Below are 55,455 nucleotides of genomic sequence, written 5' to 3' on the forward strand. Positions count from 1 at the left end.
CTCACCCAACCGTCAACGGCCATTTTTCCACAGGGGTGCAGACTGACCGTAAAACCCCGGTGTCATGGGCGTTTTGGCGCGAAATTTTTCTGCATTTTACTATGGCTGAAGCGAAACATGCCGGGAGAATCACCGTTGTGATTCGCCGTTTCCGGCGCCCTTCCCGTTCAGACTGCGCAAAAAGAAACGAAAAAACCCCGCAGCTTGCGCTGCGGGGTTTGATCAATTGCACTCGCCCTGTGGCGATCAGTGATGCGGGGTATCCTCGATCACCGGCAGCGTTTCGAACTGGTGGAACGGCGGCGGGCTGGACAGAGTCCATTCCAGCGTCGTGGCGCCTTCACCCCAATAGTTCGGCGCAGCCTTCTTGCCGGCGACGAAGGCGTAGATGATGTTCACCAGGAAGATCACGATCGACACGGCCATGATCATGTAGCCGATCGTGGCGATGTGGTTCCAGTACTCGAACGCGGGAGCGTAATCGGGATAGCGGCGCGGCATGCCCTGCACGCCCAGGAAGTGCATCGGGAAGAAGATCAGGTTCACCCCGATGAAGAACACCCAGAACTGCAGGTGGCTGAGGAACTCGGAGTGCATGCGGCCGCTCATCTTGGGGAACCAGTAGAAGAACCCGGCAAAGAGCGACGTGACCGCGCCGAGCGACAGCACGTAGTGGAAGTGGGCGACGACGTAGTAGGTATCCTGGAGATTGTCGTCGATGCCGCCGTTGGCGAGCACCACGCCGGTGACGCCACCCATGGTGAACAGGAAGATGAAGCCGATGGCCCAGACCATGGGCGACTTGAACTCGATTGACCCGCCCCACATCGTGGCGATCCACGAGAAGATCTTGATCCCGGTGGGCACGGCGATGACCATCGTCGCGGCCGTGAAATACATCTTCGTGTTCACGTCGAGGCCGGTGGTGTACATGTGGTGGGCCCACACGATGAACCCGACGAGACCGATGGCGACCATGGCATAGGCCATGCCGAGATAGCCGAACACCGGCTTGCGCGAGAAGGTCGAGATGATCTGGCTGATGATGCCGAAGCCCGGCAGGATCATGATGTAGACTTCGGGGTGGCCGAAGAACCAGAACAGGTGCTGGTAGAGGATCGGGTCACCGCCGCCGGCCGGATCGAAGAACGTCGTGCCGAAGTTGCGGTCGGTGATCAGCATGGTGATGGCCGCAGCCAGCACCGGCAGGGCGAGCAGCAGCAGGAACGCGGTGACGAGAACCGACCACACGAACAGCGGCATCTTGTGCAGGGTCATACCCGGCGCGCGCATGTTGAAAATGGTGGTGATGAAGTTCACCGCCCCGAGGATCGAGCCAGCCCCGGCCAAGTGCAACGAGAAGATCGCGAAATCGACCGCCGGACCGACCGATCCCGATGTGGAAAGCGGTGCATAGACAGTCCAGCCGGTGCCCGCGCCATGGCCAGTGCCACCGGGCATGAACGGCGAGATCATCAGCGAGCAGAAGCCCGAGAAAGTCAGCCAGAACGAAATGTTGTTCATGCGCGGGAAGGCCATGTCGGGCGCACCGATCATGATCGGCACGAACCAGTTGCCGAACCCGCCGATCAGCGCCGGCATGACCATGAAGAACACCATGATCAGGCCGTGTGCGGTGATCAGCACGTTCCACATGTGCAGCGTCTGGTTGAGATCGGCGCCATCACCGCCGACGAACCGAGTCCAGAACCCGAGGTACTGGATGCCGGGATGCGCCAGTTCGGCGCGCATGATGCCCGAGATCGCGCCGCCGACAACGCCGGCGAAGACCGCGAAAATCAGATAGAGCGTGCCGATGTCCTTGTGGTTGGTGGACATGAACCAGCGCGCGAAGAAGCTGGGCTTGTGATCGTGATCATGCGCATGGTCGTGATGCGCATCGAAACTTTCATGATCGGCGGGAATGGTGGCCATATCGGGCGATCCTCTTTCCGATTGTCGTTCAGGCGGCCGGAGCGGCTGCGCCGCCCACCGTACCGCCCTGGCTCTTGATCCAGGCGTCGAACTGGGGCTTGGTCACGGCTTCGACCACGATCGGCATGTAGCCGTGGCGCGCGCCGCACAGTTCGGAGCACTGGCCGTAATAGACGCCGGGCTTGTTGATCATCATGACCTTTTCGTTGATCCGGCCCGGGACGGCATCCAGCTTGAACCAGAGCGAGGGCACGGAGAACGAGTGGATCACGTCAGACCCGGTGGTCTGCAGGCGAATCGGCACCCCGGCCGGAACGACCATGCGGTTGTCAGCGGCAAGCTGCGGCGGCTCGCCACGCTTGATGGCCTCGGCCGGCGGCAGCATGTTGGAGATCACCTCGAACCCGCCGTTGTCGGGATAGGTATAGCCCCAGTACCACTGATAGCCGGTGACCTTGACGGTCAGTGCGCCCTTGGGCGCAGGCTCGTACTGGTGGGCGAGCAGGCGAATCGAGGGGACCGCGATCACTACCAGGACGAGCACCGGAACCAGGGTCCAGATCACCTCGATCAAGGTGTTGTGACTGGTCTTGGAGGCCACCGGGTTGGCGCGGCGGTTGAACTTGGCCATCACCGCAATGAGCAGGAACAGGACCAGCAGGACAATGACCGTGATTACCGGCATCAGCAGGTAATCGTGCATTTTCAGCGCTTCCTGGCCGATCGGCGAATACTGGTCCTGGAAGGTCCAGCCACCCGGAACGGGTTGCCCCTTGCCGGGCACCGGCTTGGCCGGGACATAGGTGGCGGCAGCCAGCGCCAGCGAAGGCGCCGCGGCTGCGGTTGTTGCTGCAATGCCTGCCAGGACATGACCGGCGGTCCGAAACGCTGTGCCCGCATGGCGGACGAATTCGATTGGACTCATCGTCGCTTGTTCCGCTCTTCCCCGCGTACACGCCAGTTTCGAGGTCTGCGTGCACTGATTGTAATTCCCTCGATTGAACCCGGCTATACGCGGCCTTGTCCTGAGCCACAAGTTGAGACGTTCACCAAGGCGACAGGAAAGCATTGCCCCTTGGTTCAAGCCCGCCCGCCGCAGGCCTGCCACTGGGCGAAAAACCCTTGCCCCCTGCCGCGCCAGCGCCCATGGCACAGGGCAAACCCCAGCACGCCAAGACGGCGAACAGGCAGGACCAGCGAACCAGAGCCATGCAGGAAGAAGACATCCTTTCCGAATTCCGTGCCAGCCAGGCCTTGCTTGAAGGGCATTTCCTGCTCTCTTCGGGCCGCCACAGCGCCCACTACCTGCAGTGCGCGCGCGTGCTGATGGACCCGATGCGCGCCTCGCGCCTGGCCAGCGCGCTGGCCGCCAAGTTGCCGCGCGACGTGCGCCAGCAGATTGCCAAGGTGGTGGCCCCGGCCATGGGCGGGGTGATCATCGGCCACGAAATGGGCCGTGCGCTGGGCGTGGAAGCGGTGTTCGTGGAACGGCCAACCGGCACGTTCGAACTGCGCCGCGGGTTTACCCTGACGCCGGGCGAAAAGGTGCTGATGGTCGAAGACGTCGTCACCACTGGCCTGTCGAGCCGCGAGGCGATCAAGGCCGTGGAAGAAGCCGGCGGCGTGGTGATCGCCGAGGCGGCCCTGGTCGACAGGTCGGCCGGCGCGGTGGACCTGGGTGTGCCGTTCTATCCGCTCGTCTCCCTCAATTTCCCGACCTATGCGCCCGATGAACTGCCGCCCGCGCTGGCCGCAGTGCCCGCGATCAAGCCCGGCAGCCGGGCACAACCGTAAGACAGGAGAATATGGCGGTGAGCGAACTGTTCACGCCCGCCCGGCTGCGACTGGGCGTCAACATCGATCACGTGGCCACCATCCGCAATGCGCGCGGCGGTGACCATCCCGATCCGGTGCGCGCCGCGCAGATCGTGGCCGACGTGGGCGGTGACGGGATCACGGCCCATCTGCGCGAGGACCGCCGCCATATTCGCGACGAGGACCTGGCCCGCATCCAGGCGGCGACCAACCTGCCGCTGAACCTGGAAATGGCCGCCACCGACGAAATGCTGGCGATTGCCCTGCGCCACAAGCCGCATGCCTGCTGCATCGTGCCCGAACGCCGCGAGGAACGCACCACCGAAGGTGGCCTTGATGCCGCCGGGCAGCACAACCGCCTGGCGCCGATCGTCTCGCGCCTGGCCGACGCCGGCATCCGCGTCAGCCTGTTCATCGCGCCCGATGCGCGGCAGATCGAAGCGGCGATGAAGCTGGGCGCACCGGTAGTGGAACTGCACACCGGCGAATATGCCCATGCCGAGGGCGAGGCCCGCGCGAGCGAACTCAAGCGCCTGGCCGACATGGCCGCCCTGGCCGCCAAGAACGGCATCGAACCCCATGCCGGCCACGGCCTGACCTATGACAACGTGCAGCCCGTGGCCGCCATCCCGCAGTTGGCCGAGCTCAACATCGGCCATTACCTGATCGGCGAGGCGATCTTCGTGGGTCTGGAAGCAGCCGTGCGGCGCATGCGCACGCTGATGGACGAAGTGCGCTGAACCCGCCACGCGGCTGGAAGGAAGACCCCGCATGATCATCGGCCTGGGTTCCGACTTGTGCAATATCGAGCGCATCCAGCAATCGCTGGAGCGGTTCGGCGATCGCTTTGTCGAGCGGGTGTTCACCCCGGTGGAGCAGGCCAAAGCAGCGCGCCGGCCCTATACCCGCGCCGGCACCCTGGCCAAGCGCTTTGCCGCCAAGGAAGCCTATTCCAAGGCGGTGGGCACCGGCTTCAAGGCTGGGGTGTTCATGAAGGACATCGGCGTGGTCAACGCGCCTTCGGGGGCGCCGACGCTGGCCCTGACCGGCGGCGCGGCGGCACGGCTGGCCGCGATCACCCCGCCCGGCCACAAGGCCGTGGTGCACCTGACGATGACCGATGATCATCCCTGGGCCCAGGCCTTCGTGGTGATCGAGGCCATTGCGCTGGACCTTGGCCACTCGGGCGAAGGAGACACGGCATGAGCGATGGCGTTACCGGCCTGCCACCGGAACAGGCCGAAGCCCGGCCCGCGCGCGTCAACTGGTGGGCGGAACTGCGCGGTTTGATTGGCATGCTGCTGGCTGTCCTGGTGTTCCACAGCCTGCTGGCCAAGCCGTTCTACATTCCGTCGATGTCGATGATGCCCAACCTGCTGGTGGGCGATCGGCTGGTGGTTTCCAAGTATCCCTATGGCTGGTCGTGGGTGTCGCCATCGTTCCACGTGCTGCCGCGCTCGTCGCTGCGGCTGTTCCCGGCCACGCCGCAGTATGGCGACATCGTGATCGTGGTGCCGCGCGGCAGCAACGAAGATTATATCAAGCGAGTCGTCGCCCTGCCGGGTGACCGCATCGCCGTGGTCCATGGCCAGATCATCCTCAACGGGCGGCCCGTGCCACAAGTGGTGGAAGCGCCGCTCGATCTGCCGGTCGATGCCAACGAACCGTGCGATCCCACCGATTTTCCCGGCTTGCGCTTTCGCGACGCGATGGGCCGGCAATTCTGCGAGCTGCCGATCCTGCGTGAGACGCTGCCCAATGGCGCGACCTATCGCATCATCGACCATGAGCAGCAGCCGCTCGATGACTATGCCGAGGTGACGGTGCCGGCCGGCCATGTCTTCCTGATGGGCGACAACCGTGACCATTCCGCCGACAGCCGCGAACCGCTGGCGCTCAAGGGCCTGGGCGGCCCAGTGCCGCTAGCCGACGTGGGTGGCCGGGCCGAGTTCGTGACGGTTTCCCTGGATGGCAGCGAAACGTGGAATCCGGCGACCTGGTGGCATGCGCTGCGCCACGGCCGCGGTGGAACCAGCCTGCGCGCGGAACAGGGGCTGCCACAATTCGTTCCGGCTTCCTGAACTCTTGCTGCGGGGGTAGCTTGCGCGCGATGTCCGATTCTGCCGACACCATTTCTGTCTCCGCCAACCCGCCGGCCGGCGGCACGACCAAGGCGAACGCGCCTGGCCCGACCGACATTACTGACCATACGGTTCGCCAGGAGGCCAAGAAGGCCTTTGTGTGGATCGGCATTGCCGCGTTGGTGGTGCTGGCCGTGTTCCTGGCTCAGCCGTTGCTGGTGATCTTTGGCGGGGTGGTCTTTGCCTCGCTGATCGAGGGCGGGCAGCGCCTGCTGGGCCGGATCATCCCTGGCCCCCGCGCATTGCGGATCGCACTGGTACTACTGGCCGCTGTGGGTTTTCTGGTGTGGCTGGGCTATTTTGCCGGCAACCAGATCGCAGCCCAGGCGGCGCAATTCCCGCATATCATCCAGGGCCAGGCCCAGCGTACGCTGACCTGGCTGCACGGCCATGGCATCAACGTGGGCCAGGCTGATGTCTCCAAGATCGCCGAGCAGGTGATAGGCGGCGTCGGCCCCGTCACGCAGGCGCTGGGGGGAATTTTCGGTGGGTTCACCACGTTTTTCCTGATCGTGATCCTGGGCATCTATTTCGTGCTGGAGCCTGACATCTATCGGCGCGGTTTTGCCTGGCTGTTCCCGCTCGATCGCCGCCCGCATTTCCAGGTGACGCTGCAACGCATGGGCAAGTCGCTGCGCATGCTGCTGTTCGGGCGCATGATCGGCATGTTTACCGAAGGGCTGGCAACCTGGCTGCTGCTGGCCGTCTATGGCGTGCCGATGTCGGCGTTGCTGGGCATTCTTACCGGGCTGCTGGTGTTCCTGCCCAATATCGGCGCGCCGCTGTCCGGCCTGCTGATGGTGCTGGTGGGCTTTTCGGGCGGCACCGACATGGGGATCTACTGCATCATCGTCTACCTCGTGGTGCAGACGGTGGATGGCAACATCATCGTGCCGATGGTGGCCAAGAAGACCGCCGACCTTGCCCCGGCGATGGTACTGGGCGCGCAGCTGATCTTTGGCGTGCTGTTTGGCATCCTGGGCCTGGCGCTGGCCGATCCGATCGTGGCGATGATCAAGATCGCGCTGGAACGGCAGGCCGAGCGCAACGACGACGAGCGGGACGAAACTGCCCCGGGTGAAACCCCCGCGCTGGCCACATGATGCCATGGTGATCAAGCGCGTGGTTCAGGCCGGCGCGCTGTTCGTGGTGCTGGCCTTGCTGTGCCTTGGCGTGTTGCGCCAGTGCTCGGCAGAAATCTCGCGCTATGCCTTTGCGCCCATCCACGCGTTCGAGCCGGGCGCGCCGCCAGCGCGCAATGCCTATGCCGATCCTGCGATGTGGCTGGCCCGGCCCGGCATGGCCAATGACCCGGCACAGTGGCTGCCACCGGGCACGCCCGCCCCGCCCAGCGGGGATACGGCGGTGTTCTTCGTGCATTCGACCACCTATCTCAGCCGCAACCACTGGAATGCGCCGCTGGCCGATATCGATTCGCAGCGGCGCGCCAACATTCTGGTGGCGGCCACGGCCAGCGCGTTCAACGCGGTGGGGCCAGTATGGGTGCCGCGCTATCGCCAGGCCGCGTTGGGTGCCTTCCTGACCGACGGTGCCGATCGCCAGCGAGCGATGGACCTGGCCTATGCCGACATTCACGCGGCCTTTGCCGCGTTCCTGGCGGCCCTGCCCCCGCAGACGCCGATCATCATCGCCGGTCACAGCCAGGGCGCCTGGGCCGTGGCCCGCCTGCTGCACGATAGTGTGCAGGGACGCCCGGTGGCGCGACGCGTGGTGGCCGCCTATGCCATTGGCTGGCCCATCGTGGCGGCAACGGCTGCGGCGGACACCGGCTTTGCCCCGTGCACGGCGCCCGATCAGGCAGGATGCCTGGTCGGCTGGCTCAGCTTTGCCGAACCGGCCGATCCCACCCTGCTGATCGGCGCCTATCACCGCTGGCCGGATCACGCGCCAGGCCAGGGCCCGCTGATCTGCGTCAATCCGCTGACCGGCACGCAAGGCGGCGTTGCCACGCGCAAGGCCAACCGCGGCACGCTGCTGCCCGATGCAAACGATAGCGAGACCGAGCGCGCCGGGCCGCTGGTAGCTGGCCTCGTGCCGGCGCGGTGCGATGCGCGCGGGCTGTTGCTGATCGGGCCGCCGCCGCACATCGGGCTGTTCGTGCTGCCGGGCAACACCTACCATGTCTACGATATCCCGCTGTTCTGGGCCAACCTGCGCGCCGATGCCCTGCGTCGCAGCGCCGCCTGGCACCAGGCCTGGGACGGAGGAACCCAATGATCACCCAAAATGTCGCCGACCTGCGCGCCGCCCTGCCGATGGGCGGGGTGCTCATGGGATTAGACCCCGGCACCAAGACCATCGGCGTGGCGCTGTGCGATGCCGGCTGGCACTTTGCCACCGCCGGGCAAACCGTGATCCGCCGCAAGTTTGCCCAGGACAAGGCAGCCTTGGCTGACATCATCGCGCAGCGCGGGGTCAAGGGCCTGGTCATCGGCCTGCCGCTCAACATGGATGGCAGCAATGGCCCGCGCAGCCAATCGGCCCGCGCCATGGCGCGCAACCTGGAAGACCTGGGCCTGCCCATCCTGATGTGGGACGAGCGCTGGTCGACCCAAGCGGCCGAGCGCACGATGATCGAGCAGGATTTCAGCCGGGCCAAGCGCGCCCAGCGCATCGATTCGCATGCCGCCGCGCTGATCCTGCAGGCCGCGATCGACACGCTGGCCGGCGGGGTGCTGTGATTTAACCAATCGGTTGAACCCCGGTCGACATTGCGGCAAGGAACAGCGATGGCAGAACACGAACCTTTCACCTGGCGCAAGCAGGGCCCCTTTGATCCGGCCGTGGCGGGCGAACTGCTGAGCAAGCTGGGCCACGGCGGCTTTCTCGGCATGCGCTATGGCGACCATGGTCCCGACTGGTTCGAAGCCGAATTGCCCTGGCGCGAGGATCTGGTGGGAGCGGGCAACAAGGGCGTGCTGGCCTCCGGCCCGATCATCAGCCTGTTCGACAATTGCACCTCGATGGCGATCTGGACGCGGCGGGGATGCTTCGTCCCCCATGTCACGCTGGACTTGCGCATCGACTATGTCCGGGCAGCCGTACCGGGACGCAGCGTGATCGCGCGGGCGGAATGCTATCAGTTGCGCGGCGACCTGGCATTCGTGCGGGCGCTGGCCCACGATGGGGATATGGCCGATCCGCTGGCCCACGCGGCCGCCATCTTCATGGTGCTGGGAGACAGCGAATGAGCGAGGGCCAACGCGATGGCAGCGTCCTGTTCACCCTGCCGCCCTTTGCCCTGGCCATGGGCATGACCCTGGCGGCGGACGAAGACGGCAGCCCGATCGTCACCATGCAGTTTGGCGCCCATTCAGAAGGGCGCCCCGGATTTCTGCACGGCGGCGCGATTGGCGGGCTGCTGGAAATGGCCGGGTTTGCTGCCCTCTCTGTCCATCTGGCGCGGAACGGGGTGAACCAGCGGATGAAGCCGATCAACATCTCGATCGAATACCTGCGCGCCGGGCTGCCACAGCCGGTCTACGCCATAGGCCAGGTGGTGCGCGCCGGGCGGCGCGTGGCCAATGTGCGGGTGGAAGCCTGGCAGAGCGACCGCGCCGTACCGATCGCCAGCTGCTGGATGAACTTTCACCTAGCAGCGCCCAAGGGCTGATTAGCCGGGCAGGCGCAGTTCCACGGTCAGGCCAGAGGGCAACGCTGCACCGGGCGGCAGGCGTTGCGCATCGGCGCGTGCGCGCACCAGGATAGCCAGCGGCACAGCGGCATCGGCCACCACGGCATCGGCCATGCCCAGAAGGCGCGCCTCGCGCAGGGTAAGGTCTTCCGGATCGTCCGAGCGCAGCACGATGACATGGTGCGCTGCCGCTACTTCGGCCGCACCTGCCAGCCATTCCTCCACCGCGGCGGGTGCATGCTCCACCATCGGATCGAGCGGGCCGCCCTCTGCCAGCGCGCCATCAAGCGCGCGGCGCCGATCGGCGCCATCGGGAAAGCGCGCGCGCAAGGCATCGCGCGCGGCAAAAAGCGCATTGGCCAGCGCGCCCAGCCCCTGGGGCAGCGCGCGTTCCAGCCGCAGCCGCACGTGCTTGGCCAGCCCCGCCGACGCGCCCGCCGTGCCGACAGCCACCACCACCGGGCTGCGATCGATCAGCGACGGCGTGGTGAAATCGCACAGCGCCGGGCGATCCACCACATTGACCAGCAAGCCGGCGCCCCGCGCGCGCAGGGCATCGGCCATGCAGGCATCGGCACTGTCATGGGCGATGAACGCCAGCCGCGCGCCGATATCGATGCCGTGGGCAAGATCATCCACCACCTGGCCGCCAGCGCGCTCCACCAGCCGCGCCTTGGCCTGCGCCGCATCGCCATGGCCCAGCACGATCACCGGCTGGCCGGCGATACGGTGGAACAGGGGCAGCGCGGGCAAGCTCATGGCAGCGGCCTAGCGGGTCACAGGCATGGCGTCAGGCCAGCCATTCGGGCACGCGTTCGGCCGCCAGGATCGTGGCTGGCTCGATCCGGTCGGCCACCACCGCCCACTTCGTGCCATCCACCATCACTTCGGGCACGAGGGGCCGCGAATTGTAGGTGTTGGCCATCGTCGCGCCATAGGCGCCAGCCGTGCGGAACACGGCCAGATCGCCCCGCGCCACGGCATCGATCGTACGGCCCATGGCAAAGGTGTCGCTCGATTCGCAGATCGGGCCAACAATATTGGCCTCCATCGTTTCGCCATTGGGAGAAACCGCCGCGAAATCGTGCCAGGCATCATAGAGCGCCGGGCGCGCCAGATCGTTCATGGCCGCGTCGACGACCACCCACGGGGCGCCGACGCCTTCCTTCACCCGCACCACCCGCGTCATCAGCACGCCGGTGTTGCCGGTGATCACGCGGCCGGGTTCGAACATCGCGGTAATGTCCCAGCCCTGTGTCACGCGGGCGACCATCGCGGCATAGTCTTCGGGCTGGGGAAAGACTTCCCCGGCCTTGTAGGGCACGCCCACGCCGCCGCCGAAATCGATGTGCGTCACGGCATGGCCCGCCGCGCGGATCGCCTGCATCAGCTGGCCGATCTTGGTAAAGGCTGCCTCCAGCGGATCGAGCCGCGACAGCTGGCTGCCGATATGCAGCGCCAGGCCGCGCATGGCCAGGCCCGGCGTGGTCGCCAGCCTGGCATAGATCGCTGCAGCGCGATCATACGGCACGCCAAACTTGTTTTCCGCCTTGCCGGTGGAAATCTTGCCATGCGTGCCGGCATCGACGTCAGGGTTGACGCGCAGCGCACAGGCCGCGGTCTTGCCCAGCCCCACGGCGATTTCCGCCAGTTCCAGGCCTTCTTCCTCGCTTTCCAGGTTGAACTGGCCGATGCCCGCCTCCAGCGCGCGGGTCAGTTCGGCATGGGTCTTGCCCACCCCGGAGAAGACGATGCCCTCGGCCGCCATGCCGGCTGCCAGGGCGCGCTCCATCTCACCGCCCGAAACCACGTCGGCGCCGTAGCCTTCGGCGGCCAGGACCTTGAGCACGGCAAGGTTGGGATTGGACTTGACGGCAAAGGCCAGCTTGACGCGCGGCAGGACCGCCAGCGCATCGCGGAACACGCGGGCGTGGCGCGTCAGCGTGGCGCGCGAATAGACATAGAGCGGCGTGCCCACGGCATCGGCCAGCATGGGCAGGGCAATATCTTCGGCGTGCAGCACGCCGTTCACCTGGTGAAAGTGGTCCATCGAAACTCTCGAGAATGGTCGTTGAAAACGCGTTATTCTTCGGGCGGCAGATCGAACGGGTCGTCTTCGCGCTCTTGCGAGCGGCTGCGCAATTCCACGTTGCGATCGGGCTTGGCCTGGATCGGCGCTTTCAACAGCGCGTCCGCCCCGCGGCTCTGCTCCCGGCCATAGGGCGCGGGCGGCAGGCCGTGCCCCGGCGCCGGTTTCAGCTCGCGTTTGTTGCCGCACCCGGCAAGGGCCAGGGCAGCAAGACCAACGAGCACAATGCCAGCGGCTTTGGGGGCAGTGGGGCGGATCAAGCGATTACTCCTCCAGGCCAAGCGCTGCACGCGCCTGGGCCACACGCTTCCTTACCTCGGCCGGGGCGGTTCCGCCATGGCTGCAACGCGCCGCCACCGATGCTTCGACCGAAAGCGCGGCATAGACGCGTTCATCGATACGCGCATCAATGGCCTTGAGATCCTCCAGCGGCAGCTGATCAAGCGCGATTCCCCGGCTTTCGGCCAGTTTCACCGCGCTGCCGGTGATGTGGTGCGCCTCACGGAAAGGAATATTGGCCTGACGCACCAGCCAGTCGGCCAGGTCCGTCGCCGTGGCATAGCCCAGTTCGGCAGCGCCGCGCATGCGATCGGTGCGGAAACGCGCCTCGGCCACCATGCCGGTCATCGCCGCGATCGACAGCGCCAGCAGGCTGGCTGCCTCGAACACCGGCGGCTTGTCGTCCTGCATGTCCTTGGAATAGGCGAGCGGCAGACCCTTCATGGTGATCATCAGCGCGGTGAGGCAGCCGACGATCCGGCCCGAATGGCCGCGCACCAGTTCGGCCGCATCGGGATTCTTCTTCTGCGGCATGATCGAGCTGCCAGTCGACAGGCTATCGGGCAGGGCAACGAAGCCAAACGGCTGGCTGGCCCAGATGATGAATTCTTCGGCCAGGCGCGAGAGATGCAGCGAGCACTGCGCCGCCGCCATCAGGTAATCCAGGGCGAAATCGCGGTCGGATACCGAATCGAGGCTGTTGTCGGTCGGTCCGTCGAAACCCAGCGCCTGCGCGGTGCGGAAACGGTCGATGGGAAAGCCGGTGCCGGCCAGCGCCGCCGCGCCTAGCGGCGAGCGGTTCATGCGCGCGCGGGCATCGGCAAAGCGCGAGCGATCACGGCCGATCATCTCGTAATAGGCCATGAGGTGGTGGCCCAGCGTTACCGGCTGCGCGGTCTGCAAGTGGGTGAAGCCGGGCATGATCGAGCCGGCATGCTCGCCCGCGCGCGCCACCAGCGCGGTCTGCAAGGCGAGCAGGCCCGAATCGACCTGGTCGATCGCATCGCGCACCCACAGGCGGAAATCGGTGGCCACCTGATCGTTGCGGCTGCGCGCGGTGTGCAGGCGCCCCGCCGCCGGGCCGATCAGTTCGGCCAGCCGGCTTTCGGTGGTCATGTGGATGTCTTCAAGGTCCCAGTCTTCGGGCACGCCATTGGCTTCGTATTCGCCCGCCACCTGATCCAGCCCCTGGGCGATCAGCGCGGCATCCTGCGCTTCCACGATGCCTTGGGTGGCCAACATGTCCACATGGGCCTTTGACGCGGCGATATCCTGGCGCCACAGCGCCTTGTCGAACGGGATCGAGGCGTTAATCTCGCGCATGATGGCCGAAGGGCCGGCGGCGAAACGCCCGCCCCACATCTGGTTGGAGCCCGAATTGCCACTCATGTCCGCTCGTCCGCCCTATCCGTCGTTGATTCTGGGTGCGCTGGCCGCAGCCACGCTTGGCGGCTGCGATAGGCAAGCAAACCCGCCGGCGCAACCGTCCAGCGCCGCTACTGCGGATGCTGGGGGTGGCGACGCTGCACCCGCCGCCGGCAAGGTCGATCTCAGCCACAAGGGTTCGGCCATGCCCGCCTTTGCCTTGGCCACGCCCGAAGGCGGCAAGATCAACGCCAAAGACCTGGCCGGCAAGCCCGTGCTGATCAATCTGTGGGCCACCTGGTGCGGCCCCTGCGTGGTGGAAATGCCCACGCTCGACAAGCTGGCCGCCGGCGGTCTGCGCGTGCTGACCGTCTCGCAGGATACCACCGGGCAGGTCGACAAGGTCAAGGGCTTCAAGGCCGAGCATGGCCTGGCCCATGTGCAGATGCTGCTCGACCCCGACAACGACCTGTCGTTCCACTATGGCACCGGCGTCTTGCCCACGACCGTGGTCTATGACGCGAAAGGCAAGGAAGTGGGCCGCGTGGTAGGCGCGTTCGATTGGACCGGGGCAGATGCCGCCGCCCTGATCAAGGCCGCAACCCAGGGCGGCGCCTGAGCCACCAGCGCCACAGCCCGGTGATGTAGAGCGCGGCCGGCACCAGCCCGGCCGCGACCACCAGCATGCGCAACGGCAGCCCGGCAGCAGAGCCGTCGTGCAACGGGTGCAGCCACTTGAGCAGCACGTCCATCGGCCCGCCCTGCGCCACGTTGGCCACGCCAAGCACGGCGCCGCCATGCCGGTCGATCACCGCCCAGCTATGCGGAAAACGGGGGGACGGATCAGCCATCTGGGCCAGGCGGACGCGATAGGCGCCCTGCCCCTGCCCCGGCAATTCGATCCAGACCGCCCGCGCGCCGGGCAAGGCCGCCTGGGCCAGGGCCACCGCACGGGACACTGCGATATCGGGCGTGCCGGGGGCGCCATCGGCGATCTGGCCCGGCACGTCTTGCGCGCCGCCCAGCACGGGCCGCAGCAGGTGGCCGGTTTCCTGCGGCAGGGCCAGCATGACGCCGGTAAGCGTGAGCAGCAGGAGCAGCGGAGCACCGGCCAGGCCGGACAGCTTGTGCCAGTCATACAAACGGCGCACGGGCGCAGCGCGCGGCTTGAACCGCAGCGCCTTGGCCCAGCCGCCGCGCGGCCACCATGCCCATAGTCCGCTGGCCAAGAGCACTGCCAGTGCCAGCCCGGCCCAGCCAAAGATCGTACCCCCGACCGGCCCCAGTTGCAGGCAATAGTGCAGGTCATAGATCCAGGTCATGCCACCATCCCCCCAGAATTCGGCGCGCAGCACGCGGCGGCCATCGGGCGAAAGCCAGGCCAGCAGCGGCGCATGGCCAGCACCGGCCCGCTCTGCCGGGTGATAATAGCGCGCAGGGATGGCGCCATCGCTGCCGGTCAGTTCCAGCCGCCATGGCCCGGTGCGGGCGGGGAACGCGGCATGGAGGGTTGCGGCGGCACGATCCCAATCAACCGGGCCGGCGCGCCCTGTCACCTGCACGGCCGGGTGCAGCGCACGGTCGATATCGACATAGAAGACCAGCAGCGCGCCGGTGATCCCGGCCAGGACCATCAGCGCGCCGAGCGACAGCCCCAGCCACAGGTGAAGCCGCCGCACCCAGGCGCGCGGCGAAAGGATGCGGCGGCCCACGATCAGAACCGCACGCGCGCGCTGCCGGTCAGCCCCAGCCCTTCGGCCGGGCTGTGCGAGGTGGGAGAGCGGCTTTGCGCCGCCGTGACCGTGGCATCGTACCAGACATATTCGTAACGGCGGTCGAGCAGGTTCTTGCCCGTCAACGCCAGTTCCAGCTTGTCGATCGGGCGGAAGGCCACTTCGGCATTGAACACGGCATATTGGCCGAACTTGCCCACTGCTGGATCGTTGACCGCATTCAGCCAATAGCTGGACTGGCCATTGCCCCACAGCGACAGGCGCCAGCGCGCCGCCGGGGCGAAATCCACCCCGCCCGACCACAGCCAGTGCGGCACATGGTCGATCTCGTGCCCCAGGTAACCCGGCGTGGCCGGATCAGCGACGCGGATGCGCGAGGTTTGCCACGACAGCGCGCCCCAGGCCGACACTGCCTTGACCGGCTTGAGATTGACCTGCACGTCCACCCCGCGCCGGCGGGTGGCCCCGACGTTTTCGCTATCGCCCAGCGGATCGTTGAGCTTGCGCTTGATCTCGCCACTGGCATCCTGCAGCCACAGCGCGACGCGGGTTTCTATCCCGGCCATGGGGCGCAGCTTGATCCCCGCCTCCCAGCCGGCATTGATCGAGGGCGCCAGGTTGGTGGTGCGCGGCGGGATCAGATAGGCGCCCGATCCGGTGCCGATCTGGAAGCTCTTGCCATAGTTGCCATAGAGCGTGACCTGATCGACCGGCGTGATCGCCACCTGCAGCTTGGGCTGGCTGATCGTGCCATAGGCGTTGATCGGTGCCGTCGTGCCGGCCAGCCGGTTGTGAAACGTGCCCCCCACCCAATCGAGCCGCCAGGCCGGGCTGATCGTCAGCCAGCGGGTGGGTTCCAGAGTGAGCAACCCGTAAATCCCGCCGACATCGAGCGTGAAGGCCTGGTCGCGCGTTTGCGCCGACACCACCCGCGCCACCGTATTGTAGCGGCGCGAGACATTGTCCTGCCACTGCATGTCGCCACCCAGTTCGGCCATGACCGGCGTGCCGGCCACGTGCGTGTGCCAGTGCAGCGCGCCGCTGATCCCGTAGTGGTCCTCGTCCGTCATCCGCCGCTGCTGCGACGTGGCCGCCGAGAATTTGACGTAGCGATCATCGCGCAGCCGGTTGGCATAGGCCTTGGCCGTAAGATCGAGGCTGTCGCTGAACGTGGCGTCGAGATGGAGGCTGCCCTGAGCCACGGTGCGGGTATCGCCATCGGTCTGGTTGTAGGCATTGGTCATGCGCGGATGGGCCGCGGCGTTTTCCAAGGTGAGATAGCCCGGTTCATCGGCCGTGCCGCGATACCACCGCGCGATCGCGCCCACGCGCAGGGTGTCATTGGGGCGGAAGAACCACTTGCCCGCCAGGCTGCCCCGCGTCAGGGCGCCATGATCGCGCCAGCCACCGGCCTGGCGCCAGGCCGCCAGATAATTCTGGCTGAAGCCACCGCGCTCGATCCCGGCTACGGCCTGCGCCTCATAGGTATCGAAGCTGCCGCCTGAAACCTTGCCTTCCAGGTAATTGCCGCCGATCCGCGTCTGGATATTGGCGCTGCCGGCAATGGCGTGCAGGCCATAGCGCGGATCGGAAGTGCCGCGCACCACCTCGATCCCGGCGATATCGAGCGGAAAGACGCTGTCGATATAGGGCATGTTGCCGTCGTTGCTGTTGGCCGGCACGCCATCGATCAACAGCTTGACCGCGTTGATTTCCCCCTCGCCGTTGAAGCCGCGAAAGCTGAACTTGCCGCTGGTGGTGCCCTGGTTGAAGTTGGTCAGCATCACGCCCGGCAGGCGGCCGACCAGTTCCCAGGCATAGTTGACGTTGGCATTCTGCGCGACATCGCCGCCCATGCGGTCGATCGAGGTCAGCACGTTGCGCGAAGAGGCCGCCATCGATCGCGCCGACACCACGATCTGTTCACCAATGGAAAAGCCGGTATCGACCGTATCGCTGCCGGCAACCGGGCCTGGCGCTGCGCTTGGCGCAGGCGCTGCGGCCTGCGCGGGCATGGCGAAGACAAGCGCGCATGGCAACGCGCCCCACGAAATCTGCATGAAACTATCCCCTGTCCGGCGCCAGTGGCCGGCCTGAACCTGATGATGCCGCCCGGCAGCGGGCAGCGTGCGTGGATCAGGCGATCAGGGGTGGGCCACGCAGTGGCGGCCAGGCATGCGCGCGCCGGCGCGGCGCAGGCACGGGGGTGGCGGCAAAGCCCAGGGCGAGAATGAAGGCCAGCGCTGCGGCCAGCAGCACGGGATCGGCCCCGCCGAGCAGGGCATGGCCCAGCGCGCCATAGGGACAGGTGCCCTGCGCCTTGGCATGGCTGGCACCGCCCTTTTCCGCGCCATCCTTCACCGGCACCACCACCTGGCGCACCAGGTCATGGCGTCCGTCGATCCCTTCGGAACAGAGCTGGATGGTAAAGCTGCGCGTCTGGCTGCCGGGCATGTAGCCAGCCGGAACCAGCGCCTTCATCGCCAACGACAGCGCGACCAGCCACAGGGCCAGGGCGGAATGCCGAAACAGGAAGGCGCGAAGAGCAATCATGCGACACGCGGCATAAGCGGGCGCATGGGCATTGTCATCAGGACAAAATGTCGCGCCGCGATGGCAGGCGGCATTGCGGCCGCCTGCCCGCACCGTCAGATCGCGTGTTCGTCGTCTGCAGTCAGATTGGCCAGGTCGCCCTCGATCGGCTGCTTGCCGGGCTTGGCACGGCGATAGGCGTCAAAGCTCTTGCGATCGGCATCGAAGGTCATGTCCCAGGGGATGTTGTCGCCGCGGAAGATCGCCGGGGCATTGGCCGCCCAAAACAGCGAACCGAACTTGAAGTCCCACGCGCGCGGCACCCAGGCATCGTCGAGATAATCGGTGTCGGCGTGGTATTCGGCCTCGCCGGCGTGGCCAGGCATTTCGCAATAGTAATAGATCGCCGAGGAAATGCGGTGGCGCGAGATGCCGCCGCTGGTGTTCATCGTGGTGTTCTTCCAGCCGCGGTTGTCCATGATATTGGCGCCGAGCATGACCTCGTCGATATCATCGCAGCCAAAGGCGATGTGCATGAACTTGAAATGGTCCGGCGCGATTGGCAGGTCGCAGTTCACCCAGAAGATCGAGTGATGCTCGAACGTGCCGCCGGCGCGGGCGAAGATGCCGGTGCCCTTTGAGTGATCGACATAGCGGAAGCCGAGGTGGCGTTCGTAGAATTCGAAGCTGCCGACATAGTCGGGCGAGAAAAAGACGACGTGGTTGATCGTCTTGGGAATGGCGCGCTTGCGCCAGATGCGGTGCTGGTTGAAGCGCGGCCAGCTCGACGGCGTATTGACCGGGCTCGCTTCCGACACGACGGCGCGCTTGGCCCAGACACGCAGCGCGATCGGCTGGCCATCGGGGCAGACGCAATGGACGGTGCCATCGGCATCGCGGGTCACGGCCACCTCGGTCGCGAGGCTGGCAGCGATGCGCTCGAGGTTTTCAGCCGTATCGACACCCCAGACGGTTTCCTTGATGCCGTCACCAGCAAATGGATCGGGCACAGGCAGGCGCGGATCGCCATGGCGCACCACGATCACGCGGCTGCCCGATTGCAGGCGGAAAACGCTTTCATGCTCGCCCGTGCTTTCGAGCGGCAGGCCGAAATCTGCCCAGAAGCGGGTGTGTTCGGCAAGATCGGCCACGCCGAAGATGACGCTTTCAACGCCAAGGATGGCGGATGTGGACGAAAGGGGGCTGGATGCGATCGGCATGGGGTCTCCGCAGAATCTGTCACTGACCTTCATGCCGTGGATAGCTGCGGCGCGGAAACCGATGTTTCGGCAACCAAGCTATTCACCGCACGGATGGATCAGTTGCGGCGGAACAGCAGGGTGAGCAGGAACAGCACCGTCCTGAGATCGAGCAGGCGCAGCGCGGCGCGGGCTTCGGCCGGGGTGAGCCGGGCAACCATCGGCATCGCGCCGAAGATCTTGCCGCGGATCACCAGGGTGTTGCCGTCCGCCTCGATCTTGCGGATGGCCATGAGTTCCTTGTCGTTGGCGTCAAGAATCCGGGCGACGCGCGCCTTGGCCGCGCCCTTGTTCGGCAAGTTGGTCATTGCACGGCCCTTCCGCAAATCCGGTCGTAGTCCATTCCCAGGTCATCCATCATCTGGATCGCCGTGGCGCGCCCGGCCCCGAACACGCCGCCGCCGGGGTGCATGAACGGGCCGACGAGGTAGAGGCCCTCCACCTCCGGCACGCGCAGCGCGCCCAGGTCAGGCGTGGGGCGGTGGCCCGCGGATTGGTAGAAGAACGGCGCGCAGCCGTGGATATCCCCGCGCACGAAGCTCGCGGGGCTGTCACGCTCGTGGTCGAGCGGCGAGCGCACGAGGCGGCCGGTGATGTTGTCATCGCTCAGGTTGGCGTAGAACTTGCGGTATTGCGCCAGCGCGCGGTCGGCCACCTCGTCCTTGCAGGTGTCCCACGATTGCGGGCCGCGGGGGTGCAGGTCATACGGCGCGAAGTTGACGCCATAGAACACCCCGGCCCCGGCCGGCGCGCGGCTGGGATCGAAGATAGTGTTGTCACCGCCCGCGATCAGGCGCGCGCTCACCTCGCCACGGCGCAGCTTGTCGTATTCCAGCTGCATGTCGCGCACGGTGTAGAAGTCCATCAACTCGGTCATCATCGCGTTGCAATCATTGCCAACACGCAGTTGCAGGCGTTCCTTCAGCGTCAGGTGCGTGAGGTTGATCGAGAAGGTGGACTGGGTAACGCGTTCGGCGCGCTGCAAGACCGGCTCGGGCGCTTCTGCCACGAACGTGCGCAGGACATGCGGGTGGATCGCGCCGATCACGCCATCGCGGGCCATCACGCATTCGCCGTCGCGCAGTTCGAGCCCGGTGGCCCTGCCGCCCGAGACGATCACGCGACGCACCTCGGCGTTGCAGCGCACTTCGCCGCCAAAATGCTCGATGGCGCGCACCAGAGCGTGGCTGAGCTGGCCCGAGCCGCCTTTCGGCATCGAACAGCCGAAGCTGTGGACGATGCCGGGCATGACGAAAGCGCCCATGCCGGTGCCGAGCTCATCGGGCATCTGCAGGTTTTCGGTGACCATGCGCACGATGTGCAGCTTGAGCAATTCGCTATCAAAGTAATGATCGACGATATCGAGCGCGCTGCGCTGCATGAGATCGAGCAGGAAGCGGCCTTCGTCCGACTGATCCATCATCGCCACGAACGCGCCGAGCGGAAACGGCGGGGCATACATCCCGCTCATCAGCATGGGCAGTGCCGTGGTACTCATGCCGACAAAGCGGCGATAGGCTTCGGCGTCCTTGTCACCGGCGACGCGGGCGAGTTCCTCGCAGGTGCGATCGAGATCCTTGTAGGACCGGATCACGGTGCCGTCTTCCCAGATCGAGACGTGGACGAGATCGGGATAGATATATTCGAGCCCGAACTTCGCGAGCAGACCCAGCTCGTCTTCGCGCAGCATGGGGTTGCCCTGGATCATGATGTGCACGTTGGAATGTTCATCGTGCCAGAAGCCGGGGTGCAGCAATTCCCGCGTGGACACGCCGCCGCCGTAGTGCGGCTTGCGTTCGAGCACGAGGACCTTCTTGCCGGCCTTGGCCATGTAGGCCGCGGCGACGAGGCCGTTGTGCCCCGCCCCCATCACGACGATGTCATGCTGGCTCATGCCGGCTCCTCCCCCAGAAAGGCGCGGAACCCGGCAAGCCCGGGGACATGCGATGCGCTGCCGCCATCGCAGACCAGCACCTGGCCGGTAATGTTGCGCGCAGCATCACTGGCCAGGAAGGCCACGGACTCGGCAATATCCTCTGGCTCGCCAAGGCGATCGCGCAGGGTTTCGTCCTCTACCAGTTGGCGCAGGGCCGGGGGAAACGCCTCGCGCAGCGCCGGCGTCATTGTCATGCCAGGCGCCACCGCGTTGCAGCGCACGCCGGCGCGGCCATGGCTGGCAGCAATGGCGCGGGTCAGCTGGATGACGGCCGCCTTGCTGCTGGAATAGGCTGCCTGGATGAGATGGCCCTGCAGCGCCAGGTTGCTGACGGTGTTGACGATGCAGCCGCGGCTTTCGCGCAGCGCGGGCAGCGCGGCGCGGCAGGCCATCATGGTGCCGCGCACGTTGACCGCATAGGTGCGGTCCCACAAGTCTGTGTCCATGCGTTCCACGTCGCCATCGTTGCGCGCCACCTCGGGCCCCAGCAGCGCGGCATTGTTGTGCAGCACATCGAGCCGGCCAAAGTGGGCGACAACCTGCCCGACCATCGCCTGGATCGATGCTTCGTCGGCCAGGTCGAGCGGCACCGCGATGGCACCGGGCAATTGCGCGGCGAGCGCAGTGGCGCGCGCAACGGCAATGTCGGCCAGCGCCACGCGGGCGCCGCGCGCGGTCAGCAGGCGGGCAGTCGCCTCGCCGATTCCGCCAGCCCCGCCGGTGATGATGGCAACCTTGCCGTCCATGGCAATGGCATCTGCGGTCATGCGCATTCTCTCCCTGTTCGGTTGTGTCAGGCCGTTTTATGGTGATGGTGACAAAGCGGAAGACGGCACTTTTTTGTGCCCATGACAGGCGGGGGAGGCCGAGTTGGACAGCGCGCCATTGCACCAGGCCATCGCGCGGCTGGCCGCCGAGATGACCGCGCATGGCAAGCATCGCGATGACCCCGCGCGCGAAGTGATGGGCTTGCTGGGCGACCGCTGGTCCACGCTGATCCTGCTGGTCTTGGAAACGGGCGAATGGCGCCATGCCGACCTGCGCCGAACGCTGGGCCAGCTGTCTGCCGAGCAGGCGATATCGCAGCGCGTGCTGACCCTGAAGCTGCGCACGCTGGAGCGTGACGGCTTTGTGGCGCGCACAATTACTGGCTCGGTCCCGCCGAAAGTGAGCTATCGCCTCACGCCACTGGGCCGCGACCTCCACGGCCAGGCGCGCGCCCTGATCGACTGGATCAACACCCGCGCGGACAATATCCGGCTGGCGCGCGAAAGGTTCGACGCCACAGACAGTTAGTCTGCATCAGTGCTGGGGATGGTTCATCCGGTATTGCACTTCGATTTCATCAAGAGCGATCTTGGCGGCGCTGGGCAGTGGCACGACATTGTCCGCCACATCTGCCTTCGCACCCGCGGCCGCCTGGAGGCGTTCGACCACCCAGCGCAAGGCGCGGTCGTTGTTGTTGGCGATGTTCCACTGGATCGCTTCGCGGATCGGCGGGATGTCGAACGGAACTTCCCGCATGACCAGGGGCATCGCGCCAACGACGATTTCCGCCATGCGGCGGTGCATGGTGGCGATGCGCTTGGTGCCGAGGATAAGGCCGGGCAACGACAGGAACGAGGGCGCGATGACTTCTACCCGCCGCTGCTGCTTCTGGCGCCGCATGAACCAATCCTCGAACGCGGAAACCCGCGACTTGCCGAAACGGGGCGTGACGTGGCCCAACTCGAGATACAGGTCACGCGTCATCGGCTGCGCCATGGCCGGATTGGCGGCATCGCCCACCACGACGTAATCGTCTTCGAACAGGACCTGGCTGGGATGATCGGCCGAGATCGCGATATCGATGGTAAGCAACAGGTCGATGTGTCCGCGCTCGATCGCTTCGATCGGGCTGTCGTTCATCGGCTGGATCTCGAAACGCAGATGCGGCGCATCCTTTTCGAGATCGGCCAGCACGCGGGTGAGCAGCACTTCGGTGGAATAGTCCGAGGCCATCATGCGAATGGTGCGGTCGGCAGTGGCAGGATCGAAGGGCGGCGCGACCGCCACGGTGGTGCGGATCTGTTCGAGCACGGCGCGCACCGGCTCGATCAGTTCTTCCGCCCGCGCAGTGAGGATCATCGCCCTGCCCTTCACCACCAGCAGTTCGTCCTCGAAATACTCGCGCAGGCGCCCCAGCGCGCTGGAGGTGGCGGATTGCGACAGGCACAGCCGATCGGCCGCCAGGCTGACGCTGCGTTCGGTCAACAGCACGTCGAGCGCCACGAGCAGGTTGAGATCGAGCCTTCCGTAGCGCATCGCCATCTCCCTCGCCCCTCAGATCATTGCGAGGGCGTTGGAGACGAGTGTAGCAGCATCGCCATCGTGTGCAAAACCGGCGCGGTCCGCCGCTGCCGTGGTCAGCGGGGGCTGCGCGGCAAAGGCTGCTTCGAGCGATGGATCGGGCTGGTAACTGACCAGATCGGCCGCCATCCCGCACTGGCGGGCGATTTCCCCGGCCAGATCGCCCATGGCAACGCGCAATGCCGGAAGCGTCACCACGCGGGTGTTCGGCATCAGCCCACTGTCGAGGTTCAGGGCATGGACCAGGTTGTCGACGCAGCGCGTCACCGATTGCCCCCAGATCGTTCCCTCGGCCGAGACCGGGCAGACAAAGCGCTCGCCGGCCTTGAGCGCATGGAACAGGTTGGAAATGAAGGCCGATTTCAATCCTGACGGTCCCTTGGGCCGGGCCAGAATGCCCGACAGGCGAACGGTGACGCCATCGATCAGGCCGCGGTTGGAAAACATCGCGACGGCATGCTCCATCATCGCCTTGTGCCCGCCGTAGATCATCTTGGGGCTGAGCGGGGTACCATCGTCCACCTGCGCCGGGAACGGATCGCCGAACACCGCGATCGAACTGGCATAGACCACGCGCAGGCCGGGATTGAGCGCGGCCGCCTCGAGCAGCAGGTCATACATCGCATCGACGTTGATGCGCCGCGACAGCGCGGGATCGGCTTCTGCCGCGCCGCCGGGCACCGTGGCGAGGTGGACCAGCGCATCGCACCCCTGCGCCAGTGCCGCCCCCCGCACGGCAACATCGCCCATGTCCCCCACGATCAGCCGCGCCGGCGCGGGCAGATCGGCGGGCATGGTATCGAGCCCGGTAACCTCGTGGCCGGCGCCGACCAGCCTGCCGACCAATGCCCGACCGACAAAACCGCCAGCGCCCGTCACCACGATATGCATTGCGAAACGCTCCTTAGAAATTGCCGGAAAGGCGCAGGCCCCAGGTCCGCGGGGCGGAAAAGTGCCCGACGGCCATGCCGAGCGGCGAAGCCTGCGGCGCAAGGTCGCGGCGCTTGTTCTCGATGTTGCGAACAAAGCCGGTAAGCGCCAGGCTTCCGTTGGCGGCGCGCACCGTCAGCGACGCGTCGGTCGTCCAGTAGGCGGGAATGCGCTCGAAATCGAGATATTCGAAAGCGCCCCACTGGCTGTCGCGCCAGGCAGTGTTGACGTTGGCCACCAGTTCGACGTCGGCGTTGAGCGGCACCACCTGCTCGGCGCCGAGGTTGACCGTCCACTTCGGGCTGAACAGCAGCGGATTGCCCGAGCAGTTGAAGTCCTTGACCGGCGCACCGCCAGCGACGGCCCCGGTATAGGTGAACGGGCAACCGATGTTGTCACGCGGCGAGGCGGTATAGAGGTGGAGGTCGTTGTACTTGGTATCGAGGTACTGGACCTTGGCGCTGAGCGTGGTGCCACGGGTGGGCTTGACCACGAGATCGGCGTCGAAGCCCTTGATCGTGGAACGGCCGGCGTTCTCGTTCGAGCTGATCAGGGTGCCGCTGGTGTCAACGGTGAAATAGGTGATCTGCTGGTCGCGGTACTTCCACAGGAAGCCCTCGAGATTGAGCTGGACGTGATTATCGAAGAACCGGTTCTTTGATCCGATGGTGTAGGCGGTGATGAACTCGGGCAGGTACGAGGTCTTGCTCTCGGTCATCTGCAGGCCGCCGGCGCGATAACCGGATTCCGCTGTGGCGTAGAGCAGGCTGGTGGGCGTGACATCGAATTCGGCCGAGGCCTTCCACGTTACGCGCGAATAGGTCCTGCTATCGACGACGGGGTTGTAGGTCTTGAGAATGGCGCCGACGCCATTGACCAGCGGAAATACCTGGTAGCCGGGCTGGTTGGTGCTGTTGCCAGCGATCCAGCCGTTCGACTTGAGCCAGTTGATCGTGTCGCCGGTGTTCAGGAAATTGGGATAATAGGGCATGTTGCCCGGCGTGGCGCAGCCAGCGCCGAACGAGGCCGGCGGCGTGATCAACGCGGGGGGCGGCCCGCCGCAGAACGTGATAAAGTTGTTGATCAACCCATCGATCGACTTCTTGTCGTGGGTATAGCGCGCGCCGCCGATCAACCGGAACCGGTCGGACACATGGGCGGTCAACTGGCCGAACGCGGCATAGCTGTCGGTCTTGTGGCGATAATCCACGATCGGCAGCACGAATTCCTGGTTATACTCGTCGTTGGCCTTGATCTTTTCATTGAAGTAGTAGGCGCCCAGCACATAGTCGAGCATCCCGGTCTTGCCGGAAAGGCGGGCTTCCAGGCTGGTCTGCTTCACCTTTTCGACGGTGTGGGCCACGTTGAAAGCCGGACCATAGAAGAAGGAATTGTCGCTGCTTTCGCGATAGGCCGGGATCACCGTCAGCTTGCCGATGCCGGTCTTCCAGTTGATTTCGGCATTGACGCCCCAATAGGTGCTGTCCTGCCGCTGATCCTGGTTCATTGCGCTCAGGAAGCCGAAAGCCGGCGCGCCGATGTTCTGCGCACGGAAAGCGTTGGCGGCAGGGGTGTTGAAACCCTCGCTCGAATCCAGGTTGGCGGGGAAGAAGCTATAGCCCGTGGGGCCAGGAATATACCCGCCGATATAGCTGCCGCCCGCGCCACGGCCGCCCAGGTGGGTGTAGTCGGCGCCGATGCGCACCGACAGGTCGCTGCTCGGCTCGACCAGGAACTGCGCGCGCAGCGAGCCGCGCTTGGCATCGTCGGTGCCATCGCGGTTGTAGCCATCGTGGGTGGAATAGGCTCCGCTTACGCGCAACGCGGAATTGGCGCTGGTGGCCAGGTTGACGTGGGCATCGGCATCCACGGCATTGTAATTGCCGGCAGAAATGTTGAAGCCCATCGAATTGCGGCCGATTTCAGGATGGGCCGGAATGATGTTGACCGCGCCGCCGGTCGCGTTGCGACCATAGAGGATGCCCTGCGGCCCCTTGAGCACTTCCACGCGCTGCAGGTCATAGAACGCCGCGCCGAACACGCCGCCGCCGCGGCCAAGCACCACGCCATCATAGCTGGGGGTGACCGCCGGATCGTTGTAGCTGCTGGTGGTGATGTTGCCGACGCCGCGAATGAAGATCGAGGCGATATTGCCGCCGGGCTGCGGGATCGAAAGCGAGGGCACCGCCTTGGTGATGTCGGCCGACGAGGTGATGCCGCGCTGGGCCAGATCGTTGCCGGTGACGGCATCGATCGCGAGCCCAGCCTTTTGCAGCGATTCCTCGCGGCGCTGGGCGGTGACGATGATTTCGCCGATCCCGCCATTGTCCGCCGGAGCTGCGGCGGTCGCCGTAGCCGTGGCCGTTGCAGGCTGGTCCTGGGCGCGCGTTTCGGCCGCGAATGCCGGCGTGGCGACAATGGCCAGGGCGCTCGTGGCGAGCAGAAGGGTGCGCATGGTTTTTCCTCCCCGTAAATGTGGCGCTTGAATTGCTTGATCTTGCGGTTAGCCCGGCCCGCCGCAAATATCTTACCGATTGAATCGATAGATCCCTATCCACAGTTCGGATTTGTACAGTGTGTCCGCTTCGTTAGGTCATGCCCCCTATGAACCGGGAGACAATCAGCAGCATCGCAACGGCGCTTGTCGTTGGCGGCGGTATCGGCGGCATGGCAACGGCGATCAGCCTGGCCGAGCGGGGAGTGAAGGTCGACCTGATCGATCTCGACCCGGAATGGCGGGTCTATGGCGCCGGGATCACCATCACCGGCCCCACCCTGCGCGCGTACCGCCAGCTTGGTCTGCTCGAACAGATCAAGCAGCAGGGCGCCATCACCAGCAAGACGCGCCTGTTCCGCTATGACGGCCACCACATCCTCGACCTGGAAGAGCCGGTAATCGAGGAAGGCCTGCCCGCAACCGGCGGGATCATGCGGCCGATCCTGCACCACATCATGCAGCGCCGGGTTACCGAACTGCAGATCCCGGTCCAGCTGGGCCTGACCGTGTCCGCGCTGGAGAACCGCGACGATGGGGTCGACGTGCGCTTTTCCAACGGAACGGAAGGCCGCTATGACATGGTAGTGGGGGCAGACAGCGTCGCTTCGGGCGTGCGCAGCATCGCCTTTCCGCACATGGGCCCGGCACAGCCGACCGGCCAGGGATGCTGGCGCATCTCGATCGCCAAGCCGCCGGGGCTCAACGCCAGCGAGTTCTTTCTGGGCCATGCCAATCCGGCGGGGATCACCCCCTGCGCGCCCGACAAGATCTATCTGTGGATGCTTACCGCGCATGTGGAGCGCGAGCAGCACATGAACGAGGAAGAGCTGTTCGTCACGCTCAAGGAGCTGCTGCGCGACTTCGGCGGCAATGCCGGGTGGATTCGCGACACGATGACGCGCGAGGACTGGATCAACTATCGCCCGCTCGCCGCCGTGCTGCAGCCGCGTGACTGGTTCAACGGGCGGATCGTGCTGGTGGGCGATGCCGTGCACGCGACCACGCCGCACCTGGCATCAGGCGCCGGGATGGCGGTGGAAAGCGGCATCGTGCTGGCCGAAGAGCTGGCGCGGACGCCGGACGTGGCCAGCGGGCTGCGCGCCTATCAGGAACGGCGCTTTGACCGTTGCCGCGACGTGATCGAGACCAGCGTAGCCGTGGGCCAGTTGCAACTGGAAAACGGTGACCCGCAAATCCACGCCAAGATGCTGGAAGGCGCGCTGCACCGGCTGAACGCGCCCTACTGATCCCGAAGCGTAAAAAGTCAGGTGGCGGCGCGGCGTGACACCACGAGCGCCGCTACGGCAACGCCCAGCCCGGCCAGGGCCGCGTGGCCAAGCACGGCAAAGGCCGGCATCAATCCACCCCAGTGCAGCGACAGGGCCGTCACCACCAGTGGGCTGAGCCATTGGCCCAGCGCAAAGGACGATTGCCACACGCCCGTGCCCCGCGCCCGCACCTCATAGGGCAGCAGGCTGATCGACCAGACCAGCAGCGTGGGCAGCAGCATGCCCCCACCGACCTGGTTGACGAAGCAACCCGCCAGGAACATCGGCACGCTCGTGCTGTGCCCCATGATGGCAAAGCCTGCTGCGATCAGCGCAAATTCGGCACAGAGCAGGCGCAGCGGCCCCTGCCCCGCGATACGCGTGTAGACGAACGTGCCCAGCGGCACGCCCAGGCTGGCGAGCGAGGTGAACAGGCCGATGCGCGCGGCGCTGACAAGGCCAAGCTGGACCAGACCCGACGAAGCCTGGATCTGCACGGTGTAAAAGAACACCGAGCCATAGATGGTAATCGCCACGATGACCGCGAGGCGGCCCCAGGGGCTGGACGCCGCCGCCGGCGCGGAAGATGCCTTGGGCGTAGCGGCAGCGGGCTCGGTATCCCAGGTATAGCGCCAGACCATGGCGAACATGATCAGCGCCGCGCCATAGACCCAGAACGAGGTGCGCCAGCCGAAATCGCCGAGCACGCCGCCAAGATTGAAGAACAGCAAGGCAGAGACCGAGGCAAAGGCGGTTTGCCCGGCCAGCCAGCGATCGCGCGCCGGGCCGGTAAAGTAATCGCCGATCATGGTGGTCGAGAGCACGTAGATCAGCGCTTCGGCGATCCCGACCGCAACGCGCGAGGCGAGAATGGCCCAGAGGCTGGTCAAGACCAGCGGCGCCATGCCGACCACCGCATAGAGCACGAACGCCATCAGCAGCAGGCGACGCCGGCCAAAGCGATCGCCCAGCAGCCCTGCGACCGGGCACAACAAGGCGACGCACAGCGACGGCAGGGTCAGGACCATGGGCACGAGATAATCGTGGCCCGGAACATGGGCATATTCCGCCATGAGGCGCGGCAGGACCGGCGCGAGCAGAACCACCGCCATGGTCGTGAGGGTAATCGGCAACAGCAGGGATATTCCCGTCATCGTACCGGCTTGCTGTTGTCTCTCCACGTGCATGCTCTTTCCTGGCTTATGAGCCCGAGACCATTCCCGGCAGCGCAGAGCGCGTCCAATTGATAGCGCAGGGCGCAATCGATCGGTCTTGTCGATAGGCGCGACAGGACCGATGGCAATGCATCCAAAAAGCGAAATCCATGCGCGGAACAGGGGATGCTAGGATCGGACAACGGCAGGGCCACACCTGCGATGGAGAGGAAAAAGACCATGACCCTTGCCGAAACGCCCTTTTCGGATCTGGCCCGCGGACAGCGGCGGTTGGCAGGGCGCGTGGCCGTGGTGACCGGCGCGGGCGCCGGCATTGGACGCGGGATCGCGCGGATGTTTGCGGCGCAAGGGGCAACCGTGCACGCGCTGGATATCGATGCGGCAGGCATTGGCGCGCTGGCCGAGGAAACCGGCGGGGCCGTACGGGCCTGGCCGATAGACCTGCTGGACGAGGCAGCGGTGCAGCAGGCGATCACGACGATCGGCAGCGAGGCGGGACGGATCGATGCGCTGGTACCGGCAGCGGCGATGGCTGTGTTCAACTGGATCGACACGATGACCTATGCGCAGTGGCAGCATACCCTGCGCGGCGAACTCGACATCGTGTTTCTCTGCACGCACGCGGCCTGGCCCTGGCTGAAGGCGAGCGGACGCGCGGCGATCGTCAATTTCGCCTCGGCCAATGCGCACGTGGCGCTCAACGGCTCCCCGGCGCTGGCGCACTGCGCGGGCAAGGGCGGCGTGATGGCGATGACGCGCCAGTTGGCGATGGAAGGCGCGCCCCACGGCATCCGCGCCAACACGATCTCGCCCGGCCTGATCCTGACCCAGCAAACCGCGCGGCACATGGCGTCAGATCCCGGGTTCGAAGCGTTTGCGCTGGAAAAGATGATGATCAAGCGCATCGGCCAGCCCGAGGATATCGCCTGGACGGCGACGTTCCTGTGTTCGGACGAGGCAGGCTATATTACCGGGGCGGATTTCCGCGTGGACGCCGGCTCGACCGCGTGGTGAAGCAGCGCGGCTGACCTTTCCCGGCAGATCGCGCGGTGTCAGCTGCCGTCGCTGATCAGGGTGCCGCCATCGGCGACGAGATTGTGGCCGGTGACGAACCCGGCAGCGGGGCTGGCAAGGAAGGCAACCGCGCCCGCGATCTCGGCAGGGGTACCAGGGCGGCGCAGCGGCGTCATGGCCATGCGGCGGGCCATGAAATCGGCGTTGTCGAGCAAGGGCTGCGACAGTTCGGTGGCGACAAAGCCAGGCGATACGGCGTTGACGCGCACACCGCGCGGCCCCCATTCCACCGCCAGGTTGCGCGCCAGCTGCGCCACCCCGGCTTTGGCCAGGGCATAGGCATTGATCCGCCCATTGCCGCGCAGGCCGGCAAGGCTGGCGACCAGCACCGCTGCACCAGCGCCGCCCGGCGCTGCGGCAATATGCGGCAGCGCCAGGTTGCACAGCACGACCTGGCTGCGCAGGTTGATCGCCATGACCTGGGCGTAATCATCCATGGCCAGATCGGCAAAGCCGCCGGGGCGGCCGGTGATCCCGGCATTGCACACCAGAATGTCGAGCCGCCCGCATCGGGCCAGCGCGAAATCGACCAGCGCCGCCTGCGCGGCATCGTCGGTAACATCGCAAGCCATGCCGGGCATGCCAAGATCGGCAGCAACGCGGGCCGTGTCGGCCGCGCTTTCGCTGGAGATGACGACCTGCGCCCCTAGCGCGATCAGCGCCTGCGCGATCGCCAGGCCGATGCCCCGGGTTGAGCCGGTGACGATCGCGCATTTGCCCGACAGATCGAACATGGCCTCAGTCCGGCTTGTCTTCGGGCAGCGGCTGGCCGTTGTGGAGATAGGCCGGGGCCTCGATCAGGATGAAGGCAATGCGGCAGGGCTTGTCGGTGGTGTTGCGCCACAGGTGATTGGTGCCGCGCTGGACGATGATGCCGCCCTGGCCGATCGTGCGCTTCGCGCCGTCGTCCAGTTCCAGCTCGATCTCACCCTCCAGCACGATGCCATAGTCGATCGAGTTGGTGCGGTGCATCGGGCTTTCCTTGCCCGGCAGCATGTCGACGATGCGGATGACCGAGCCGCCGTTGAGCGTGAGGCCCGCCGGACGATGGCGCCCATCGGTTTCGTCATTGTTGTCGGCCGGCACCGTCGCCGTGGTCCACACCAGCAGGAACGCCCCATCGCCCGAAGGGATCAGCTTGGTGGGCGACACGTCCTCTGACTTGAACACCGCCCGGCCGTTGGCATCATGGCCGGTAACAACGCGCTGCACAGGGGGAAGACCGGAATCGGAGATTGGCGAATTCATGGGCATGTTCCGTAGTTAATCAGATGAAACGGACGGGTTCAACCAGCAGGTGGCGCGTTGCCGCAGGAGCCAGCACCGGCTCCGCCAGATCGGCAAGAACGCCGGCAATCACGGTGGGATCGGCCCCGGCGGCAAGGCCGATTTCATCGAACTGGGTGAACGGAAAATCGCCTTCGACGACGCGGGCGAGATTGGTGACCACGCCGTGGACGTCGTCCCGCGCGGCGATCGCTGCCAGGGCCAAGGCCCACCGCTCGATATCCACGCCGCGCGCCGCACGAAATAACAGAAGCTTGGCCAGCGCATCATCAGCGCCGGGCGCCACGACGCGTTCGGCAGCGAAAAGCGCGATCGAGCCATCCCGTTCGCGGAAGTTGTCTTCATCGGGCCCAACGCGCAGGCGATAGGCTTCGCTTGCCTTGGACGCGGCCATGGCGGCGGGTTCGGCAAAGCGGATCACGGTGACCGCATCGCGATCATCGAGCAGCGGCAGGCCCGCAAGGTCTTGCGCATATTGGTGGACATAGCCGGTGAAACCGCCCGACACTGCGGGCTCGGCCACCACCATCGGGCCGTGCACGGTTTCGAGATGACGGCGCAACCCTGCGCGGCCAAGCCCCAGCTGCGTGCGCGGCAGGATGACCAGCTTGACCGGGCCGGCGGGAGCGGCGTCAGCCACGGACCACGGTCTGGTTGAGCACGCCGAACGGCGCGCGGCCGGCCGCATCGACTGCTTCCATGCGCACGCTGTCGCCAAAGCGCATGAAGGCCGTCTTGGCTTCGCCCAGATCGAGCATTTCGATGCCGCGCCGCTCGGCAATGCAGGAAGAACCGATCTCGCGGAAGTTGGGGTTGGATACGGTGCCCGAGCCGATGATCGTGCCCGCCACCAGATCGCGCGTGCGCGCCGCATGGGCGACGAGTTCGTGGAAGCCGTGGCCCATCGGCTCGCCATTGGCAGCGCCAAACCGTTGGCCGTTCCAGTCCACGCGAAGATCGAGGCAGACGCGTCCGTCGCGCCAGGCATCGCCCAGTTCATCGGGCGTGACGGCATAAGGCGCCATGCCGCACGGGGGCTTGGCCTGGACCCAGCCGAACCCGGTCTTCATTTCTGGCCCGGCGAGCGTGCGCAGCGACCAATCGTTGACCTGCACGACAAGCCGGATGTGGTTCATTGCCTCTGCAGCAGATGTGCCCATCGGCACGGCATCGACGATTACGCCGAATTCGCCCTCGAAATCGATGCCGAGCGCCTCGTCGGGGAACTTCACCTCGCTGATCGGGGCGTAGAAGCGATCCGACGTGCCCTGGTACATCAGCGGCGCGCCGGTCTTGATCGGCGTAATGCCGAGCACGGCATCCATCAGATCGCCATGAGACTGGAACGCCGAGCCATCGAGCCATTGCCATGCGCGCGGCAGGGGGGCGAGCACCTGCGCCGGGTCGAGCGGCTCAGAAAACGTGGTGATCGCCGCGAGTTGCGGCGCAACGTCGGTCCATTGCTCCAGTGCGGCCTGCAAGGTGCCCACCGGCGCGGGCGCGTGGGACCGGCCATCTGGCGATACGACCACGAGCCGTCCATCCGGCGTTCCATCCTGCAAGGTGGCAAGGCGCATCGATCGTGTCTCTCCAAGTTCTCGTTTCGCAACGACTATGCGGGAGGCGGGCCACGCACAACGGCATCTCATCGATAGCTTCGCATCGAAACTATGCGATGGTTCGGCCCCAAGGCGGCTGGCAGGGCACTGCAAAGACAAGCCGACATGGAGAGTTTGGTGGCGATTTACCTCAAGCGCGGTGCGACGGCGGAAGCCAAGGCGGACGCGGACCGCAAGGTGCGCGATACGGTGGAAGCGGCGCTCGCCGCGATCGAAGCCCGTGGCGACGCGGCCGTGCGCGAGATGAGCATTCGCTTCGACGGATGGGACCGCGACGATTACCGCCTGAGCCAGGCCGAAATCGACGCCGCGGTGGATAGCCTGACCGCGCAGGAGCGCAAGGATATCGAGTTTGCGCAGACCCAGGTGCGCAACTTTGCCCAGGTGCAGCGCGAGTCCATGAAGGACGTGGAAGTGGAAACCATGCCCGGCGTGGTGCTGGGCCACAAGAACGTGCCGATCAACGCCGCCGGCTGCTATGTTCCGGGCGGCAAGTATCCGCTGCTCGCCTCGGCGCACATGTCGGTGATCACCGCCAAGGTGGCCGGCGTGAAGCGCGTTGTCACCTGCGCCCCGCCTTTCCAGGGCAAGGCAGCGCGGCATATCGTGGCAGCACAGGCACTGGCCGGGGCCGACGCGATCTATGCGCTGGGCGGCATCCAGGCGATCGGCGCCATGGCCATCGGCACGCAGAGCATCGACCCGGTCGATATCCTGGTTGGCCCCGGCAATGCATTTGTCGCCGAAGCCAAGCGCCAGCTGTTCGGCCGCGTCGGCATCGATCTCTTCGCCGGGCCGACCGAGACGCTGATCATCGCCGACGAGGTGGGCTGCGATGCCGAACTGGCCGCCACCGATATCCTGGGCCAGGTCGAACACGGGCCCGACAGCCCCGGCGTGCTGCTGACCAATTCAGAGAAGCTGGCGCGCGAGACGATGGCCGAGATCGAGCGGCTGCTGCAGATCCTGCCCACCGCCGACCACGCACGTAAGGCGTGGGAAACCTATGGCGAAGTGATCGTGGCGGAAAGCTACGAGGAGATGGTGCGCATCGCCGACGACATCGCCAGCGAACATGTGCAGGTGATGACCGCCGATCCCGATTACTTCCTGAACAACATGACCAACTATGGCGCGCTGTTCCTGGGCCCGCGCACCAACGTCTCGTTCGGTGACAAGGTGATCGGCACCAACCACACCCTGCCGACGCGCAAGGCTGCGCGCTATACCGGCGGCCTGTGGGTGGGCAAGTTCCTCAAGACCTGCACCTACCAAAAGGTGCTGACCGACGAGGCATCGGCACTGGTAGGCGAATATTGCAGCCGGCTGTGCGCACTGGAAGGCTTTGCCGGCCATGGCGAGCAGGCCAACGTGCGGGTGCGCCGTTATGGCGGGCGCAACGTGCCCTATGCCGGGCAGGCCGCCCCCAGCGAGCTGACGCGGGCATGACGGAGCGGCCGGTGTTGCCGACCACGCCATCGTTCCGGCTGGACGGGCGGCGCGCGCTGGTTACCGGCGCGGGCCGCGGGATCGGCCTGGCAATGGCCGCCGCGCTTGCCGATGCAGGCGCGACGGTCACGCTGGCGGCACGCAGCGCCGACGAGATCGCGGCAGCCGCAGCGGCCATCCGCGATGCCGGTGGGGCTGCCGAGGCCGTGGTCCTCGACGTGGCCGACCATGCGGCGGTTGCAGCATTCTTTGCCGACCGCCCGGCCTTTCACGTGCTGGTCAACAACGCCGGAACCAATCGCCCCATGCCGATGTGGCAAGTGGGCGAAGCCGATTACGATGCGGTGATGGATCTCAACGTGAAGGCGGCGTTCTTCGTGGCGCAGGCCTGCGTACAGGCGATGATCGCCCAGGGCGTGCGCGGCAGCCTGATCCACATCGGCAGCCAGATGGGCCATGTCGGTGGACCCAACCGCAGCCTCTACTGCGCGAGCAAGTGGGCGCTGGAAGGCATGAACAAGGCCTTTGCGCTGGACCTTGCCCCCCACGGCATCCGCAGCAACACCATCGCCCCCACGTTCATCGAAACCCCGATGACGCGCCCGTTCTTTGCCGACGAAAGCTTCAAGGCGAGCGTGCTGGGCAAGATCAAGCTGGGGCGGCTGGGCACGGTGGAAGACCTGATGGGCGCGGTGCTGTTCCTGGCGGGCGACGCCAGCGCGCTGATGACCGGGACCAGCCTGGTGGTCGACGGCGGCTGGACCGCAGACTGATTTTTCACAAGGAATTTGCACATGTTCGAGCCGTTTCCCGGAAACTACATCTGGAACCTGGGGATCAACCTGGCGCTGATCGCCGGGGGCAACCATGGCGAACTGGACGAGGTATGCCGCCCGGTGCGCGAGGCCGCCAAGGCCGGCGCCGATGCCGGATCGGCACAACTGTTCGACAGCTGGATCGCGGTGGCAGACCAGGTGACGCGCAATGCGCAAGCCGACGAAGCGGAAGGCTTCCTGCTGTCCGCCGGAACCAAGTATCTGCGGGCATCGGGCTATTACCTGGGGGCAGAGCGACTGCAGAGCCGTGACTACGCCCCGCGCTGGGCGGCCTATGACAAGGGCCTCGAACTCTATCTGAAGGGCGCCCGGATGCGCGGGCAGCATGTCGAAAAGGTCGAGATTCCCTACGAGGGATCAAGCTATACCGCGCTGTTCTACCACGATGGCTCGGGCACGCCGCGGCCCACGCTGGTGTCGGTCAACGGGCTCGATTCGATGAAGGAACAGGTGGCCATGGCCGGCCACGCCGCGGTGAACCTGGAGCGCGGGATGAACACCCTGTTCGTCGACCAGCCCGGCACCGGCGAGGCGATCCGCAAACGGGGCCTGCCGGCGGTCTATGACGCGGAGCGCTGGGGCAGCCCGGCGCTGGACTACCTGCTGACACGCAGCGACGTGATCCACGATCGCATCGGCATTTTCGGGCTCTCGTTCGGCGGCTATCACGCCCCGCGCATAGCCGCCAATGATCCGCGCTATGCCCTGTGCGCGGTCATGGGGACAAACCACGTGTGGGGCCAGCGCCAGCGCGAGCGCGTGGCCAACGAGGGCGAGAACCCGGTGCCGCACTACTGGGACCACGTCATGTGGGTGTTCGGGATCGACGACCGGGATGCCTTCCTGAACTATGCCGACAGCATCACCCTTGACGGGCAGGTGGAAAAGATCCGGGTGCCGTTCCTCGTCACCCATGGCGAAAACGACCGCCAGATTCCCGCCTTCAACGCCCAGCGCAGCTATGACCAGGCGGTCAACAGCCCGAAGCGCACGCTGCGGGTGTTCACCAAGGCCGACTTCGAGGTGGAGCACTGCGGCGCGGACAATGGCACGGGGATGCGCGACTACATCGCCGATTGGTGCGCACAGACGTTTGCGGAGATGGGGTGATGGCAGCCAAAGCAGCGCACTGATGGCCGACTTCGCCTTTCACCACGCCGGAGTCTCGGTGCCCGATCTGGATGCCGCGATCGACTGGTATCACCGGGTGCTGGGCTTCACCCTCGAAAAGCGCTTCTACATCGAAGCCGCGCGCAGCCACACCGCGATGGTGCGCAAAGGCCCGCTGCGCTTTGAAATCTTCGAGGTGGAAGGCGCGGCACCCCTGCCCGAAGACCGGCGCCACCCGCCGCGCGATGTGAAGACGCACGGCAACAAGCACGCGGCGTTTCAGGTGCCAGACCTCGACGCGTTCCTGGCGGAGATGGAGCAGAAAGGCGCCGACATCGCCTTTGTCGTGCGCGAAAGCTTTGGCAAAGGATGCTTCATCCGCGATTGCGCCGGCAACCTGATCGAGTTCGTGGAACAGCCCGAAGCCTGACGGACGTGCCGCAGGCCCGCGCTGGGAAAGCAAACGTCGCCAAGCGCAGGCTGCAGGACAAGGAATATCGGCAATTTTACGCAAGCTGCCACGCGCGTCACCGCTGTTAATCAGTGATTAAATCGGGTTGACCCTCACTCCATGCGACCTTACTGATCGCCGCTCGATAACGGGCTGCGACCGGCGGCGAATGGAGAGATGACGTGGCAGGCTTCCGCTTCAGCGTATCGCGCTATGGTATCGTACCTCTGCCTGCTGCGCGCCGCGCCGCCATGCAATGGCGTGCGCGTGGCATGGCGGCCACCTCGGCTTTGCTGGCGGTGGCAGCACTCCTGCCTGCCGGCCCCGCTGTTGCGCAGTCCGGGATTTCCACCGAAGCCGTGGCGGCCCCCGCCCAACCCGACACCGTGCTGCTGCCCACGGCGGAACGCGTCGACCGCGAGGTCTGGCACAAGAGCGACGGCGGCAGGCTGGCGGTGCGCAATGTCACCCGGGCAACGCTGACCCTGTTTCGCCCGGCAGAGCCACGCACGCGCGCGGCCGTCATCATTGCCCCAGGCGGCGCGTTCCTCGGGCTCGAAATGGACAAGGAGGGCTGGCTGATCGCCCGCTGGTTCGCCAGCCACGGAGTCACGGCATTTGTTCTCAAGTACCGGACATTGCCGACGCCGCCAGACCAGAAAGTGTTCGTCGCCGAACTCGACAAGATGATTGCAGGACAGCCCAGCGTTCTCGCACCGCCTGCCGATACGCCACCAGCAGCGCTGGCCGATGGCCTGGCCGCACTGCGCTATGTGCGCGGGCATGCGGCCGAACTCGGCATCGACGCAAAGCGCGTCGGTTTCATGGGCTTTTCGGCAGGCGGCTTCCTCACCCGCAGCGTGATCGAGCACGGCGGCGCCGACAAGCCCGATTTCGCCGCGCCGATCTATCCCAACATGGGGCCGATGCAGGTCCCGGCCGATGCACCACCGATGTTCGTGGCGATCGCCGCCGATGACTTTTTGCTTGCCCGGCAACAGGGCCTGCCGTTGCTGGAAAGCTATCGTGCCGCGGGGCGATCGATCGAGTTCCACCTCTTCTCAAAAGGCGGCCATGGCTTTGCCGCCGCAGCGGCCGGATCGCCGGAAGAGGGCTGGCTGGACCTGATGCTCCGCTGGATGCGCACCCAAGGCCTGCTGGCCGAACGAGGAGACAAGTGATGCAAACCGATCGTCGCAGCCTGCTCGCTTCGGCCATGGCACTCGGCGCTGTCGCTGGCACGCCGGTGCTGGCCCGGGCGGCGCAGAGCGCACCGCTCAGCCCGGCTTTCCCATCCGGCTTCCTGTGGGGCGCCTCGACCGCCGCGCACCAGGTGGAAGGCAACAACCTCAACGCCGACCTGTGGGTGATCGAAAATCTGCCCAACACCATGTTCGCCGATCGGTCGGGCGACGCGGCCAACAGTCTGGAGCTGTGGCCAGTGGATCTCGACCTGGTGAAGGGCCTTGGCCTCAACACCTATCGCTTCAGCCTGGAATGGGCCCGGATCGAGCCTGACAAAGGGCATTTCTCCAATGCCATGCTCGATCACTACAAGGCGATGATCGCCGGGTGCCGCGCGCGCGGTATCAAGCCGGTCGTTACCTTCAATCATTTCACCACGCCGCGCTGGTTCGCCGCGCAGGGCGGCTGGGGCAACCCGGAATCGGTCACGCTGTTTGCCCGCTTCTGTGATCGGGCGGTGCGCCATCTTGGCGCCGGCATCGAGCTGGCCTTGACCTTGAACGAGCCCAACCTGGCCGGCTTGCTGGGCGAATTGCTGCCCGCGCAGCTGGTTGCCGGCGACAAGGCCATGCAGGAGGCCGCCGCCCGCCAACTGGGCGTAGCGCGGTATGCGCCCGGCGTGGCGATCTGGGTGGAAGAGCCGGCCACCTATCGCGCCCACATGATGGAAGCCCATCGCCGCGGCGTAGCCGCCATCAAGAGCGTGCGGCCCGACCTGCCAGTCGGCGTCAGCCTTGCCATCATCGACGACCAGGCGATCGGACGCCATTCGCTGCGCGATCGCATGCGCGAACGCTACTATGGCGAATGGCTGCGCCTGGCCGCCCAGACTTGCGACTTTGTCGGGGTGCAGAACTACGAACGCAAAGTCTGGAACGACCGTGGCGTGGTCCCCCCACCGGCCGACGCGCGCAAGAATTTCACCGGCGCCGAGGTCTGGGCGGGATCACTGGCCGGCGCGGTGCGCTATGCCTGGGAAGCAACCAAGCTGCCGGTCTATGTGACCGAGCACGGCGTCAACACCACCGACGATTCCCTGCGCCAATGGCTGATCCCCGCCGCGCTGGCCGAACTCAAGCGCGCCATCGACGATGGCGTCCCGGTCCGCGGCTACATGCACTGGTCGCTGCTCGACAATTTCGAATGGGGTTTCGGCTACGCCCACCGCTTCGGCTTGCACAGCGTCGACCCCAACACCTTCGCTCGCACCGCCAAGCCGAGCGCTGCCGTGCTGGGCGCCATCGCCCGACGGAACAGCCTGTGATTGCCGATATCTGGGGGCCGCTCTGGAGCGTGGTCCTGGTGGGCGGTGACGGGCTCGAACCGCCGACCCTCTCGGTGTAAACGAGATGCTCTACCAACTGAGCTAACCGCCCCCATGCGGGGAGGCCGGCCTTTGCGGGATTTGGTGGGCAAGGTCAATGGGGTTCACGCGCTGTCGGTCACTCGGAAGGCAAGCCGGGCCATGCCGTGGGCCGGAACGGTTACGCGCCAAAGCGGCTGGCCGTTCTTGCGGGTGAGCGGGCGCGATGGGCTGGTCAGGCGCTGGCCCTCGTCCAGCGGGATGGTCAGTTCCACGATGACCGGCTGATCGCGGCCGTTGGTGACGGTAGCGGTGTGATCGTGCCCACGCGCGTCATCGTCCTGGCGCCCATCGGCCTCGGCCAGGTGCACGGCGGTGGCCTCGCCCAGTTCGATGTCGATCTCTTCGCCCACGGCCTTGTCGTCGATACGGCCCTCGCCCACAGGCAGCGTCGTGGCGCCGTGCGGTTCGAGGACCACGACGTGGCCCGCCGGCAGGGCCAGGCCCAGCCCCGCCGCCTTGCGATTGTTCAGCCGTAGCGCCTGGCGCAGAGGCTGGTCTTCGTGTTCGTCCAGTTGCAGCGTGCCTTTGTAGAATGGCTGCACCTTGACGGCGCGGCGCTCGGCAAAGGCCATCTGCTTTTGCGCGCGCGGGGCGATCATGGTCGGCAATGGCAGGCGATAGAGCTTGAGATCGCCCAGCGCCTCTTGCTGCGCCATGACCGGGGCGCGGCGCTGGGCAGTGACGACGATATACTCCTTCGCTGCTACCGGGGCGGGGGCCATGAACTCCACCATCGGTGGAGGTGGCGGCGGAGGAGGTGGCGGCAGCGCCGTCTCGCATGTAAACGACAGCGATTGGTCATCGCCAAACCGATTTTCCCACCCGCGCGTCTGCTTTTCGGGCTTGCCAGCGGCCACCGCTGCGGCGGCCCCGGCAAACGCGGTATCGTCGCTGCTCGCCAGCGTGATCCAGGCGGCCAGATCAAGGTGGCGCCCGTCGCGCGCCATGGTCAGGACATAATCCGCCCGCCAATCGAATCCCCAGGCGAGATAGCTGAGCGTGACCCGGCCATGCATTGCGGCAGGCGCCCTGGTCTGCACCGACAGCGTGGGCTTGGCCACCAGCCCGGCGGGCAGATCGGCATAGCTGATATATTCATCGGGCCAGGCGCAGCGCGCGCTGCGGAAACCATCGCGCGTCTGGATCACGGCAGCGCCATCAGGCCCGGAGCGGATCACAGCCTGCTCTTCCACCACCGCGCCACTGCGGGGATCGGTATGGCGCACAATCACCGGGCGGCCAAAGCTGCGGGCATAGAGATTGCGGGCGCCGATCAGATCTGCATCAAGGTTCTGTTCGGCCACCCCCGCCGGCAAACCACGAACCAGCGCGGTTTCCGCCAGCATGCCTGCCGCCACCCCTTCAAACCGCACGGTGGCTGGCCCGGCGGGCAGGTCCACATCGCGGGTTTCGGTGACCAAGGCATAGCCGCGCAGCCAGCCGCGATCGAATGCCGCATCGGCGGCGCGCCCCGGTTCGCGGTAGATGGTGACGGCCACGCTGGCCGGCGCCGCGGACGTCACGGCCTGCTGCGCCAGGGCCAGGCCGGGCCACAGGGCCATGGCCGCGATCAGAGTGCGCATGATCGCGCCGCTCAATAGCGGGTGTCGATCGCGGCGGTCAGCGTTACCGCGCCGCGCGCCGGCACGGTGACATGCCAGACCCGGCTATCAAGCGAGAGCTGGCGGCCAGGCAGGCTCTCGGCCGAAACGCGGGTATCGTGCCAGCCCTCGTCCAGGCCGTCCTGGACCACGTCAACCTCCACCGGCACGGCGCGGGCGTTGGTCACTTTCCACGCCATCTGGGTGCGCCAAAAGGTCGGATGCTGTTCGATCGTGTAGGTGACCGGCGCCGCATCATTGCGGGTGATGCGCCATTGCGCGGTGCGTTCCCACTCGTCCGCCGTGATCCTTTCGCGCTTTTCGACGGTCGGCTGCACCTTCACGTCGAACGCCACGCCGGTTTTCAGCGCCAAATCCGATCCCATCGGCGTATGCGGCAGCGGGCTTTCACCCACGAACTGCGGATTGCCGCGCGCGTCGCGCATATAGACGCGCATCGTGCCAGCCGGCAGGGCATCCCCCAGGCCGCCATCCTTGGCCGACGTAAAGGCGAGCACGGTATCGACGCTTTCGCCCTCTTCCGCGCTGTGCTGCCAGCCGTTGCGATATTGATAGACCTTGCGCGCCGGCACCCCGGCCACATTGAGGAAACTCACCTGCTTGGTCTGGGCATTGGCGACGGTGGTGCGCCCGGCCAGCGGATAGACATGGAAATCGCCCAGCGTCTCGCGCCCGTCGGCCCCGCCGGTGCCCATGCGATTGCCGATGGGGCGGCGCGGTGGGCGGACATAGCGATTGCCATCGTCAGCCGCGTTGCCGCCCGGCTGCCCCGCCACCAGCATGACGCGGGCATTGGGAAAGCCCGTGCCGGTCGTGTTGTTGAGCGTGATCCAGCCCTGGACATCGAGCTTGCCCGCAGTTTCATCGAACAGCGCCACGTAGTCGGCCTTCCAGCCGAACCCGCCCGACAGATAGCGCAATCCCACTGCGCGCGGGCCGGCGCTGGCGGCATCGAGCGTGACCGACAGCGTCGGGCGGGCGCGCAGGCCGGCAGGCAGGCCAGGGTAGACCACGCGGCCGGGCATATTGCGCAGGATCTCGATCCGGTTGCCGACCTGGACGACGGCGCCATCGTTGTTGGCCAGCACGTGCGCGCGCGTGGCCACTTCCTGGCCATCGGGCGTGGTGCGCACCACGCTCACATCCTGGCCGACCGACTTGTCGAGCAGCTTTTCGGGCGTCAGCAGGTCGTAGTCGAAATTCTGTTCCACCACGGCAGCGCCGGGCGCGGAAAGGGTGACGGTTTCGGGCCGGATCTGGGCCGAGACATCGGGAAATTCCTGGCGGCTGATACCCTTGGGCAGATCGATGCGCCGCACGTCTTCGACCAGGGCCATGTCGGCATAGATCGTGAGCGCCACATCACCCTGCGCCCTTGCGGCCTCGACCCCATTGGCGTCAGCCATCGCTGGCGCGGCGCCAAGCGCTGACGCCAGAGCCACGCCCAGCGTCGAAACCGTCAACCGTGGCCGCATCGCATTCTCTCCCGCATGGTCCGTGATGGCACGATAACCGATTGTTTCGCTTATACCATCGCCGATCGCACCAGCGCGGCGCAAAACGACGGCCATGCCTCTGCCGCCGCGCTTGAGCCAAACGGCATGCGCGCCTAAAACCCCGGCATGGCCGATGCAGCGCATATCAAGATCAAGCTACAGCTCTATTGCGGCGAGGCGATCGCCATGGGGCCGGGCAAGGCCGACCTGCTCGATGCCATCGCGCGCGAAGGCTCGATCTCGGCCGCCGGGCGCGCCATGGGGATGAGCTATCGCCGCGCCTGGCAACTGGTGGATGTGATGAACCGCTGCTGGCACGGGCCGCTGGTGGAAACCTTTCCCGGCAGCGCCCATGGTGGCGGGGCCAAGGTAAGCGACCTGGGGCAGCGCGTGCTGGCGCATTATCGCGCGCTTCAGGCACGGCTGGCCGGCGATGCCACCTGCGCCGATGCGCAGGCGCTTGCCGGCCTACTGCGGGTCGAACCGCTGGAGCGGCAGGAATAGCAGTCCGGGGAGCAACTACGACAAAAATACTCGCGCTGTATTTGTCCGCGCCCAACTTGAACACTGCCTCCCGGGATTTTCTCGCCGACTTCTCACGCCTGCCAAATCTCGGCGGCAGAAAGCCAAGCATCCACGTCGCCGTAATGCGCCAGGTCTTCGGCCCGATGGGCGATGCACCACGCGATCAATGCTGCAATCGCTTCTTTCTGCTCGACATCAAAGGAATGCACCAAGCGGTTATCGGGGCCATCAAAGGTCAAGTGGGAAACCATCTGAACCGCATACCATTCTCGATCCGGCCAGAAATCGGGCGCCATCGTATATCGCGCCAGAGCCGGCATCAGATAAGCGACACCCTGCACACTGGTAAAACAAACGGGATCCCAGCCCGCATGCCCCAGGTCCGCACGGCGCAAAGCCATGCGCGGACGAGCCTTTAGCTCTTTATCGTGCTCAAGACATTCACAGCAGTGACCAACATCGGTGAAATGAACAGGTCGCTCGATAGGAGCAAAGGCGCCGTCCACCAGTTGCAGAACCTTTTCCGCTTCACCATCCCATGCGAAGCCTGGGGGCAAATCATCAATCTGCCATGTCAGTGTCTCGGCCATGGGAAAGACACATGAATGCCTTCATGCCCAAATACAACGAAGTCATTTCGTGTGAGGCAGGCTCAGCCCCATGCCCCTTGTAGCTGACCTGCGGTCGCCACCTCCCCCACGGTGTGGGGGAGGATCTTTTGGGTTCAGCCTTCGCGGCGGCGCGGCGGGCCCTTGCGGTGCGTGCGGGGGCCATCGTTGCGCGGGCCATCACCGCGCGGCGGGAAGCCTTCGCGCGGGCGGTTGGGGCCATTGCCCTGGCGGCGATTGGTGCGGGCCATTTCGCGCGGCGGTTCGCTCGGTTCGATGCGAATGCCGGTTTCATCCTCGGCGCCTTCGCGCGCGGTGCGCTGCAACGCGGCGCGGAAACGGTCTTCCATCGCCTTGGGCACCTGGAAATAGGTTTCGCTCGGCCCGATGCGGATCGCGCCGATCTCGTTGCGGGTGATGTGGCCACGGCGGCACAGCAACGGCAGCAGCCAGCGCGGATCGGCGTTCTGGCGGCGGCCGATATCCATGCGGAACCACGACACATCGTCAAAACCGGTGCGGTGCGTGGCCTTGCGGCCTTCCTCGGTCGACAGGTCGATGAGGTCTTCGGGCTGCGGCATGGCCGAGCGATAGCTGCGCACCAGCGCCAGCGCGATATCGCGCACTTCCATGCGTTCCATCAGCGTGTCGGCCAGGGCCACGTCATCTTCGAGCACGTCTTCGGCATCGACCGGGGCCAGCAGCTTTTCGAGCAGGCGCTCGCGGTCACGCTCGCGGATCTGCGCGGCGCCGGGGGCCGGCATCCATTCCGCCTCGATCCGCGCGCGGCGCAGCATTTCTTCCAGGCGGCGGCGGCGCGGATAGGGCACCACCAACACGGCCGTGCCCTTGCGACCGGCGCGGCCGGTGCGGCCCGAACGGTGCTGCAGGGTTTCCGCGTCACGCGGCACTTCCACGTGGACCACCAGGCTGAGCGAAGGAATGTCGATCCCGCGTGCGGCCACGTCGGTGGCCACGCAGATGCGTGCACGGCCATCGCGCAAGGCCTGGATCGCCTGGTTGCGCTCGTTCTGGCTGTGCTCGCCCGACAGCGCCACGGCGGCAAAGCCACGCTCGACCAGCGTGGCGTGGAGGCGGCGCACATTGTCGCGCGTCGCGCAGAACAGCATGGCCGTTTCCGCCTCGTGGAAGCGCAGCAGGTTGATTACCGCGTTCTCGATGTCGTTGGGCGAGACGGCGACAGCCTGGTAGCTGATGTCGCCATGCCCCTGGCGATCGTCGATCGTGGAGATGCGCAGCGCGTCGCGCTGATACTGCTTGGCCAGCACCGCGATCGGGCGCGGCATGGTGGCCGAGAACAGCAGCGTGCGGCGCTGAGCCGGGGTGGCGTCGAGCAGTTCTTCCAGGTCTTCGCGGAAGCCCATGTCGAGCATTTCGTCGGCTTCATCGAGGACGACGAAGCGCAGCGCGGAAAGATCGAGCGCGCCGCGTTCAAGATGGTCGCGCAGGCGGCCGGGCGTGCCGACCACGATGTGCGCACCATGGTGGAGCTGGCGGCGTTCCTTTGACGGGTCCATCCCGCCAACACAGGTCGCGATGCGCAGGCCGGCCTTTTCATAAAGCCAGGCGAGTTCGCGGCTGACCTGAAGGGCCAGTTCACGCGTGGGGGCAATGGCCAGGGCCAGCGGCGCGCCGGCCGGCGGTACGCCATCGCCAAGGAGATCGGAAGCCATGGCCACGCCAAAGGCAACGGTCTTGCCAGAGCCGGTCTGGGCAGAAACCAGAAGGTCGCGGCCGGCCGCTTCCGCTTCGAGCACGGCGGCCTGGACCGGAGTCGGCTCGGCATAGCCACGGGCGGCAAGGGATTCGGCAACGGCAGCAGGGAGAGATGAAAAGGGCATGAAACTCAACGGGTCTGGGCCGGGCCGCAACGTGGGCAGGGACCGGCTGGGGATATTACACGGGTGTTTATAAGGCCAGACGACAGTGCCACGGCCTCACCACGCGAAGCCCGATATACCATCTCTCGGCCCCCGCCCCCTAGCGGGTTGTTCCTTTCGCCGCCATGACCAAATGCGAAAAATCGCCCTGATCGCGGCAATTCTTCGAAAAACTGCCTATTTCGGCACAATGGTGAGCGGTGGCAGCGGGTGCCAACCCCAGGGATTGGGGGAAAACCCGGTCACGCGGCTGCGCACCAGCGACCAGCGCAACGGCCGCGCGATCGGGATAAAGCTGTTGGCCGCCGTGACGGCGGTTTCGGCCTGCGCCAGCAGGGCCATGCGCGCCTGCGGATCGCGCTCTGCCCGGGCCTGCGCGGCCAGGGCATCGCCTTGCGGGCTGCACCCTGCCGGACTGACCGGGCAGGCCACCTGGTTGAGGAACCAGGCAGCGCGGGTATAGCGCGCCACGCTGTCGACCAGGCGCAGATCGGCCGAGGCGCTGGCGTCAACCCGTTCCAGGGTCACGCCAATCGTGGCGAAATCGGCCGCCAGGTGCGCCAGGGCCAGCCGCGTGCCCGGGCCATCGGGCGCGGCCACGCGCAGGCGCGGCGCGCCCTGCCCGGTTGCCAACCAGGCCATGACCCGTTGGCGCGCCAGCGCGCGGCGCTGGTCGAGCGTGGTGCCGATCCAGCGCTCGCCCACGCTGCCATCGCTATCGGGCACTTCAGGAGAGACCAGCCGCGTCGTGCCGCTCCACCCGCCGATGGCAAAGGCGCCGACCAGGCCATCGCGGTCGATCGCCAGGGCGAGCGCCTCGCGCCGCAGCGGATCGGCCAGGAAACCCTGCGCGCGCACCACTTGGAGGCCAAACAGCCCCATGACCGGATCAAGCTGCACATTGCCGCGCGAGAGCATGGTGGTGCCGGCCAGTGGGAGCGAATCGATCGTGCCGCCCAGCGCCACGTCGACCAGCCCGTCGTTGAAGCGCTGGGCCGCCACGGCCATGCTTTCCACTTCCACGCGCAACGGCCGCACGCTGCGGGAAAAGCCGTCCTGCGCCGGCAGCCCGCGGCGCTCGGGCGGGATGGGAGACAGGCGCGCGACCAGGCCTTCGCGGCGCAGGCCGAGTGGGCCAGATCCGATCCGCGCCCGCGGCAGCCCCAGTTCGGGCTGGGCGAGCAGGGTCAGGAGATCAGGCAGCGGGGCGGAAAGATCCACTTCCACCACCCGATCGGTCATCACCCGGATTTCATCGATCGGGGCAAGATCGAGCCCCAGCGCGGTGCCGGCCAGCGCCTTTTGCGCGCGGCGCAGCGCGGCGGCAACGCTGGGCGCATCGATCGCGGTGCCATCGGGCCAGGTGCCATCGCGCAGGCGAAAGATATAGCTCAACCCGTCATCGGTCACGATCCAGCGTTCGGCAATGGCGGGCACCACGCGGCCTTGCGCGTCAAAGCCCACCAGCCCTTCGACCGTGGCGGCACGCAAGACCTGCGCGGCCGGCGTGGGACGCGGCGCGGCGGTTTGAAAGGCGCTGTCGTCACCCGCCAGGGCCACCGGCAGGGCGCCGCGCCGGTCGCCCCCGCAACTGGCCAGCATAAGGGCGACACCGGGCAAAAGCACCGCCGCAGCGCGGCGCAGATGGCAAGACGGGGGAGCCATGTCCCTTGCCTAGCAGATCAGCCGTGGCAGGCCAGCAAAGATGCCGGCGCCGGCGATTTCAGTATTTCAGCAGCAGCGCCAAGCCGAACGCGTCACAGCTTGCGCAGGCGCTTGCCCTCTGGCTGGGCGAGCGGCGGCCGGACATAACGCGGCGCGTAATCGTCAGACGGCTGTGTGGCCACTGGCTCGCGTGCCAGCTTGGGATCGATCTGTTCGACAAAGGCAATGCCAAAGCGGGTATCCTGGACCCAGGCCACCACACCTTCGACCCAGCCGATATGGCGCAGGTTGGCCTCAAGCCGCATGCCCCGCACCACCCGCAGCGCGCCTTCGGCCATCATCCCGCCGGCCGAAAGATTGCGCACGCGCACGCGATGCTCACCGTCCTGGCCGTCTAGGCGCAAGTCGGCCATCAGGAAAAGGCTGTCACGCCCCAATTGCCGATGGTCGATATCAGTCACCGTCAGGTTCCGTTTCCAACAAGGTGGGCCAAGCGGCATGGGCCCGGCGCTATGTGGCTGCCAGCGAGCAGCTTGCGCCGCACCTGCCACCTTTCGCACCGGTCCATGTGCAAAGGGATAAACGAAAACGGCAAAGAAATCTTTAAATTTCCCGCTCGCAGCGGCAAAAAGCCCCGTGCCATCGGGGGACAGCGGCCTTGGCGGTATTTACCGAAATGCCGATGGCGCGGCTGCGCGGCCATCATGGGCTGGGCAGGACCACCTTGGCCCTGCCGGCGCCATCACATATCGCGCGAGATCTTTTCGCGACGCTCGTGCGCCTGCTGCGCTTCCACCGTCATCGTCGCGATCGGGCGGGCGATCAGGCGGCCAAGGCCGATCGGCTCCCCGGTCACTTCGCAGAAGCCATATTCGCCTTCGTCGATGCGGCGCATGGCCGAATCGATCTTGGCAATCAGCTTGCGCTGGCGATCGCGGGTGCGCAGTTCGATGCCCCAGTCGGTTTCGCTTGATGCGCGATCGTTGAGATCGGGTTCACGCAGCGGACCATCCTGCAGGGCCGAAAGCGTGCCGGCCGAGGCCGACAGGATCGACTTCTTCCACTCGAGCAAAAGGCGCCTAAAATAGTCGAGCTGCTGCTCGCTCATATAGGGTTCGTCGTCATTCGGAACGTAATCACCCGGCATGGCCCGGCGGGCCTTTGCCAACACGTCAATTTCGTCACCCAGAACCCCAGCCATCCGGCCCTCCGTGTTGCGCCTTCCGACCACCAGGGCCAAAACGCGCCGCGATCGGCGCGACCAGCCCCCGGCTTGCCGCGCCTATAGGCAGGCAGGAAAGGGCGCACAAGCACTTCCTCAACGCTATGTCACATTGCAGCTGAACCTTTGTGAAACAGCGGCATCGTACATTTCGCGGATAAAGCGGCGCCCGCGCGGGCACGGCCGCAATCATGCTTAACGGTTTGTTGACCTTAATTGGCGAGCCTTGCCCTGCCACCCGATGGGGAAAGGCAGATTCGCACAGGGGGAACCAAGGACCATGCCGCACGCGCAACCACCGATCACGCTGGTGCCATCCGCACCGCTTCATGCCGGCCATGCCGCAGCCGACCGCGCCGACAGCCTGATCGCCGCCTGCCTCGCCGCTGCCGCGCAGGGTGACAGCCACGCGTTTTTCGATCTGGGCGTGGCCTTTTCCACCGGCAGCTATGGTGCCGATTGCGATCTGGTCGAAGCGCACAAGTGGTTCAACCTCGCGGCCGTGGCCGGCCATGACGATGCTGCCCGCGCCCGCGCCGATGTGGCCGAGGAAATGAGCGCGCGCGATATCGCCGAAGCCCAGCGCCGCGCCCGCGAATGGATGCGCGCCGCAACCCGCCACGCCGCCTAAATTTCAGGCTGCCTGATCGCGGCGCCTAGCCCTTGCGATAGGGCGTGTGCCCTGCCAGTTCGAACTGGCCCTGCTCTATCCCGGCGCGCTCGCGCACCAGGAATTCGGCCACCGCGGCGCGAAATCCGCGATCGGCGATATAGTGCGCCGACCATGTCTGCACCGGTTCATAGCCGCGTGCCAGCTTGTGCTGCCCCTGCGCCCCGGCTTCCACCCGGCGCAGCCCCATGGCGATGGCGGCATCGATCGCCTGGTAATAGCACAGCTCGAAATGCAGGAACGGCTTTTCCACCACGGCGCCCCAATAGCGGCCGTAGAGCGTATCGCGCCCAATGAAATTGAGCGCGCCAGCCACTGGCTCGCCATCCTCCAGCGCCAGCACCAGCAAGACCTTGTCGGCCATGGTCTGCCCGATCAGGTCGAACGCGGCGCGGGTCAGGTACGGCCGCCCCCATTTGCGGGCGCCGGTATCCTGGTAGAACACCCAGAACGCGTCCCAGTGGTCGGCCGTGATGGCAGCGCCGGTCAGCGTCACGATCTCCACACCGGCCTGGGCAGCGGCGCGCTCCTTGCGCAGGTTCTTGCGCTTGGCCGAAGACAGCGCGCCAAGAAAATCGTCGAACGTGGCATAGCCGCGATTTTCCCAGTGGAATTGCAGGTCTGAGCGCAAGAGCCAGCCGGCTTCCTCGAACAGCGGCACCTGTTCGGGTGCAAGGAACGTGGCATGGGCCGACGACAAGCCGTTCTGGTCCACCAGTGCCTCGGCCGCGCGCAACAGGGGGAGCGCCAGATCGAGGCGCCCGGCACACAACAGGCGCGGGCCGGTGGCCGGCGTGAACGGCGCGGCGATCTGCAGCTTGGGATAATAATCCCCGCCCGCGCGCTGCCAGGCATCGGCCCAGGCATGGTCAAAGACATATTCGCCTTGGCTGTGCTGCTTGAGATAGGCCGGCAGCGCCGCCGCCGGACGGCCATCGGCGTCGTCGATCAGCAGCGGCAGCGGCGTCCACCCGCTGCGCCCGCCGACCGAGCCGGATTCCTCGAGCAGTGAGAGGAACGCGTGGGACATGAAGGGATTGCCATCCCCGATCAGGCGATCCCAATCCGCCGCCGGGATATTGCCCACCGCGCCTTCCACGCGTGCGGTCAGCGTCATGGCGCCGCCCGCCTCACGCCGCTGGCGCCGCCAGCAGGACCGGGCCTTCCGCAATCGGCGCATCGGCATAGGTTGCCGCCCGGCTGGCATCATCGGGGGTGCGCACGGTCCAGGTCAGCACCGGAACACCCCGGCGCCGGGCGAGGCGCACCACAGGATTGGCAATATCGGCAATGTCATAGGCCAGAAATTGGGGACGCGCGCGCCACAGCGCAAGGTGCCTCTTAAGGCGGGCCAGCAGGGTGCGCCGCCCTGCCTCGGTCACCACCAGGCCATGCACCACGTGGGGGGAATAGCGGCGAAACCAGGCGGCAACGCGCGGATCGAAGCTCATTACCGCCACGGGCCCGCGATAGCCTTCGAGCAGGCGGCGCACCGCGAGGCACAGCGGCGCGATGCGCTGCGTGGGCGCGGATTTCACTTCGATCAGGAGGGGCACGCGGCCATCGATGCGGTCGAGCAACTGGCGCAGGCCAGGGATCGTTTCACCCGACACCGCCGTGCCGGTTTCATCCAGCAGGGTCATGCCCGCAAGGTCTGCGGCGGTGTGGTCGGCCAGGTTGCCGCCCTGCTCGGTCAGGCGATCGAGCGTGCGGTCGTGGAACACCACGACCTGCCCATCGCGGCTGCGCTGCACGTCGCATTCGATGCCAAAGCCGCGCGCAATGGCAGCGTCGGCTGCGGCCAGCGAGTTTTCCGGCACACCCGGGCCATGCAGCCCGCGATGCGCATAGATGGCCTCGCGCAGCCAGCCCGCGCGGGCCGCTGCCCGCGCCGGCAGGAGGAAGCGATCAATGAGCGCGAACAGCAAAGATAGCATCGATTTCCACCGCAGCGCCCAACGGCAGCACCGGCACGCCCACGGCGCTGCGGGCATGGCGGCCAGCATCGCCGAACACCGCCTGCATCAGTTCCGAAGCGCCGTTGGCCACCTTGGGCTGATCGGTGAAATCGCCGGTCGAATTTATGAACGCGCCGAGCTTGACCACCTGCTCGATGCGGTCGAGCGAGCCAAGGGCAGCCTTGGCCTGGGCCAGCAACATAAGGGCGCAGGCCTTGGCAGCAGCGGCGCCCTGCTCCAGGCTGACGTCTTCACCCAGGCGGCCGGTCACCAGCGCGCCATCGATGAACGGCAGCTGCCCCGAAACGTGCAGCAGCCCGCCCGCCAGCACGGTGGGCACATAGGCCGCCACCGGCGCTGCGGCCTGCGGCAGTTCCAGGCCCAGTTCGGCCAGGCGGGCATCGATCGAAACGGTCATTCTCACACACTCCAGCAAACACGAAAAAGGTCAGGCGGCCTCGTCCAGCCGGGCCATCAGCCAGGGCAGCGCATGGTCCCAGGTATCGATCCGGGCATGGGCATGCCCGGCCTTGTGCGCGCAATCGATATGCGGCGCGAGCAAGGGCTCTCCGCACAAGTGCAGGCGGATCACCTCGGGCGTCAATTGCGCGGCGGAATGGTGATGCTGGGGCAGATCGTCGATGAACACCGCGCGGGTGGGGTTGTATTCATCGAGAATGGCCTTGAGCGCCGGCCCTTTCGGCCCCTGGTTGGTAAAGACGCGGGCGTTGATGCCCACGCCTTCGAGTTGCGCGGTGCGGGCGTCGCGATAGCTGTGGCCCAGATTGGTCAGGATCACGAAGTCGGCGCGGTCGGCCAGCGCGCCCACAGCCTCCACCGCGCCGGCGATGGCCGGCTGCGTATGCATCTGCGTGTTGAAGAACAGGTCGAGCAGGCGCCAGATCTCGCGCGATTCCACCCCGCGCCCGTCATGGACATAGCGCATGGCCTTGCCGAAATCATTGCTTTCCATCACGAAATCGATGTCGTGGTTGGCTTTGAGCCAAGCCTGGAACGGCGCCACCATGTGCAGCAGCACTTCATCGCAATCGCTGATCACCAGCGGGCGGCTCATACCAGTTTCTCCCGTGCGGCGGCCAAGGCCTGAGGGCTTATATCGAGCGCGTCGGCCGCGGCAACAAGGTCAGGCTCGTAAGACAGCAGGAAATCGAGCACCCCGCCCAGCACCGCGTTCTGCCCGGCCGGATCGGCAAGCCCCGCGCGCAAGGTTTCGGGCGTCATCCCGCTCAAGGCCAGGAAGCGTTCGGCGCGCTGCCCGTCGGCCAGCACCCAGCCGAGCGCGGCCAGCGCCAGATCCTGCGGATCGGGGACGGGGGACGAGGGTTCGCGGATGATTGTCAGAGCCTTTCGAGGTCAATAGAGCAAGGCGTGCGGCCGCGCCGGCACGCGTGATAGGGGTGTTCCGTGGCAAAAAGAATTCTGGTTGTCGAGGACAACGACCTCAACCGCAAGCTGTTCTGCGACCTCTTGGTGGCCAATGGCTTTACCGTGGAGCCGGTGGCCGACGGGCGCGAGGCATTGGACCGCGCGCGCCAGTTCGTGCCAGGGCTGGTGATCATGGATATCCAGCTGCCCAACGTTTCGGGGCTGGAACTGATCGAGGCGCTCAAGGCCGATCCGGTGCTGCGCCAGATCCCGATCCTGGCCGTCACCGCCTATGCCGGCAAGGGCGACGAGGAACGCATTCGCGAGGCCGGCGCCGAGGGCTATCTGGCCAAGCCGGTGTCCATCAGCCCGTTCATGCAGGCGGTGATGAAACTGATTTAGATCGCGGCCTGTGTATCATCGTCACCCCGCTTTCCCACGGCCACCGCGCAGGAAATCGGCCTCATCGCCCGTTCAGGCTTGACAGGGCAGGCCACAGGCCGCTTTTCCGCCGCAATGTTCTGGCAGGGGCACCGCCCTGCCCCACGGAGTTAGAGAGACGATGGACCGCCCCGCCACTGCCGCTAAGATTGCCGAGCTGATCGAGCCCTTCAACAAGAAGGGCGTGGCCATCACCGATGCCACCACCTTTGCCGGCGACCTGGAGTGGGACAGCCTGACGGTGATGGATTTCGTCGCCGCGATCGAGGACGAGTTTGACATCATCATCAGCATGAACCAGCAGGCCGAGATCGAAACCTATGGCCAGCTGATCGACGCCGTGACCAAGCTGCAAGGGTAAGCGCCCCCATGACCGACCTGTTTTCCAAGTTCGACGGCCTGATCGAACAGCGCCGCGCGCTGCTGTCCACCGGCGTCACCGATCCGTTCAACCTGGTGATGGAAAAGGTGATCTCGCCCACCGTTGCGGTGTGCAACGGGCGCGAGACGATCCTGCTGGGCACCTACAACTACATGGGCATGACGTTCGACCCGGACGTGATCGCCGCTGGCAAGCAGGCGCTCGATGAGTTCGGTTCGGGCACCACCGGCAGCCGCGTGCTCAACGGCACCTATGCCGGGCACCGCGCCGTGGAAGACGCGCTCAAGGACTTCTATGGCATGGACCATGCCATGGTGTTCTCCACCGGCTATCAGGCCAACCTGGGCATCATCAGCACGATGGCCGGCAAGGGCGATTACATCGTGCTCGACATCGACAGCCACGCCTCGATCTGGGACGGCTGCAAGATGGGCGACGCCGAAGTCGTGCCGTTCAAGCACAACGATATCGAAGCGATGGAAAAGCGCCTCAAGCGCATTCCCGAAGGCGCGGGCAAGCTTGTCGTGCTCGAAGGCGTCTATTCGATGCTGGGCGACATCGCCCCGCTCAAGGAAATGATCGCCGTTGCCAAGGCCCACGGCGCCATGGTGCTGGTGGACGAAGCCCACTCGATGGGCTTCATCGGCCCCAACGGGCGCGGCGTCGCCGAAGACCAGGGCGTGCTTGACCAGGTCGATTTCGTGATCGGCACGTTCTCCAAGTCGGTCGGCACGGTGGGCGGCTTCTGCGTGTCGAACCACCCCAAGTTCGAAATCCTGCGCCTGGTGTGCCGTCCTTATGTGTTCACCGCTTCGCTGCCGCCCAGCGTAGTGCACACCGCCAGCACCTCGATCCGCAAGCTGATGCATGCCGCCGACAAGCGCGCGCACCTGTGGGAAAATTCCAAGACCCTGCACGCTGGCCTGACCCAGCGCGGCTTCAAGCTGGGCACGGCCACGCCGCAAAGCGCGATCATCTCGGTGATCATGCCCGATCTGGAGCGGGGCGCGATGATGTGGGAAGCGCTGCTGCACGAAGGGCTCTATGTGAATCTGGCGCGCCCGCCGGCAACGCCAGCGGGGATGACCTTGCTGCGCTGCTCGCTCTGCGCCGCGCACAGCGCCGAGCAGGTGCAGACGATCATCGGCATGTTCGAACGCGCCGGCAAGGCGGTGGGCATCATCTGATGCGCCGGGCAATTGCCAATCTGGCCGGGGCGGGCGCTGGCGCGCTGGCCCTGGCACTGATGCTGGCCGCTTCGCCGGCGCTGGCAGCGCAGGCCGGGCAGCCGGCCGTGCCCGCGCCAGTCCCCAGCGTGACCGTGGCCGTGGCGCCGATCGGGCCGACCGCGATGGTGGCCGAGCCGTGCACGCCCAGCCGTGTCGGCGGCTATGACTGGGGCAACCTGTGCCGCTATCAGAAGGCCGATCGCCAGGTGCCGCAACCGCTGCGCGCGGTGTTCATCGGCGATTCGATCACCGAATGGTGGCTGACCACCGCCCCGGCGATGTTTGCCGGCGGCATCGTCGATCGGGGCATTGCCGGGCAGACCAGCCCGCAGATCCTGCTGCGGTTCTATCAGGACGTCGTGCGCCTGCGCCCACGCGTGGTGCACATTATGTGCGGCACCAACGACGTGGCCGGCAACACCGGGCCGACCAGCCCGGATGAATATGCTGCCAACGTGCTGGCGATGGTCGATCTGGCCAAGGCCAATGGCATTGCCGTGGTGCTGGGCAGCGTGCTGCCCGCCGGCGGTTTCAACTGGCGTAGCGAGATGAAGCCAGCCGCACAGATTGCCGCGCTCAATGCCTGGCTCAAAGACCTCGCCCGTGCCCGCGGCCTGGCCTATGCCGACTACTACAGCGCGATGGCCACGCCCGAAGGGGCGATGAAGCCCGGCTTGTCGAGCGATGGCGTCCATCCCAATGCCGCCGGCTATGCCGTGATGGAGCCGATCGCCCGCGCCGCCTTGGCCGAGGCAGAAAAGCCGCGCTGACACACCTGCCGTTCCGGCAGACCTGCCTGGACGAAAATTGGACACTTGTCCTACCCCCGCCCTATCTGCTTAGATCACAGATAGGGCGGCACAGGGGGTGCCGCGCGATGTGCGAGGTGCCCGCATGCATTCCCTTCGCCTGATTTCGCTATTGGCCGGTTCGGCCTTGGCGGCCAGCGCCGCCC

59 protein-coding genes and 1 tRNA gene (1 of these 60 only partly in view) are annotated in these 55,455 nt (G+C 66.1%); 26 read left to right on the top strand and 34 right to left on the bottom strand.

The features are described 5' to 3' along the window. Positions 1-246: 246 nt before the first annotated feature. Both ctaD and coxB read right to left on the bottom strand, forming a co-directional pair. Positions 247-1,935, bottom strand: coding sequence for a cytochrome c oxidase subunit I (ctaD, locus tag SCA01S_RS18345; RefSeq protein ID WP_062788074.1), 1,689 nt, complete (start codon positions 1,933-1,935; stop codon positions 247-249). Positions 1,936-1,963: 28 nt separating this feature from the next. Next, entirely contained in the window at positions 1,964-2,860 is an 897-nt protein-coding gene (coxB, locus tag SCA01S_RS18350; RefSeq protein ID WP_022676870.1) for a cytochrome c oxidase subunit II, read from the bottom strand. Between the two features lie 284 nt (positions 2,861-3,144). Here coxB and pyrE point away from each other — a divergent pair, with 284 nt between their 5' ends. From pyrE to SCA01S_RS18395, 9 genes are read left to right on the top strand one after another with little or no spacing between them, the layout of a single operon-like run. Next, on the top strand, positions 3,145-3,729 hold the full coding sequence (gene pyrE / locus SCA01S_RS18355; protein ID WP_062788075.1) for an orotate phosphoribosyltransferase: 585 nt from the start codon (positions 3,145-3,147) through the stop codon (positions 3,727-3,729). 17 nt (positions 3,730-3,746) lie between these two features. Next, complete coding sequence (locus SCA01S_RS18360) at positions 3,747-4,490, top strand: pyridoxine 5'-phosphate synthase (RefSeq protein WP_327195967.1); 744 nt, start codon at positions 3,747-3,749, stop codon at positions 4,488-4,490. A 31-nt stretch (positions 4,491-4,521) separates the two neighbouring features. Continuing rightward, positions 4,522-4,956: a holo-ACP synthase gene (gene acpS / locus SCA01S_RS18365; RefSeq protein ID WP_062788078.1), complete on the top strand. Its 435-nt coding sequence runs from the start codon at positions 4,522-4,524 to the stop codon at positions 4,954-4,956. Beyond that, the gene (gene lepB / locus SCA01S_RS18370; protein ID WP_062788079.1) at positions 4,953-5,831 is read left to right on the top strand and encodes a signal peptidase I; all 879 of its coding nucleotides are present in this window, start codon (positions 4,953-4,955) and stop codon (positions 5,829-5,831) included. The genes acpS and lepB overlap by 4 nt, the downstream gene beginning before the upstream one ends. Before the next feature lie 29 nt (positions 5,832-5,860). Beyond that, a complete protein-coding gene (locus tag SCA01S_RS18375) occupies positions 5,861-6,994 on the top strand; it encodes an AI-2E family transporter (protein WP_062788081.1) in 1,134 nt (377 codons plus the stop codon). Between the two features lie 4 nt (positions 6,995-6,998). Continuing rightward, positions 6,999-8,129, top strand: coding sequence for a DUF3089 domain-containing protein (locus tag SCA01S_RS18380; protein WP_157089037.1), 1,131 nt, complete (start codon positions 6,999-7,001; stop codon positions 8,127-8,129). Further along, positions 8,126-8,593 (top strand): Holliday junction resolvase RuvX, encoded by a 468-nt coding sequence (gene ruvX / locus SCA01S_RS18385; protein ID WP_022676863.1) that lies wholly within the window; start codon positions 8,126-8,128, stop codon positions 8,591-8,593. The genes SCA01S_RS18380 and ruvX overlap by 4 nt, the downstream gene beginning before the upstream one ends. 48 nt (positions 8,594-8,641) lie before the next feature. Further along, on the top strand, positions 8,642-9,103 hold the full coding sequence (locus SCA01S_RS18390) for a PaaI family thioesterase (RefSeq protein ID WP_084391119.1): 462 nt from the start codon (positions 8,642-8,644) through the stop codon (positions 9,101-9,103). After that, positions 9,100-9,525: a PaaI family thioesterase gene (locus tag SCA01S_RS18395; RefSeq protein WP_022676861.1), complete on the top strand. Its 426-nt coding sequence runs from the start codon at positions 9,100-9,102 to the stop codon at positions 9,523-9,525. Before SCA01S_RS18390 ends, SCA01S_RS18395 begins: the two co-directional genes overlap by 4 nt. On the opposite strand, the gene SCA01S_RS18400 is transcribed toward SCA01S_RS18395, so the two are convergent. From SCA01S_RS18400 to argH, 4 genes are read right to left on the bottom strand one after another with little or no spacing between them, the layout of a single operon-like run. Then, the gene (locus tag SCA01S_RS18400) at positions 9,526-10,305 is read right to left on the bottom strand and encodes a precorrin-2 dehydrogenase/sirohydrochlorin ferrochelatase family protein (protein ID WP_062788083.1); all 780 of its coding nucleotides are present in this window, start codon (positions 10,303-10,305) and stop codon (positions 9,526-9,528) included. A 31-nt stretch (positions 10,306-10,336) separates the two neighbouring features. Beyond that, complete coding sequence (gene lysA, locus SCA01S_RS18405; protein WP_062788084.1) at positions 10,337-11,596, bottom strand: diaminopimelate decarboxylase; 1,260 nt, start codon at positions 11,594-11,596, stop codon at positions 10,337-10,339. Between the two features lie 32 nt (positions 11,597-11,628). Next, complete coding sequence (locus SCA01S_RS18410; RefSeq protein ID WP_022676859.1) at positions 11,629-11,895, bottom strand: hypothetical protein; 267 nt, start codon at positions 11,893-11,895, stop codon at positions 11,629-11,631. A 4-nt stretch (positions 11,896-11,899) separates the two neighbouring features. Continuing rightward, complete coding sequence (gene argH, locus SCA01S_RS18415) at positions 11,900-13,276, bottom strand: argininosuccinate lyase (protein ID WP_062788086.1); 1,377 nt, start codon at positions 13,274-13,276, stop codon at positions 11,900-11,902. A gap of 52 nt (positions 13,277-13,328) precedes the next feature. Here argH and SCA01S_RS18420 point away from each other — a divergent pair, with 52 nt between their 5' ends. Next, the gene (locus SCA01S_RS18420) at positions 13,329-13,898 is read left to right on the top strand and encodes a TlpA family protein disulfide reductase (RefSeq protein WP_245652770.1); all 570 of its coding nucleotides are present in this window, start codon (positions 13,329-13,331) and stop codon (positions 13,896-13,898) included. Here the strand turns inward: SCA01S_RS18420 and SCA01S_RS18425 are convergent. The 7 genes from SCA01S_RS18425 to SCA01S_RS18455 form a co-directional block, all read right to left on the bottom strand. Continuing rightward, positions 13,870-14,991 carry a PepSY-associated TM helix domain-containing protein gene (locus SCA01S_RS18425; protein WP_218016418.1) on the bottom strand — a complete coding sequence of 374 codons (1,122 nt, stop codon included), beginning with the start codon at positions 14,989-14,991 and terminating at the stop codon, positions 13,870-13,872. The genes SCA01S_RS18420 and SCA01S_RS18425 overlap by 29 nt on opposite strands. A 2-nt stretch (positions 14,992-14,993) precedes the next feature. After that, positions 14,994-17,072, bottom strand: a complete 2,079-nt coding sequence (locus SCA01S_RS18430) for a TonB-dependent receptor (RefSeq protein WP_062788088.1) — start codon at positions 17,070-17,072, stop codon at positions 14,994-14,996. A gap of 76 nt (positions 17,073-17,148) precedes the next feature. Next, on the bottom strand, positions 17,149-17,565 hold the full coding sequence (locus tag SCA01S_RS18435; RefSeq protein ID WP_022675224.1) for a DUF2946 family protein: 417 nt from the start codon (positions 17,563-17,565) through the stop codon (positions 17,149-17,151). Between the two features lie 95 nt (positions 17,566-17,660). Continuing rightward, complete coding sequence (locus tag SCA01S_RS18440) at positions 17,661-18,764, bottom strand: VOC family protein (protein ID WP_062788090.1); 1,104 nt, start codon at positions 18,762-18,764, stop codon at positions 17,661-17,663. Between the two features lie 98 nt (positions 18,765-18,862). After that, on the bottom strand, positions 18,863-19,111 hold the full coding sequence (locus tag SCA01S_RS18445) for a hypothetical protein (RefSeq protein WP_022675226.1): 249 nt from the start codon (positions 19,109-19,111) through the stop codon (positions 18,863-18,865). After that, complete coding sequence (locus SCA01S_RS18450) at positions 19,108-20,697, bottom strand: phytoene desaturase family protein (protein ID WP_062788092.1); 1,590 nt, start codon at positions 20,695-20,697, stop codon at positions 19,108-19,110. Before SCA01S_RS18450 ends, SCA01S_RS18445 begins: the two co-directional genes overlap by 4 nt. After that, positions 20,694-21,506 (bottom strand): SDR family NAD(P)-dependent oxidoreductase, encoded by an 813-nt coding sequence (locus SCA01S_RS18455; RefSeq protein WP_022675228.1) that lies wholly within the window; start codon positions 21,504-21,506, stop codon positions 20,694-20,696. The genes SCA01S_RS18450 and SCA01S_RS18455 overlap by 4 nt, the downstream gene beginning before the upstream one ends. Positions 21,507-21,609: 103 nt before the next feature. On the opposite strand from SCA01S_RS18455, the gene SCA01S_RS18460 reads away from it, so the two are divergent. Further along, the gene (locus SCA01S_RS18460; RefSeq protein WP_022675229.1) at positions 21,610-22,035 is read left to right on the top strand and encodes a winged helix-turn-helix transcriptional regulator; all 426 of its coding nucleotides are present in this window, start codon (positions 21,610-21,612) and stop codon (positions 22,033-22,035) included. 6 nt (positions 22,036-22,041) lie between these two features. On the opposite strand, the gene SCA01S_RS18465 is transcribed toward SCA01S_RS18460, so the two are convergent. Genes SCA01S_RS18465 through SCA01S_RS18475 form a run of 3 tightly spaced genes read right to left on the bottom strand, consistent with a single transcriptional unit; the run spans position 22,042 to position 26,473 of the window. Further along, positions 22,042-23,043: a LysR family transcriptional regulator gene (locus SCA01S_RS18465; protein WP_028657575.1), complete on the bottom strand. Its 1,002-nt coding sequence runs from the start codon at positions 23,041-23,043 to the stop codon at positions 22,042-22,044. 18 nt (positions 23,044-23,061) lie between these two features. Next, positions 23,062-23,979, bottom strand: coding sequence for an NAD-dependent epimerase/dehydratase family protein (locus SCA01S_RS18470; RefSeq protein WP_062788094.1), 918 nt, complete (start codon positions 23,977-23,979; stop codon positions 23,062-23,064). A gap of 13 nt (positions 23,980-23,992) precedes the next feature. Next, positions 23,993-26,473, bottom strand: a complete 2,481-nt coding sequence (locus SCA01S_RS18475) for a TonB-dependent receptor (protein ID WP_062788095.1) — start codon at positions 26,471-26,473, stop codon at positions 23,993-23,995. 149 nt (positions 26,474-26,622) lie between these two features. Between SCA01S_RS18475 and SCA01S_RS18480 the strand changes: the two genes are divergently transcribed. Next, positions 26,623-27,762, top strand: a complete 1,140-nt coding sequence (locus tag SCA01S_RS18480; protein WP_062788096.1) for an FAD-dependent monooxygenase — start codon at positions 26,623-26,625, stop codon at positions 27,760-27,762. Positions 27,763-27,779: 17 nt separating this feature from the next. Here SCA01S_RS18480 and SCA01S_RS18485 read toward each other — a convergent pair whose 3' ends face one another. Beyond that, the gene (locus SCA01S_RS18485; RefSeq protein WP_233251175.1) at positions 27,780-28,937 is read right to left on the bottom strand and encodes an MFS transporter; all 1,158 of its coding nucleotides are present in this window, start codon (positions 28,935-28,937) and stop codon (positions 27,780-27,782) included. Between the two features lie 240 nt (positions 28,938-29,177). Here SCA01S_RS18485 and SCA01S_RS18490 point away from each other — a divergent pair, with 240 nt between their 5' ends. Beyond that, positions 29,178-29,972, top strand: a complete 795-nt coding sequence (locus SCA01S_RS18490) for an SDR family NAD(P)-dependent oxidoreductase (RefSeq protein WP_062788098.1) — start codon at positions 29,178-29,180, stop codon at positions 29,970-29,972. 38 nt (positions 29,973-30,010) lie between these two features. Here SCA01S_RS18490 and SCA01S_RS18495 read toward each other — a convergent pair whose 3' ends face one another. Genes SCA01S_RS18495 through SCA01S_RS18510 form a run of 4 tightly spaced genes read right to left on the bottom strand, consistent with a single transcriptional unit; the run spans position 30,011 to position 32,896 of the window. Next, a complete protein-coding gene (locus SCA01S_RS18495) occupies positions 30,011-30,766 on the bottom strand; it encodes an SDR family NAD(P)-dependent oxidoreductase (protein ID WP_022675236.1) in 756 nt (251 codons plus the stop codon). A 4-nt stretch (positions 30,767-30,770) separates the two neighbouring features. Continuing rightward, complete coding sequence (locus tag SCA01S_RS18500; protein ID WP_022675237.1) at positions 30,771-31,280, bottom strand: cupin domain-containing protein; 510 nt, start codon at positions 31,278-31,280, stop codon at positions 30,771-30,773. A 19-nt stretch (positions 31,281-31,299) separates the two neighbouring features. Further along, positions 31,300-31,959 carry an EthD domain-containing protein gene (locus SCA01S_RS18505; protein ID WP_062788100.1) on the bottom strand — a complete coding sequence of 220 codons (660 nt, stop codon included), beginning with the start codon at positions 31,957-31,959 and terminating at the stop codon, positions 31,300-31,302. Next, positions 31,952-32,896, bottom strand: a complete 945-nt coding sequence (locus tag SCA01S_RS18510) for a fumarylacetoacetate hydrolase family protein (RefSeq protein ID WP_062788102.1) — start codon at positions 32,894-32,896, stop codon at positions 31,952-31,954. The genes SCA01S_RS18505 and SCA01S_RS18510 overlap by 8 nt, the downstream gene beginning before the upstream one ends. Before the next feature lie 147 nt (positions 32,897-33,043). On the opposite strand from SCA01S_RS18510, the gene hisD reads away from it, so the two are divergent. The 6 genes from hisD (at position 33,044) to SCA01S_RS18540 (ending at position 39,293) form a co-directional block, all read left to right on the top strand. Continuing rightward, positions 33,044-34,387 carry a histidinol dehydrogenase gene (hisD, locus tag SCA01S_RS18515; RefSeq protein ID WP_211185612.1) on the top strand — a complete coding sequence of 448 codons (1,344 nt, stop codon included), beginning with the start codon at positions 33,044-33,046 and terminating at the stop codon, positions 34,385-34,387. Further along, entirely contained in the window at positions 34,384-35,160 is a 777-nt protein-coding gene (locus SCA01S_RS18520) for an SDR family NAD(P)-dependent oxidoreductase (RefSeq protein ID WP_062788104.1), read from the top strand. The genes hisD and SCA01S_RS18520 overlap by 4 nt, the downstream gene beginning before the upstream one ends. Positions 35,161-35,181: 21 nt before the next feature. Continuing rightward, positions 35,182-36,333, top strand: a complete 1,152-nt coding sequence (locus SCA01S_RS18525) for an alpha/beta hydrolase (RefSeq protein WP_062788106.1) — start codon at positions 35,182-35,184, stop codon at positions 36,331-36,333. Positions 36,334-36,355: 22 nt separating this feature from the next. Next, positions 36,356-36,763, top strand: a complete 408-nt coding sequence (locus tag SCA01S_RS18530; RefSeq protein ID WP_062788108.1) for a VOC family protein — start codon at positions 36,356-36,358, stop codon at positions 36,761-36,763. 203 nt (positions 36,764-36,966) lie between these two features. Further along, positions 36,967-37,965, top strand: coding sequence for an alpha/beta hydrolase (locus tag SCA01S_RS18535; protein WP_245652772.1), 999 nt, complete (start codon positions 36,967-36,969; stop codon positions 37,963-37,965). After that, the gene (locus tag SCA01S_RS18540) at positions 37,965-39,293 is read left to right on the top strand and encodes a glycoside hydrolase family 1 protein (RefSeq protein ID WP_062788109.1); all 1,329 of its coding nucleotides are present in this window, start codon (positions 37,965-37,967) and stop codon (positions 39,291-39,293) included. Before SCA01S_RS18535 ends, SCA01S_RS18540 begins: the two co-directional genes overlap by 1 nt. Positions 39,294-39,329: 36 nt before the next feature. On the opposite strand, the gene SCA01S_RS18545 is transcribed toward SCA01S_RS18540, so the two are convergent. From SCA01S_RS18545 to SCA01S_RS18555, 3 genes are all read right to left on the bottom strand, one after another. Then, a tRNA-Val gene (locus tag SCA01S_RS18545) sits at positions 39,330-39,405 on the bottom strand. A 52-nt stretch (positions 39,406-39,457) separates the two neighbouring features. Beyond that, a complete protein-coding gene (locus SCA01S_RS18550) occupies positions 39,458-40,978 on the bottom strand; it encodes a DUF4139 domain-containing protein (protein WP_062788111.1) in 1,521 nt (506 codons plus the stop codon). A gap of 11 nt (positions 40,979-40,989) precedes the next feature. Continuing rightward, on the bottom strand, positions 40,990-42,492 hold the full coding sequence (locus tag SCA01S_RS18555) for a DUF4139 domain-containing protein (RefSeq protein WP_062788112.1): 1,503 nt from the start codon (positions 42,490-42,492) through the stop codon (positions 40,990-40,992). A gap of 147 nt (positions 42,493-42,639) precedes the next feature. Between SCA01S_RS18555 and SCA01S_RS18560 the strand changes: the two genes are divergently transcribed. Further along, positions 42,640-43,017 (top strand): winged helix-turn-helix domain-containing protein, encoded by a 378-nt coding sequence (locus SCA01S_RS18560; protein ID WP_062788114.1) that lies wholly within the window; start codon positions 42,640-42,642, stop codon positions 43,015-43,017. 92 nt (positions 43,018-43,109) lie between these two features. On the opposite strand, the gene SCA01S_RS22370 is transcribed toward SCA01S_RS18560, so the two are convergent. From SCA01S_RS22370 to dksA, 5 genes are all read right to left on the bottom strand, one after another. Next, positions 43,110-43,628, bottom strand: a complete 519-nt coding sequence (locus tag SCA01S_RS22370) for a hypothetical protein (protein ID WP_133726841.1) — start codon at positions 43,626-43,628, stop codon at positions 43,110-43,112. A gap of 134 nt (positions 43,629-43,762) precedes the next feature. After that, positions 43,763-45,508 carry a DEAD/DEAH box helicase gene (locus SCA01S_RS18570; RefSeq protein WP_062788118.1) on the bottom strand — a complete coding sequence of 582 codons (1,746 nt, stop codon included), beginning with the start codon at positions 45,506-45,508 and terminating at the stop codon, positions 43,763-43,765. 216 nt (positions 45,509-45,724) lie between these two features. Continuing rightward, the gene (locus SCA01S_RS18575) at positions 45,725-47,212 is read right to left on the bottom strand and encodes an ABC transporter substrate-binding protein (RefSeq protein WP_062788120.1); all 1,488 of its coding nucleotides are present in this window, start codon (positions 47,210-47,212) and stop codon (positions 45,725-45,727) included. Positions 47,213-47,304: 92 nt separating this feature from the next. Then, positions 47,305-47,673, bottom strand: coding sequence for a PilZ domain-containing protein (locus tag SCA01S_RS18580; RefSeq protein ID WP_022674814.1), 369 nt, complete (start codon positions 47,671-47,673; stop codon positions 47,305-47,307). A gap of 281 nt (positions 47,674-47,954) precedes the next feature. Then, entirely contained in the window at positions 47,955-48,413 is a 459-nt protein-coding gene (dksA, locus tag SCA01S_RS18585) for an RNA polymerase-binding protein DksA (protein ID WP_022674815.1), read from the bottom strand. A 301-nt stretch (positions 48,414-48,714) separates the two neighbouring features. Between dksA and SCA01S_RS18590 the strand changes: the two genes are divergently transcribed. Then, positions 48,715-49,065 (top strand): hypothetical protein, encoded by a 351-nt coding sequence (locus tag SCA01S_RS18590; protein ID WP_107717452.1) that lies wholly within the window; start codon positions 48,715-48,717, stop codon positions 49,063-49,065. 25 nt (positions 49,066-49,090) lie between these two features. Here SCA01S_RS18590 and SCA01S_RS18595 read toward each other — a convergent pair whose 3' ends face one another. From SCA01S_RS18595 to SCA01S_RS18615, 5 genes are read right to left on the bottom strand one after another with little or no spacing between them, the layout of a single operon-like run. Beyond that, positions 49,091-50,221, bottom strand: coding sequence for a GNAT family N-acetyltransferase (locus tag SCA01S_RS18595; RefSeq protein ID WP_062788122.1), 1,131 nt, complete (start codon positions 50,219-50,221; stop codon positions 49,091-49,093). A gap of 13 nt (positions 50,222-50,234) precedes the next feature. Beyond that, a complete protein-coding gene (locus tag SCA01S_RS18600; RefSeq protein ID WP_062788123.1) occupies positions 50,235-51,041 on the bottom strand; it encodes a glycerophosphodiester phosphodiesterase family protein in 807 nt (268 codons plus the stop codon). Then, positions 51,013-51,480: a RidA family protein gene (locus SCA01S_RS18605; protein ID WP_022674819.1), complete on the bottom strand. Its 468-nt coding sequence runs from the start codon at positions 51,478-51,480 to the stop codon at positions 51,013-51,015. The genes SCA01S_RS18600 and SCA01S_RS18605 overlap by 29 nt, the downstream gene beginning before the upstream one ends. A 30-nt stretch (positions 51,481-51,510) precedes the next feature. After that, positions 51,511-52,137, bottom strand: a complete 627-nt coding sequence (locus SCA01S_RS18610; RefSeq protein WP_022674820.1) for an HAD family hydrolase — start codon at positions 52,135-52,137, stop codon at positions 51,511-51,513. Further along, a complete protein-coding gene (locus tag SCA01S_RS18615) occupies positions 52,134-52,424 on the bottom strand; it encodes a DUF3572 domain-containing protein (RefSeq protein ID WP_062788125.1) in 291 nt (96 codons plus the stop codon). Before SCA01S_RS18615 ends, SCA01S_RS18610 begins: the two co-directional genes overlap by 4 nt. 63 nt (positions 52,425-52,487) lie before the next feature. On the opposite strand from SCA01S_RS18615, the gene SCA01S_RS18620 reads away from it, so the two are divergent. The 5 genes from SCA01S_RS18620 to SCA01S_RS18640 all read left to right on the top strand — a co-directional run. Beyond that, a complete protein-coding gene (locus tag SCA01S_RS18620) occupies positions 52,488-52,850 on the top strand; it encodes a response regulator (protein ID WP_022674822.1) in 363 nt (120 codons plus the stop codon). A gap of 160 nt (positions 52,851-53,010) precedes the next feature. After that, complete coding sequence (locus tag SCA01S_RS18625; protein WP_022674823.1) at positions 53,011-53,250, top strand: acyl carrier protein; 240 nt, start codon at positions 53,011-53,013, stop codon at positions 53,248-53,250. An 8-nt stretch (positions 53,251-53,258) separates the two neighbouring features. Then, on the top strand, positions 53,259-54,458 hold the full coding sequence (spt, locus tag SCA01S_RS18630; protein WP_062788127.1) for a serine palmitoyltransferase: 1,200 nt from the start codon (positions 53,259-53,261) through the stop codon (positions 54,456-54,458). Beyond that, the gene (locus SCA01S_RS18635; protein WP_062788129.1) at positions 54,458-55,270 is read left to right on the top strand and encodes an SGNH/GDSL hydrolase family protein; all 813 of its coding nucleotides are present in this window, start codon (positions 54,458-54,460) and stop codon (positions 55,268-55,270) included. The genes spt and SCA01S_RS18635 overlap by 1 nt, the downstream gene beginning before the upstream one ends. Before the next feature lie 124 nt (positions 55,271-55,394). Then, positions 55,395-55,455 carry the start of an amidohydrolase gene (locus SCA01S_RS18640; protein WP_062788131.1) on the top strand. The gene runs 1,727 nt beyond the window's last position, so the window shows 61 of its 1,788 coding nt (coding positions 1-61); it begins with the start codon at positions 55,395-55,397; its stop codon lies off the right edge, out of view.

The organism is Novosphingobium capsulatum NBRC 12533 (assembly GCF_001598375.1).
Taxonomy (GTDB): domain Bacteria; phylum Pseudomonadota; class Alphaproteobacteria; order Sphingomonadales; family Sphingomonadaceae; genus Novosphingobium; species Novosphingobium capsulatum.

Coding starts and splice junctions, on each gene's coding strand:
- SCA01S_RS18470 (WP_062788094.1), bottom strand. CDS start 23,979: ATGCATATCGTGGTGACGGGCGCTGGCGGTTTTGTCGGTCGGGCATTG.
- SCA01S_RS18610 (WP_022674820.1), bottom strand. CDS start 52,137: ATGAGCCGCCCGCTGGTGATCAGCGATTGCGATGAAGTGCTGCTGCAC.
- spt (WP_062788127.1), top strand. CDS start 53,259: ATGACCGACCTGTTTTCCAAGTTCGACGGCCTGATCGAACAGCGCCGC.
- SCA01S_RS18465 (WP_028657575.1), bottom strand. CDS start 23,043: ATGCGCTACGGAAGGCTCGATCTCAACCTGCTCGTGGCGCTCGACGTG.
- SCA01S_RS18520 (WP_062788104.1), top strand. CDS start 34,384: ATGACGGAGCGGCCGGTGTTGCCGACCACGCCATCGTTCCGGCTGGAC.
- SCA01S_RS22370 (WP_133726841.1), bottom strand. CDS start 43,628: ATGGCCGAGACACTGACATGGCAGATTGATGATTTGCCCCCAGGCTTC.
- SCA01S_RS18525 (WP_062788106.1), top strand. CDS start 35,182: ATGTTCGAGCCGTTTCCCGGAAACTACATCTGGAACCTGGGGATCAAC.
- SCA01S_RS18455 (WP_022675228.1), bottom strand. CDS start 21,506: ATGACCGCAGATGCCATTGCCATGGACGGCAAGGTTGCCATCATCACC.
- SCA01S_RS18450 (WP_062788092.1), bottom strand. CDS start 20,697: ATGAGCCAGCATGACATCGTCGTGATGGGGGCGGGGCACAACGGCCTC.
- SCA01S_RS18445 (WP_022675226.1), bottom strand. CDS start 19,111: ATGACCAACTTGCCGAACAAGGGCGCGGCCAAGGCGCGCGTCGCCCGG.
- SCA01S_RS18510 (WP_062788102.1), bottom strand. CDS start 32,896: ATGCGCCTTGCCACCTTGCAGGATGGAACGCCGGATGGACGGCTCGTG.
- SCA01S_RS18495 (WP_022675236.1), bottom strand. CDS start 30,766: ATGTTCGATCTGTCGGGCAAATGCGCGATCGTCACCGGCTCAACCCGG.
- SCA01S_RS18480 (WP_062788096.1), top strand. CDS start 26,623: ATGAACCGGGAGACAATCAGCAGCATCGCAACGGCGCTTGTCGTTGGC.
- SCA01S_RS18590 (WP_107717452.1), top strand. CDS start 48,715: ATGCCGCACGCGCAACCACCGATCACGCTGGTGCCATCCGCACCGCTT.
- SCA01S_RS18395 (WP_022676861.1), top strand. CDS start 9,100: ATGAGCGAGGGCCAACGCGATGGCAGCGTCCTGTTCACCCTGCCGCCC.
- acpS (WP_062788078.1), top strand. CDS start 4,522: ATGATCATCGGCCTGGGTTCCGACTTGTGCAATATCGAGCGCATCCAG.
- SCA01S_RS18555 (WP_062788112.1), bottom strand. CDS start 42,492: ATGCGGCCACGGTTGACGGTTTCGACGCTGGGCGTGGCTCTGGCGTCA.
- SCA01S_RS18600 (WP_062788123.1), bottom strand. CDS start 51,041: ATGCTATCTTTGCTGTTCGCGCTCATTGATCGCTTCCTCCTGCCGGCG.
- SCA01S_RS18435 (WP_022675224.1), bottom strand. CDS start 17,565: ATGATTGCTCTTCGCGCCTTCCTGTTTCGGCATTCCGCCCTGGCCCTG.
- SCA01S_RS18485 (WP_233251175.1), bottom strand. CDS start 28,937: ATGACGGGAATATCCCTGCTGTTGCCGATTACCCTCACGACCATGGCG.
- ctaD (WP_062788074.1), bottom strand. CDS start 1,935: ATGGCCACCATTCCCGCCGATCATGAAAGTTTCGATGCGCATCACGAC.
- pyrE (WP_062788075.1), top strand. CDS start 3,145: ATGCAGGAAGAAGACATCCTTTCCGAATTCCGTGCCAGCCAGGCCTTG.
- SCA01S_RS18635 (WP_062788129.1), top strand. CDS start 54,458: ATGCGCCGGGCAATTGCCAATCTGGCCGGGGCGGGCGCTGGCGCGCTG.
- SCA01S_RS18540 (WP_062788109.1), top strand. CDS start 37,965: ATGCAAACCGATCGTCGCAGCCTGCTCGCTTCGGCCATGGCACTCGGC.
- SCA01S_RS18560 (WP_062788114.1), top strand. CDS start 42,640: ATGGCCGATGCAGCGCATATCAAGATCAAGCTACAGCTCTATTGCGGC.
- SCA01S_RS18430 (WP_062788088.1), bottom strand. CDS start 17,072: ATGCAGATTTCGTGGGGCGCGTTGCCATGCGCGCTTGTCTTCGCCATG.
- SCA01S_RS18500 (WP_022675237.1), bottom strand. CDS start 31,280: ATGAATTCGCCAATCTCCGATTCCGGTCTTCCCCCTGTGCAGCGCGTT.
- SCA01S_RS18380 (WP_157089037.1), top strand. CDS start 6,999: ATGGTGATCAAGCGCGTGGTTCAGGCCGGCGCGCTGTTCGTGGTGCTG.
- lepB (WP_062788079.1), top strand. CDS start 4,953: ATGAGCGATGGCGTTACCGGCCTGCCACCGGAACAGGCCGAAGCCCGG.
- SCA01S_RS18625 (WP_022674823.1), top strand. CDS start 53,011: ATGGACCGCCCCGCCACTGCCGCTAAGATTGCCGAGCTGATCGAGCCC.
- SCA01S_RS18605 (WP_022674819.1), bottom strand. CDS start 51,480: ATGACCGTTTCGATCGATGCCCGCCTGGCCGAACTGGGCCTGGAACTG.
- SCA01S_RS18440 (WP_062788090.1), bottom strand. CDS start 18,764: ATGCCGATCGCATCCAGCCCCCTTTCGTCCACATCCGCCATCCTTGGC.
- ruvX (WP_022676863.1), top strand. CDS start 8,126: ATGATCACCCAAAATGTCGCCGACCTGCGCGCCGCCCTGCCGATGGGC.
- SCA01S_RS18575 (WP_062788120.1), bottom strand. CDS start 47,212: ATGGCTCCCCCGTCTTGCCATCTGCGCCGCGCTGCGGCGGTGCTTTTG.
- argH (WP_062788086.1), bottom strand. CDS start 13,276: ATGTGGGGCGGGCGTTTCGCCGCCGGCCCTTCGGCCATCATGCGCGAG.
- SCA01S_RS18375 (WP_062788081.1), top strand. CDS start 5,861: ATGTCCGATTCTGCCGACACCATTTCTGTCTCCGCCAACCCGCCGGCC.
- SCA01S_RS18530 (WP_062788108.1), top strand. CDS start 36,356: ATGGCCGACTTCGCCTTTCACCACGCCGGAGTCTCGGTGCCCGATCTG.
- SCA01S_RS18475 (WP_062788095.1), bottom strand. CDS start 26,473: ATGCGCACCCTTCTGCTCGCCACGAGCGCCCTGGCCATTGTCGCCACG.
- SCA01S_RS18570 (WP_062788118.1), bottom strand. CDS start 45,508: ATGCCCTTTTCATCTCTCCCTGCTGCCGTTGCCGAATCCCTTGCCGCC.
- SCA01S_RS18390 (WP_084391119.1), top strand. CDS start 8,642: ATGGCAGAACACGAACCTTTCACCTGGCGCAAGCAGGGCCCCTTTGAT.
- SCA01S_RS18595 (WP_062788122.1), bottom strand. CDS start 50,221: ATGACGCTGACCGCACGCGTGGAAGGCGCGGTGGGCAATATCCCGGCG.
- SCA01S_RS18400 (WP_062788083.1), bottom strand. CDS start 10,305: ATGAGCTTGCCCGCGCTGCCCCTGTTCCACCGTATCGCCGGCCAGCCG.
- lysA (WP_062788084.1), bottom strand. CDS start 11,596: ATGGACCACTTTCACCAGGTGAACGGCGTGCTGCACGCCGAAGATATT.
- dksA (WP_022674815.1), bottom strand. CDS start 48,413: ATGGCTGGGGTTCTGGGTGACGAAATTGACGTGTTGGCAAAGGCCCGC.
- SCA01S_RS18490 (WP_062788098.1), top strand. CDS start 29,178: ATGACCCTTGCCGAAACGCCCTTTTCGGATCTGGCCCGCGGACAGCGG.
- hisD (WP_211185612.1), top strand. CDS start 33,044: ATGGAGAGTTTGGTGGCGATTTACCTCAAGCGCGGTGCGACGGCGGAA.
- SCA01S_RS18550 (WP_062788111.1), bottom strand. CDS start 40,978: ATGCGCACTCTGATCGCGGCCATGGCCCTGTGGCCCGGCCTGGCCCTG.
- coxB (WP_022676870.1), bottom strand. CDS start 2,860: ATGAGTCCAATCGAATTCGTCCGCCATGCGGGCACAGCGTTTCGGACC.